Origin of the sequence: Streptomyces sp. NPDC002054 (assembly GCF_040296685.1) — a bacterium.
In the GTDB taxonomy this organism is placed as follows: Bacteria; Actinomycetota; Actinomycetes; order Streptomycetales; family Streptomycetaceae; genus Streptomyces.
Map to the genome: position 1 here is coordinate 169183 of NZ_JBEOXT010000001.1, position 56865 is coordinate 226047.

Sequence of the window (56865 nt, forward strand, 5' to 3'; positions counted from 1 at the left end):
GCGGGACTCGTCGTCGTGGGACGTCATGTGCGCCGTTCCCCCCTCGGCGTGCACCTCGGCTCGGTCGCCCACGCGGTCCTGCACCATGCAGCAGCCCCCGTGGCTGTCATCGCCCACGGCTGAAGGAGCGGAACGGGTGAACGGCCATGCGAGGCACGCAGCAAGGGGCGGAAAGAGTCCGCCCGCTTCTCGCCGGGCACCCGGTCGGCGTCGTCTCCGAAGCCGACCTGCTCCGCCGACGGGTCGTCGACGTCGACAACAGACTCGCCTGCGCCGAGGCCGAACGGAGCTGAGCGGGCAGGGAGGGCCGATCGGTCCCAGGTTGGGCCGCTCGGTCCTTTCCAGGGACCCGGCAGGAGGCAGAGCCTGAAAGCAGCCGACCATCGGGCCCCACCGGTCGCCGTCGTGGCGCACGACTGAGGCCGCACAGACAGGACCAGTCCCATGACCGCAACACACCCCGACCCCGATACCGTCATTCGGCTCGTCGGCGACGCCGTTACAGCCCCGTCCATGCACAACGCCCAGCCATGGAAGTTCGTGTTCCATGTCGGCAGCGCCACCTTCGCCCTGTACGGCGACCCGGAACGCGCCATGACCCGAACGGACCCGCATCACCGCGGCCTCCACCTCGGTTGCGCCGCGGCGCTGTTCAACCTGCGCGTGTCCGCGGCCTGGGCCGGTCTCCCGGTCCGCGTGCAGCTCTTGCCCGACGACGCCGAACCATGGCTGCTCGCCACGGTGACCATCGACGAAACCACGGACGTGGACCGCGAGCCGGCCTCCCTGCACGACGCCGTCCGGCGTCGGCACACAAGCCGGTACCCCTTCAGTGAGGAGCCGGTACCGACCGCACTGCTGGACGGTCTGTGGGCCGCGGCCCACTTGGAGGGCTGCCGGCTGACCGTCCCGGACACCTGGCACATCGACACCGTGCTCGGGCTCGTACGGGACGCAGAACACCGCGAGGAGATCGATCCGCTCGTCCAAGCGGAGACCGCGGCCTGGACCTCCCCTACCTCCCCCATGCAGAGCCCTACAGGCACGCGCCCCGACGGCATTCCCGTCGCCGCATTCGGACCGAAGGCTTCCGGCGGCCCCACCCCCGTACGCGACTTCGGTTGGGCCAATCCGATCCCGGATCGTGGCTGGGCTGTGTTCGAGAAGCGGCCACAGCTGGCTCTGCTGAGCACCTCGGGGGACACGCGAGTCGACTGGCTGCGCGCAGGCCAGGCAATGGAGCGCGTCCTTCTGCAGGCCACCGCAGACGGCCTTGCCACGTCGATGACGTCCCATCCCCTGGAATGGCCGGAGCTGCGGTGGACGGTGCGCGACCCGGTCGCGGCCATGGGACACGTACAGATGGTCTTCCGCCTCGGCTACGGCCCCGCAGGCCCCGACACGCCCCGCCGCCCGGTGACCGAGGTACTGGAAATCCGGGAGTAGAAGCCGACGGAAGGCGCGTGGACACCCGAGGGCGACTCGGGCTCAGGGCGCGAGGTCTCGGCGTTGGAGCACCAGGTGGGCCATCAGGATGCCCAGCACTCCCGTTCCGAGCAGAATCCCGAGCTGGGGCCAGAGCACGCCGCCTTCGGCCAGCGCATCGCCCGGGGCGTAGTAGTGGAACGGGCTGAGGAACCTCAGCGGTGCTGCGGGAGACCATGCCAATGCGATGAAGTTGACGGCGAATCCCACGGCTCCGATGGCGATGGTCGCGCCGATCACTTGGGCTCGCCGTCGTCCCGCTGCCGACACGGCCATCGCCGGCCCGATCAGGCACAGGGCAAAGCCGAGGCCCATGACCCCGGCGGCGAAGACTCCGCCGAGCGGCACCGCACGGTGGATGTCCGGTGACAGCGCCACCCCCACCGCGACCGTGAGGGTCGCTGCCAGGTTCAGGGCCAGGGCCGCGAGCACGAGTGCGGCGGTCCGTTCGGCCAGCAGCCGGGTACGGCTGACGGGACGCACCATGACCAGTTCCACGGTCCCGGATTCCACGTCCGCTGCCACGGCAGCCGCGGCGAGCGAACCGATGGCGGTCAGCTGCATGGCGATCCAGAACGGGTGGGTGAGGCCGGCGCCCAGCAGCCCGGGGTAGCTGGCGATCGACACGTCGCCGCTGGACCCGCTGAAGGCCCGGTAGGCAGAGGGCGGTCCCTTCCCGCCCGCGGAGAAGAGCGGCCCCAGAGGAATCGCGTTGGCGACCACCACGATGAGCGCCTCGAAGACGACCATCCCGATCATCAGAGCGGCCAGCATCCGGCGTCGCCGGTACAGGGCGAGCCACAGCAGCGGCCACTGCCGTCTCACGGCTCCTCCCGCACGGCGCCGTTGCGGTACAGGTCCATGAAGGCTTCGTCCAGCCCGGCTTCCTCCACCGTGACGTCGGCCACCGCCAGGCCGAGCAACGTGCGCAGGGCGCCTACTACTTCGCTCGGCGGTACGAGCAGCTCCACCCGGTCTCCCTGCCAGCGCGGGTTCCAGCGTTCCGCACCGCCCAGTGGCCGTGCCCCTTGGCCGTCTGCGAAGGACAGCCCGATCCGTCTGGCCCGGGCCTCGCGCAGGCCGGCCACGCTCTGGACCGTCACCAGCTGCCCGTCCCGGATGATCGCCACCCGCTCGCATGTGCGCTGCACCTCCGGCAGGATGTGGCTGGAGAGCAGGACGGTGCGTCCGGCGACGGCCGCCTCGCCCAGCAGTGCGAAGAACGTGTCCTGGACCAACGGGTCGAGTCCCTCGGTCGGTTCGTCGAGCACCACCAGGTGCGGGTCGTGTTGCATCGCCTGCACCAGCCCGAGCTTCTGCTTCATGCCCCGTGAGTAACCCCCGACGGGGCGGGCGAGGATCGCGGGCGTTAGCCCCAGTCGATCGCACAGCTCGCCGCGGCGGGGCACGGGCGCTCCCTGGAGCGCGGCCAGCAGATCGAGCGTTTCGGCTCCGGAGAGTTCCGGGTACAGGCGCAGTTCACCCGGGAGGTACCCCAGATGCGGGGCCACCCGGCGGTGATCAGCGATCGGGTCCAGCCCGAGCACCCGCACGCGTCCCTCGCTGGGCCGGAGTAGGCCGGTCAGGCACCGCAGTGTGGTCGTCTTCCCCGCGCCGTTCGGCCCGAGGAAGCCGAACACCTCGCCTGGCCTCACCGTAAGGCTCAGGCGGTCGACGCCGACCACCGGTCCGTACCTCTTGGTCAGTCCGGTCAGCTCGATCGCCGGCCCGTGGCTCATGGGTCCAGTCTGAGCCCGCTGCTGGGGACCCGCCCGCTCATCCAAGGTCGTAGGCCGTGAGGGGAGCGTGCTGCGGTGCGGCTCCCGCTGCTGCTGGTCACCGGCTCGGTAGGTGGCCTCGCCGACCGTGGTGGCCGTCCGTCCAGGCGGCACGCCCGAGGGTGAAACCGGCGATGACTGCCGGCAGGCAGGTCATCGCGAAGGCGGCATGCATACGGGTCCGGGTGCGGTCCGCGAGGACGGGGAAGCGTCAGCAGACCTTGCCGGGGCGGACAGCCGTGGCTTTGAGGAGGTCCCGCAACAGGTCGAAGTCGATGCTCTCCGACCTGCGGAACCGCAGGCAGCCTTTGCCCATGTCCTGCTCGGCCAGCCGTTCCTCGAACGCTTCACGAACGTCACTGCGCATGAGGTAGAAGGAGATGTACTGCTTCTGGCTGGCGAACGCGATCTCACAGGCGCCGTCGCGCTCGTATGCGGGCATCCCGTAGGCCATGACCTCGTCGAAGCCGACCAGCTCTTCACGGCACAGCTGCCGCACCTTGGTCAGCGCCACCCTGCGTTCCTCAGGAACCTCAGTCAGGTAGCCGTCGACGTCGCTTGCCTTGCTCTGCACCATTCCGTGAGGTTATGCCGGATCCACAGCGCCCATCAACGTTCGACGTCTACATCTGCCCGGACGATGGTGATCGGACATGGCGCGTGGAGCGCCGTCTGATGGCTCACCGAACCGAGCAGGGCTCGGCTGAAGCCGCCTCGACCGCGGCTGCCCACGACCAGCATGTCCGCACCGTCTGCCGCATCGACCAAGACGTCGACCGGATTGCCGCGTACAAGCCGCTGGTGCACGGAGGAGGCACTGTCCTCACCGAGAACCGTGCGGACCTCCTCGACCAGACGGCGCTCGGCCTCCTCCTCGTCGAACGTGGCGTCCACCGCCGGAGCCGACCACGAAGCGGCACCGGGTAGGTCCCACGCTGCGACCGCCTCTACTCGCCCGCTCACCAGCCCTGCGTACCGGACCGCCCAGCGCAGCGCGGCCTGGGACGAGGGCGATCCGTCGACGCCCACCACGATCCGCGGAGCCTCTTGCTGCCTGTCCATTCCGCTCATCCTTCCGACGGCTGATACATCCACAGTGTGCGCATTGCGAGCGCCCCGCCACGCGAGCAGGGGGTGGCTGCCGTGTCAGCCCTTGGGGAGGCGGAGCCACCGTTCCTGGCCTGCGGAAATGCGTTCGTGCCGGTCTCCGACGATGCCGCGCTCGGCGAGGTCGAGGGTGCCGCCCGTGGCCCCGAGGTGGATTCCTTCACCGGCCCTGTTCCCGGTCGTTCATGAGTCGTGCACCACGCGACGGCCGGTGATCCGAGCCGGGGTGAGCTTCATCCAGTGGCTGCGCGGGCCCCCGGCCCAGGGCTGGGAGCGGGCCGTGGTGTTGAGGTGGTGAATCTCGTCCGGGTCGGTGACGGCTGCCAGTTCACCCACCGCCAGCACGCTCCAACCGGTGGCGGTCACGTCGTCGATGTTGTCGATCTCGAAGGCGACCTCGGTTCCGGCGGCTCTGGCGGTGATGGCTTCCGCGGCGGTGCGGAAGGCGATGTCGGGACCTGCGATCAGGTAGTTGACGGGGAGGACTGCCGGGCCTTCGGGGGTGAAGGCCCCGATGCGGCCCACGCCGTGGGTGCCCAGCAGCCGTCGGCATTCGGTCTCGTCCAGCGGCACGAGCGCACTGTCACGCCGGGCGGTGGATCGGCCGGCGACACGGTGGGCGCTGGCGCCGGTCAGATCGTCGACGGTCAGGCCGAGTGCGTCGGCCACCCGTACGAGGGTGCCGATGGCCGGGCTGGCGGCGTGCTCCTCCAGGTAGGCGATGTACGTCCCGTCGGCGCCGCACCGCCGGCCCAGTTCGTCGCGGCTCAGACCAAGGGCTTCGCGGCGGGCCGCCAGGCGGCGGCCCAGGTCGGTGCGTCCGGTCACTTCGCCGGACTGCTGGGGATGGGTGCTCGGCGTATTCTTCACGGCACTCACTGCTCCTGGGGCGGTACGGCGACCGTGTCGTGCTGCGGTCCGCCGAGTACGACCTTGAGGGCGCCGGTTTCGCCGGCGTGCGAGAAGACGTCGTACGCCTCTTCCATCTGGTCCAGCTCGAAGCGGTGGGTGACCATCGCGGCCCCGGGGAGGCGACCGGCGGCCATCATGCGCAGCAGCATGGGGGTGGAGTGGGTGTCGACGAGACCGGTGGTGATGGTGACGTCCTTGATCCACAGGTCTTCGAGGTGGAGGACGGCGGGCTTGCCGTGGACACCGATATTGGCGACCCGCCCGCCCGGGCGAACCATCCGGGTGCACATCTCGAATGCCTCGGGCACGCCGACGGCCTCGATGACCACGTCCGCGCCGAGCCCGTCGGTGAGGTCCTCCACCAGCCGCTCGGGCTCCTCGTCCGCGCTCGCGGTCGCATCGGCGCCGAGCTCGCGCGCTGCGGCGAGCCGGGACGCGGCGAGGTCGGCGGCGATGATCCGCCCGGGGCTGTAGAGCTGTGCGGTGGCGATGGCGGCCAGGCCGATGGGGCCGGCGCCGACCACGACGACCGTGTCGCCGGGACGCACGTTGCCGTTGAGCACGCCCACCTCGTAGGAGGTCGGGAAGATGTCGGCAAGCAGTACGGCGTCGTGGCTGGCCAGGGCGCTGGGCAGCGGGTGGACGGAGAGGTCGGCGAAGGGGACGCGTACGTATTCGGCCTGGGTGCCGTCGATGGTGTGGCCCAGGACCCAGCCACCGCCTCCGCGGCACTGTCCGTAGTGTCCTTCGCGGCAGAAGCGGCAACGGCCGCAGGCGGAGATGCAGGAGATCAGTACGCGGTCTCCGGGGCGTACGCTGCGGACGTCGCCGCCGGTTTCGACGACGGTCCCGACGGCTTCGTGGCCCAGGATCCGTCCGGGTGTCACTTCGGGAACGTCGCCCTTGATGATGTGCAGGTCGGTGCCGCAGATGGTGACGGCTTCGACCCGGACGATCGCGTCGGCGGCGTCCTTGATCGAGGGGTCCGGGACGTCCTGCCAGGAGGTCTGTCCGGGCCCGTGGAAGACGAGTGCCTTCATGGCGCGGCCTCTCTCTGCGTGCTGTGCGGGAGGGTGGCACCGTCAGGCTGCGCCCGATTGCTTCCGTCCCGCTTGGGCCGGTCGGCCCCTACCCGGGACCGGTCGGTACCCGGCGGACAGGGCGTTGCGGTGCGACGGTGGAGACCGGCATCCGTCCGCCACCGCCCGCCCGGCCCTGCTGAGGTTCCTCGGCGGAGTGCGGACGGTCACCGGCAGCAAGTTCCTGGTCGAGAGCGACCACGCCCGGATCCTCGTCGACTGCGGACTCTTCCAGGGTGTCGCGGACCTACGGCGCCGCAACTGGGACAAGGCACCGTAACTGGGGCAGGCTACCCTGCGACGCCTCCGACATCCACGCCGTCGTCGTCACTCACGCCCACCTGGACCACTGCGGGTCCCTGCCGCGCCTGGTCCGGCACGGATTCCGCGGACCGATCCTGACCAGCGCCACCACTGCCCGCCTCGCCGAGATCGTGCTCCGCGACAGCGCCCGCCTGCAGACGGAGGTCGCCGAGCCTGCCAACCAGCACGGCTGGTCCAAGCACCGGCCCGCCAAGCCGCTCTACGACCAACCGCCGCCACGACCACGAGAGTGCGCGACGCGAATTCGCCTCGGTGATCACCCGCGCACTGTCCCGGGGCGGGACCGTGGTCATCCCGGCCTTCGCGATCGACCGCACCGAGGTAGTCCTGCACGAACTGGCCGCCCTGCGCGGGGACGGCACCCTGCCCCGCCACGTACCCGTCTACGTTGACAGCCCCATGGCCCTGGCCGCACTGGACGTCTACCGCGACGCCGTACGGGCCCACTCGTGGCCGCGTGCTGCACCACCTCCACCGGATCCTGCCCGCCCCCGCAACGCCGTGGTCATCGTCGGCTTCGCCGCCGCAGGCACCCGCTCCCGAGACCTCGTGGACGGCGCCCGCACGCTCAAGATGTTCGGCGAGTACATCTCCGTACGTGCCGAGGACGGCGAGGAGACCGCCTCCGAAACCCTGCGCGACCGGATCGATGACGAGCTGGGCTGGACGGCTGTCGTACCCAAGTCCGGGGAGGCCGTCCTGGTCCGCTGACCGGGGCCGGACGGCCCCGGCGGTGTGCAGGGGACAGGCCGGGCGGGACGCTGGGCCTGTCCCCCCGGGTGCCCAGGACACGCAGGGGAGAGGGTGCGACGCTGGAGTGAGGGGCCCGCGAGTGGAGGTCAGAGTGCGTCTCATCCGGTAGGCGGCCCCCTCCTTCGGCTTGGCGACCATGTCCCGGTGCGGCTCAATGGATGCGACGCAGCGACGCAGAATCGTGCGGTCGGTCTGTGAGCCCGCCGGCCGGGGGCACCACTCACCGAGCGTCGCCAGGCGGGCTTATGGCGTGGATCCGGCCCGCCGGGACCAGGACCGCGCGACCAACCCGGAAGGCAGGTGCGTCCCATGCGCACGTCGACCCGTATCGCCGGTGCTCTCACCGGCCTGACCCTCACCCTCGGCGGTGCGGTCCTCGCCGCTCCCGCGGTCCGGGCGGACATCCCCGCCTGCACACGGATGGCCGAACAGGCCGGTGCCACCGCTTCCGACTCCGTCGCAGCGGCCTGCAGCCGTGGCGTGGTCGGAGACCTGCAGAGTTGTGTGACCGGGCTGAGCGAGGCCGGAGTGGCGGGCGGTGCCGCGACCGGTGCCTGCCGGGCGGCGGCCCACGAACCGCGTTAGAGGACCGCGCGCGGCGCCCGAACGAAGGCGCCTGAGAGGAGGAAGTCATGCGCATGCGAAGAATCCTGGGCCTCGCCCTGGCCGCGGCAACCCTGGCCGGCATGAGCGCCGTCGGCGCTGTCAGCGCCGGGGCCGCCTCGTCTCCGAACATCTCCAGAGACGAGTGCACGGCCGCCGGCGGACAGGTCGTTTCAAACCCCTACGCCGGCGAATACTGCGCGCTGCCTGACGGGACCAGGCCGAGAATCACTTGACCGGACGGTGCGCCCGGACGCCGACCGTCTCGAAGCCAAGGCCGTCACCGCTTCGAGACGGTCCGCGCCGTCCTGAACGGCCTCGGACATGTCGTCATGTCGTCATACAGTGACCGACGACGTCGTTCGCATGTCCTAGCAGGGACCTACGAGACGGCGCCATAACAGCACGACCAAGGAGCCGACCGGCACGGTGCACCCGCCGGTCGGCTTCGCTGTGCTCCGCTGTGCTCCTTGACGACCCCCGGGCCCCGGGGATGACCGACTCCGTCGTTCGGCCCATCAAGGGCACCGGCTGCAACGCCGAAAAGGACCAAGCGGAGTCGCCCCACCCTCGCGTTCCAGTACGCCTCCGTGCCCCAGGCCGCCCCGATGACGGCGGTCCCGTGCCCCCAGCCGACAGGCCCGGAGGAGATCCTGCATGCGCGTCTTCCTGCCCCTGACCGCCGTCACCACCGCCGCGCTCCTGCTCGTCACGGTCACCGGCGCGACTCCCGCCGCAGCAGACCGGAACCCCGACGGCACACCACTGGTCAAGGTGTCCCAGGGCGACCCGTACGCGGATTGCACCATCGGAGCGAGGTCCCCCGACAGCGTCGTCTATCCGGGCACCGAGGTCGAGCCGTACCTGTCCCTCGATCCGCGCGACTCCAAGCGCGTGGTCACCGTGTTCCAGCAGGACCGCTGGAACGACGGCGGCGCCCGTGGCCTGGTGGCCAGTTGGAGCACGGACGGCCACACCTTCCACCGGAGCACGCTGCCGTTCAGCCTGTGCGCCCCCGGCGGCGCGGACTACGAACGGGCCACCGACCCCTGGGTGAGCACCGGACCCGACGGCACTGTCTACGCGAGCGGCGAGGGCGTCGACTTCATCAAGAGCACGCGCACCGCCCTCCTGGCCGCCACGTCCCGTGACGGCGGCCGGACTTGGCAGAACGTCACCACCACGCACGTCGACGAGCAGCCGTTCTTCAACGACAAGCCCACGCTCACCGCCGACCCGATCCGCAAGGGCACCGCCTACCAGGTCTGGAACCGCCTCGACAACGACCCGCCCGGCCCCAGCTCCCTCGACGGTCCGGGCTACATCTCCCTCACCCGCGACGGCGGCCGTACATGGAGCGAGGCCCGGCGCTTCGTCGACACCAGCACCGTGCCCAACACCCAGACCATCGGCCATCAGATCGTCGTCGACCGGCACACCGGCACCCTGTACGACTTCTTCGACCGGATCACCTACTCCGACGATCTGAGCACGGTCGTCGAAGCCCGCTACGAGGTGGTCACCTCGACCGACGCCGGAGAGACCTGGAGCGCCCCGGTCATCGTGGCCAAGGACACCGCCGTACCGGAGGTCGACCCGAACGACCCCACCAAACTGCTGCGTGCCGGGTCCACCCTGCCCAGCCCGGCCGTCGACCCGAAGACGGGCACGCTCTACATGGCGTACGAGGGCTCGGACTTCTCCGGCGGCAGCTTCAACTCCGTCCAGCTGGTGCGCTCCACCGACGGCGGACGCACCTGGGGAGCCCCGGAGCTGATCAGCCCGGAGGACGTGCCGGCCTTCTCCCCGTCGATCGCGGTCGACGAGCGGGGCACGGTCGCACTCACCTACTACGACCTGCGCTTCCTCGAGCCGGGCGACACCACCACCCTGCCCACCGCCTACCAGCTGGCCACCCTGCCGCACGGGGACCCGAAGCGCCGGACCGAGCGACGCATCTCGCGGATCTTCGACTGGCTGCAGGCACCGTTCGCCGGGGGCTACTTCCTCGGCGACTACCAAGGCCTGGTGGCGGATGGCAAGGGAGTACGGGCGGTGCTCACCGAGACCAACTCCGGCGCACCACAGAACCGTACGGACGTGTACACCGGCAGCTTCAGCACCCGCTGACCGACGCGGACGCCGTCGCCGTCGGCCGGCCCGACCGCCGACGGCGACTACGTCCCGGTGCCTGCCTGTTCGCGGCTGCTGTGGGAATCCAGGGCTGCGACGGTGAAGCAGACGGCAGCTCCGAGGCCCAGGAAGAAGGAGACCGGGTTGACGTAGCCGGGGACCGAGGCGGTGTAGTCGCCGACGTCGTCGGCCTCGCACACGAACCGCAGAGGCACGTAATCCACCCGGTAGCCGGTGATCCCTTCCGCCCGCTGCTCCCAGCCCGGAGTACGGCAGGGAAGAATCGGGACCGAGTTCGTCCCACCGTCCTCTGCCGACATGACCGCGCCGGTGACGTGCAGCAGGCCCCAGGCGTACACGCCCACGGCAATCGCCGCCCCTGCGAAGCCGGCAGTCCTCAGCCGAGCCTTGGTGTCGGCACGCCGCGGCCCGCCGGCCCGAGCCAGAACACGAACGGCCCGACCGGCGAAGACGAGCGGAAGGATCAGACCGGCCGGGACGAGAAGCAACAAGAAGTACGCCACCACCCGACTCCAGCAGCACAGTGAGAGCGAGCGCTGTGCCGGAACCCACACCTCCTGCAACAACTTCGCAACTGTTCAACGCGTGGGGCCGGGTGGGGCCGGACTCATTGCCTGGTGCGGAGCTCGTCGAGCTGCTTCTCGAAGGCCTTCGTCTCCGCGATCAGCCGGGCGTGTGCCTTCTCCTGCGCCTTGTCGCCCTGATCCTTGAACGCCGCGGCGAAATGCGGCTGGAGTTGGGTCCACCAGCCGTAGTCCAGCATCGCCCAGGCCTGCGGACACAACGGGGCGCGGGTCTTCGGCAGGTAGCCCGCATCGACCAGGGGGCCGTGGAACCTCTTGGGGTCGCTCCCCTCGAGGTAGCAGAGGAAGTTGAAGACCCGTTGCTGGGTGACGGGGTGATCGCTCGCCAGCCCCTCCAGAGTCAGCTTGCCCTCCTCGCGGGCGATCGCGTCGAAGAGGATCGCGGCTGCCAGCGACGGACCCGGTCCCACTCCGTTGACGGTGGAGAACGACGCGAACCCGTCGGCGGCGTCCTCCTCGAGGCCGAGGTTCGGCAGCAGGAACTGACGCTGCAGGGCATGGCCCAGCTCGTGGCCGAAGATGAACTGGGTCGACAGCGCGGTCAGGTCGTCGGCGTTGAACTCGGCCGCGGGGACCAGGGCGGGACGCTCGACGGTCTTGACCACCTTGCCGAGGACCGTTTGGACCTGGGTCAGGAACGCCGGGGGCACATAGATCGTCCTGCCGTCGGGCTGGGTGACCGCATCCGTCACCCCCGGGGGGACCTTGTCGGTGACCTTCACGACCAGGTCGTGCGGGAGGGTGACCGACGTGTTCACCCAGTCGGCGGCCTGCTCGAGCACGCGGGACTGCCGGACCACCGATACGGCGTGGCGGTCCTTCGGCTTGATCGTGTCGTCCTCGTAGACGACCGTCACCTGCCCGCCCGCGTCAGCCTTGCCGCCGCCGCCGCCGCCGCCGCCGCCGCCGCCGCCGTCGTCGTCGCCGCTGCCGCCGCACGCGACGACGGCGAACCCGGCGACGAGCAGTGCCCCCGCCCTGGTCAGCTCCTTAATAAATCGGTTCATAGTGGTTTATGTTCCACGGGTGACCCCCCGTTACCACATGTTCATTCGGTCAATGGGCAGGGGGAGAGCGAGCGAGTGAGTGACTGAACGAGGAGCGGAACGTGAGCGGTAGGTCCGTGCGGATGACCGGCCGGTGGGTGGCAACGGTCGGCATCGCCGTCGTCATGGCTGCGGGACTCCCGGCGGGGGCGGCGCAGGCCGACGACATCACCATCATCCATGCGCCCGGCCTCGCGCTGATCAACCACCTGGAGCTCGACGACCCGATGGAGGACGTCCTCGAACACACCCTGAACTTCGGCAACGGCCCCAAGGGGGACTGAACCTCCTCGTACGATGGACCGATGGGGACTGCGAGCCGAGCCGGCGCCGATCCCGGCCTGTACGGGCCGGCGTCCGTGACCTGGCAGTGCCACGGCGATCCGATGATGTGGATTGCCGGAGTCCGCGCGCTCTACCTCCAGGCCCTGCACCCCCGGGCCGTCCGCGGAGTGATGGCCAACAGCGACTTCCGGCAGGACACCTGGGGCCGGCTGCTGCGCACCGCCGATTTCGTGGGCACCCTCACCTACGGCACCACCGAAGCCGCCGAACGGGCCGGAGCCAGGGTCCGGAAGATCCACCGGACCCTGTCCGCCACCGATCCGGCCACCGGCGCCGCCTTCCCGCTCGACGACCCCGAACTCCTCCTCTGGGTCCACTGCGCGCAGATCGACTCCTTCCTGCACGTCCTGCGCCGCTCCGGTGTCCCCCTCACCCCCGCCCAGGCCGACCGCTACGTCGACGAGAACCGGGTCAACGCCCGACTGGTCGGCCTCGACCCCGCCGAGGTGCCGGCCACCGTCGCCGAGCTGGCCGGGTACTTCGAGCGGGTCCGCCCGCTGCTCACCGCCGGAGCCGATGCCGCCGACGTCGACGCCTTCCTGCGTCGGCCGCCCGTACACCCCCTCCTCGTGCCCGTCCGGGCCGTGCTGTGGCGGCCCCTCGCGGCCCTCGCGTACGGATCCCTGCCCGCGTACGCGCACCAGCTGTACGGACGGCCCGCACTCGCCCCGCGCAGCGTCACCCGCCGCTTGCGTCTCACCGGGCGCCTGCTGCGCACCATTCCCGCAGGTCTGCGCTGGCAGCTGCCCCCAGGTCACATCTTGAAAGCGATGCGTCGCCTGGGCTCCACCAGCCGCCCCTCGACGTACACACTGCGTAGATCGGCGGCCATACTGGACGGGCCGGGGAGGGCATGAGCGCACAGCACGACAACGGGGGCGGCACCAGGAGATGGCGGAGAGCAGACTGATCCATGGCCGGTACCGGTCACTCGACCTGATCGGCCGGGGCGGTATGGGCGAGGTGTGGCGGGCCCGCGACGAGTCGCTCGGCCGTCACGTCGCGGTCAAATGCCTCAAGCCGCTCGGTCCGGAACAGGATGCTCATTTCACTCAGGTGCTGCGGGAACGCTTCCGGCGCGAGGCGCGGGTGGCGGCCTCGCTCCAGCACCGCGGTGTCACCGTGGTCCACGACTTCGGTGACGAAAGCGCCTCCGGCGGCATGCTCTTCCTCGTCATGGAGCTGCTGGAGGGGCGCAACCTCAGCCAGCTGATGGAGGACAACGGCCGCCGGCCGCTGCCGGTGGACGTGGTCGTCGACATCGCCGAGCAGGTCGCCGCCGCCCTCGCCTACACCCACGAGCAGGGTGTGGTGCACCGGGACCTCAAGCCCGCCAACATCATGCGGCTGACCGACGGCACCGTGAAGATCTGCGACTTCGGCATCGCCCGCCTCGCCCACGACATCGGTTTCACCGCCAAGCTCACCGGCGGCGGCATGGCCATGGGCACCCCGCACTACATGTCGCCCGAGCAGATCGCGGGCGGCGAGGTCGACCACAGCAGTGACCTCTACTCGCTGGGCTGTGTGCTGTACGAGATCGCCACCGGCGCCCCGCCGTTCGACCTCGGCGACTCCTGGTCCGTCCTGGTCGGCCACCGCGACACCCCGCCGGTGCCGCCGCGCGTGCACCGGCCCGAGCTGCCCGAGCACTTCGAGCGGGTGGTGCTGGACCTGCTCGCCAAGCGGCCGGAGGACCGGCCCGCCAGCGCCCGGCGGCTGCACACCCGGCTGGCGGAGGCCCGCCGGGGCTCCCGCGCCGCGGCTGCGCCCGCCGCCGCCCTGCCGGCCTGGGCCCATGGGATGACCGCCGGCCGCAAGGCGGGCCTCGAGGCACGCCCGGCCAGCGGCGCGTGGGCGGTACTGACCGGCTCCTGGACCGCCGCCCTCCCGAGCCCGAGCCCGGCCCCTGCTCCGTCTCCGGTCCCCGGCGAAGGTCCCGGCCCGAGTTCCGGCCCAAGCCCCGGCGCCGGTACCGCACGCCCCGACGCAGCCGAGGACCCGCGCCTCACCGCGCCGTACGGAGTGTCCCGCGCCCTCGGACCCGGCCACCCCGACGCCCTCACCGCCCGGTACGAGGCCGCCGCCGCCCTCAGCCGGGCCGGCCGCCCCGCCGAGGCGCTGACCGAGTACCGGGAGGTCGCCGAGATCCGTGACCGGGTCCTCGGCCCGGACCACCCCGACAGCCTGGCCGTGCGCCAGGAGATCGCGTACGTACTGGGCCAGCTCGGCCGCTACCAGCAGGCCCACGACGTGTACGCGGGCGTGCTCGCGGCCCGCGAGCGGAGCTCGGGCGCCGAGCACCCCGACACCCTGCTCTGCCACCACAACCTGGTCTGCACCCTCGGGTGGCTCGGCCGGCACGCCGATGCCCACCGGGCCGCCGGCGCGGTGGCCGAGGCTCGCGCCCGGGTGCTCGGCGCCGACCACCCGGACACCCTGCTCACCCGCTACGAGGAGGCCTACGCCCTGGGCCAGCTCGGCCGCTGGGAGGAGGCCCTGGACGGGTACCGCCAGGTTGCCTCCGCCCGCGAACGCAGCCTGGGCCGCGACCACCCCGACACCCTCGCCGCCCGCTACGAGGTCGGCATAGCGCTGGGCCGGCTCGGCCGCGGCCCCGAAGCCCTCGACCTGTACCGGTCGCTGGTCCGCGACCGCACCCGCGCCTACGGCGCCGCCGACCCCGAAACCCTGCGCGCCCGCCACGTCCTCGGCGTCAACCTGGGCCGGCTCGCCCGCTGGGAGGAGGCCCTGGCCGAGGCCCGGGAGGTCGGGGAGCTGCGCGCCAAGGTGCTCGGCGCCGGACATCCCGACACCCTGGTGAGCCGCCGCGAGGTCGCGGTCGGCCTGGGCTGGCTCGGGCGCTGGGAGGAGGCGCTGCCGCTGTACCGGGAGGTCGCCGGGGTGCGGGACCGCGCGCTGGGCGTCGATCACCCGGACACCCTGGACGCGCTGGGCGACGAGGCGTACTGCCTGGAACGGCTGGGCCGGGACGCGGAGGCCGCAGTGCTGCGGGCCCGGATCGCGGACCTGCGCGGCCAGGGCTTCGCCTACGGCAGCGCGCTCCCGCCGGTCGTGGGGGCGTAGCTCCTGGCCGGGCGCGGGCACCGGTCACCTGAGTATCCGTACTCAGGCGTGCCACGGTCCGGGGGACCACGATGGGCCACCGGGGTATCTCACCGAGGGGGATGGTCGGCATGGGTGTGACGGTCGGCATGGATGTGACGGCGGCACCGCGCGGCCGGGCGGCGCTCAGGCCGTTGATCCGGCCCGCCGGTGTGGGAGCTCTGCTGGGCGCCGGGTGGCTGCTGGTGCTCCTCCTGCCCTGGGAATCCGACGACCACTGCCGGAGCGAGGAGCCCTGGGGATGCCTGGGCTTCGGTCTCCTGCTGCTCGGGGCCGTACCGCTCGCCGGAGCCCTGCTCGGGTGGGTGCTGCTGCGTGCGGCAGGCGTGCGCCCTGCCTGGCGGGTGGCGGGCCTGGGCACGCTGTTGGGAGTGCTGGCCGCCGTCCTGTCCTCCCGGGCGTCGGGCGGGTTCCTCTGGGGGCCTCTCGCGTTGCCGCTCGTGCTGGGCGCGGTGTACGCAGTTGCAGCGGCCGTGGTGCTTCCGGGTGCGGGATCCCTCCGGCGCTGGGGGGTGCTGGCCGCCGTCCTCCTGCTGCTGTGGCCGTTGTCGGGCGTGCTCGGCACCCACAGCGTGTCCGAGGGCAAGGCCCGGGAACTGGCTGCCTCCCGCGTCCCGTTGCTGGCTCCAGACACGGACGGCTACCGGATCCTCTTCCCGTCGGCCGAGCAGTACAGCAGCACGTTCCGCTATCTGCTGCTGCCGCCGTCGGTGCCGCCCGGTGCCGCCGACCGGGAACAGCGCGGTGTCTGGGTGACCGTCGCACCGCCGGTTCCCGGATTCTCACCACCGGGTGCCTGCGAGATCGACACGAGCTCCGGCCGCGTCGATGCCGGCCCGTGCGAACAGGTCGCCCCCGAGACCTGGCGCTCGTCCAGGCACGGCAACACCACGTACATCGCCCGCCGCGAGGGCGTCATCGTGAGCCTCTCCACCCGTGGCCCCCGCGTTCCCGACAGTGACCTGCTGGCCATGGCCGGCTCGCTCGCGGTACGCACCCCCGGCTTCTTCTCCTAAGACCTGGCCCGGCGGCCGTGACCGTGTTACCAAGAGGCCATGACGAACTGGAGTGCAGGCCGGGCCCGGGGATTCGCGCAGGACGTGTACGACGCCGTCATCGTCGGCGGTGGCCACAACGGTCTGGTCGCGGCTGCCTATCTGGCCCGGGCCGGCCGGTCCGTCCTGGTCCTTGAACGGCTCGGGCACACCGGCGGCGCCGCCGTCTCCACCCGCCCGTTCCCGGGCGTGGACGCGCGGCTGTCCCGCTACTCCTACCTGGTCTCGCTGCTGCCGGCGAAGATCGTACGGGAGCTGAAGCTGCGGTTCGCGGTCCGCAAGCGCACGGTCGCCTCGTACACCCCCGCCGTCCGGGACGGGCGGCCCACCGGCCTGCTGGTCGGCGGCGGCGAAGCCCGGACCAGGGAGTCCTTCGTACGGCTGACCGGTTCGGACCGGGAGTACGAGCGGTGGCGGGCCTTCTATGCGATGACCGCGCGGGTCGCCGAACAGGTCTTCCCCACGCTCACCGAACCCCTGCCCAGCCGGGCCGCCCTGCGGGAGCGGATCGGGGACGAGACGGCCTGGCGCACCCTGTTCGAGGAGCCACTCGGACGGACCATCGAGGAGCGGTTCACCGACGACCTGGTCCGGGGCGTGGTGCTCACGGACGGCCTGATCGGCACCTTCGCCGACGCCCACGACCCCTCGCTGGCCCAGAACCGCTGCTTCCTCTACCACGTGATCGGGGGCGGCACCGGCGACTGGGACGTGCCGGTCGGCGGCATGGGGGCGCTGACCGACGCGCTGGCCGAGGCCGCCCGGTCGGCCGGCGCCGAGATCGTCACCGGCCACGAGGCCCTGCGGATCGACACCGACGGGGTCACCGCCGCCGAGGTGACCTTCCGTACGGCGGGCGGGGAGGGCCGGGTGACCGGGCGGCGGGTGCTGGTGAACGCCTCGCCCCGGGACCTCGCCGGACTGCTGGGCACCGCACCGCCGCGGCCTGCCGAGGGCGCCCAGCTGAAGGTCAATATGCTGCTGCGCCGGCTGCCCCGGCTGAAGGACACCTCGGTCGACCCGCGCGAGGCCTTCGCGGGCACCTTCCACATCGGCGAGGGGTACGCCGAACTCGCCCGGGCCTACGGCGAGGCGGCGTCCGGGGAACTGCCCTCCGCGCCGCCGTCGGAGATCTACTGCCACTCGCTGACCGATCCGGGGATCCTGGCACCGGACCTGGTGGAGCAGGGCTACCAGACGCTCACCCTGTTCGGACTGCACACCCCGGCCAGGCTGTTCGGGAAGCACGCCGGGGGAGCGGCGGAGGCGAAGGAGATCCTGCTGGCGGCCACGCTGGCACAGCTCGACGCGCACCTGGCCGAGCCGATCGCGGACTGCCTGGCCGAGGACGCCGACGGCCGGCCCTGCATCGAGGCGAAGACCCCGCTGGACCTGGAGCGCGAACTGCGGCTGCCCGGCGGGAACATCTTCCACCGGGACCTGTCCTGGCCGTACCGGGACGAGGAGGAGCAGGACACCGGCCGGTGGGGAGTGGAGACCGAGCACTCCACGGTGCTGCTCTGCGGGGCGGGCGCGGTGCGCGGCGGCGGGGTCAGCGGGATCCCCGGGCACAATGCGGCGATGGCAGTACTGGGGCGGTAGGCCGCGTCGGCGGGCCGCCGGGCCGACTACGAGGTCTTTCCGGCGGCGTCCAGAAGCCGCGTGTGCTGGACACCGGAGGCTGGGCGCCAGGCTCTCCGGTGACTTCACCTTCACGCTCAAGCGCTGATTCGCGTCAACTCCCCCTTCCGCGACCTGAACCGACTGGTTCGCGGAAGGGGGATGTCCGACCCACCCGATAGCGTGTGCGCGATGGCCCAACTACCGTTGTGGAGAAGGAACATGCGCATATCCGCTGCCCTGCCCGCCGCCCTTGTCCTGACCGCCGCGATGCTCGCGGGAGGGGCGACCCCGGCCGCCGCCGAGACCACCCTCAGCACGGTCGAGCTGGAGGCCGGTGCCAACCACCACCACAACACCGCGACGGTGACCTACGAGCGCATCGACGGCGCGGTGAACTCCGTCAAGATCACCTACGTGCTGATCACCTCCGGCGAGCGTGACTGTGCCTGGGTTCAGTGGAACGATCCGAAGGCCGTCGGGGACGGCTGGAGCGCCCTCACCCCCGAGCCCTCGTGTCACGGCATCGGCATGGGTGAGCCGCGCGAGCGCATCATCAAGGCCCCGGCGGGCCACCCGCTCAAGGTGCGCCTGGCCGCCGACCACCCCGACAGCGCCGACGTGGTCCACAAGGACATCGAGAAGCTCTAGCCGCAGCAGGCTAGCTGCCGATCTGGCGGGGGAACGGCAGGTAGGCGAGGCCGGTCAGGAGGGCGAGGCCGGCCGCGGTCAGCAGCAGGATGTGCACCGGCACACCGTGGTGGAGGCAGGCGGCGCCGATGAGACCGCCCACGAACATGGCGACCACGGATCCGGCGCGCCGGGCGGTGGCCCCGCGGGTGTGGCCGAAGGCGGGGTCGTGCCCGAGCAGCGATCCGCCGACGAAGGCGGTGATGGCACGGGTCACCACGGTGGTCGGCATGTCCGGCACGCTCACCCGCATGGCGGTGACATTGCGCAGGCCCATCGCCGCCGACAGCACCGCGACCGTGGCCAGATGGCGGCCGGACGGGGCGCTGCGGACGGGTTCCAGTCCCCAGGAAATCACGGCGGCCACCGCCACCATGCCCGCCTCCATGAGCAGGGCGAACACGAACCAGCGGAACCGCTGCTCCTGCAGCCGCCACTCCACGCGGGCGCCGGCCACCGCGCCCACGAGGAACGCGGCGAGGGAAGTGGCCGGGGCGACCACCGACAGGCCGGCCGCGCCGACCGTGCCGAAGGCGAGGAAGAGCGTGTTGCCGGTCTGCACGGCGGTGAAGACCGGCCCCAGCGCGAGCAGGCTGGCCGCCTCGAGCATGCCGGTGGCCAGGGTGAGCACGGCCATCAGCACGGCCAGTGCGCCCACCGGTTTGCCCGCCTGCACATCGCCTCCCGCGGTCGGGGACGGGGTTCCCGCTGCTTCCCGCTGTTTCCCGCTGCGGTCAGTGTCCGGCCTGGGCGCGGACCGGGCCCGGCCCGGCGCGCCCGGCCGGCGGGGATGCCGTTCAGTCGGCCGAACGGTGCCAGCCGGCGGCCTCGATGCGGGCCGCGTCGGCGGGCCGGTCCTCGGCGAAGAGGAGCCCGGCCGGTTCGGCGACGCGCAGCACGTCCACGTACACCCCGCGGCCCACGTAGCGGCCGGTGGCGGTGTGGCGGAACCGCAGGTGTACGGGGCGGCCGGCCCAGCCGGCGAGGGGGGCCTCCAGCCGGTGCCACAGCCGGCCGGACCAGCCGCCGATCCGGCCCTCCGGCCATTGCTCGGGGCTGCCGCCGGTGCTCCGTACGGTGCTGAAGGGGAGCGGCAGCCAGGGCCCGCCGGGGGCGGCGGCGGCTTCGAGGTGCAGGGCGCCCTCGTCCGGGACGGTGTCCCACCAGACGGCGCAGCGCAGCCGGGCCCGGTCGGTGGCCGGGGTGAGCGGGGGCAGGGTCAGGGTGCCGGATGCGGCCGGGGTCATTCCGGAGAACCAGGCGGAGCCGCCGTGCCGGGTGCGGACCGGGACGGCGCGGGCGAAGGCGTTGCCGACGGCGACCCGGGGCGCACTGCCGGCCCGCCAGGTGCGGACCGGGTGGACGGAATTGCCCAGCAGGATCAGGAAGGAGTCGGTGGAGGGGTCGAGGACCAGGGAGGTGCCGGTGAAGCCGGTGTGGCCGGCCGAGTGCGGGGTGGCCATGGCGCCCATGTACCAGTGCTGGTAGAGCTCGAAGCCGAGGCCGTGGTCCTCGCCGGGGAACGCGGTGTTGAAGTCGGTGAAGAGCAGTTCGACGGAGGCGGCGCGCAGGATGCGCTTGCCGGCGTAGACGCCGCCGTCGAGCAGGGCGCGGGCCAGGACGGCGAGGTCCCAGGCGGTGCCGAAGACGCCGGCGTGGCCGGCGACGCCGCCGAGGGCGTAAGCGTTCTCGTCGTGGACGCTGCCCCAGACCAGGCCGCGGTCCAGGCCGGACCAGGGCGGGCGCTGGATCTCGGTGGCGGCGGTGATCCGGCGCCAGGAGAGCGGTGGGTTGTACCGCGTGCGGTGCATCCCGAGCGGAGCAGTGATCTCGTTGTGGAGCAGCACATCCAGCGTGCGACCGGTGATCCGTTCGAGGAGCAGCTGGAGCGCGATCAGGTTCAGGTCCGAGTAGCGGTACACGGTCCCCGGGGTGTCCTGCGGGCGCACCGACCACAGCAGCCGCAGCTGCCCCTCTCGGGTGGGTTCTTGGTAGAACGGCGCCCACGAGCGCAGCCCTGAGGTGTGGGTGAGGAGCTGACGGACCGTGATCAGCTCCTTGCCGCCCCCGGTGAACTCCGGAAGGTACCGGAGCACCGCGGCCTCCAGCTCCAGGCGCCCCCGCTCCATCTGCTGCACCGCCAGGACCGAGGTGAACAGCTTGGTCAGCGAGGCCAGGTCGAAGACCGTGTCCTCGGCCATGGCGATCCGCTCGGCCGCCGGGAACTCCCGGGCCAGATCGGTCCGCCCGTCGTAGTCGGCGTACCGGACGGCGTCGCCCATCGCCCGGTGCAGGGCCACCGTCCGCCCCCGGCCCGCAAGGACCACCGCGCCCGCGTAGTACGGGTGCACCGGTGAGGGGCCGAGGAAGCGCCGAGCCGCGTCCACGGCCGCCTCCAGGTGCCGTTCCAGCAGCCCGGCCTGGCGGGCGGAGCCGTACCGCAGCCGCAGGCCCTGGAGGGCTCGCCGCTCGGCCGAACAGCCCATCGCCCCGGCACTGCCGGGCAGGACCGAGCCGAGCAGCAACACCCCGCCCAACGCCGCCAGCCGGGCGCCCAGCCGCCGCCGGCTCAGCCCGGCCGCCGTGGCCCCGGTCGCCCCCGCAGCCCGGGTCGCCGCCGCCACCCCCGTCGCCCCGGTGGCCGGCGTCGCCCCCGCCGCCTCCGTCGTCCCTGTCGCCCCCGTGTTCTCGCCCATGCCCGGGCCCTCCTGTCCTCCGTCGCGCACGCTAACGGTTATCTGCCCGCCCGCCCCGCACTCCCCGCCCGGGCCGCCCCGTAAAGAATCTGACACTGCATCAGAAAATCTCTTCCCTCGGCCGCCGCGCTGCGGCATCCTGCCGCCCATGGAGACGGAGCTGAGCAAGAAACTGGGAGTCGAGCACGCCATCTTCGGCTTCACGCCCTTCCCTGCGGTCGCCGCGGCCATCACCCGCGCCGGCGGCTTCGGTGTCCTCGGCGCGGTCCGCTACACCGCCCCCGACGACCTCAAGCGCGACCTCGACTGGATGCAGGCCCACACCGACGGCAAGCCCTACGGCCTGGACGTGGTCATGCCCGCCAAGAAGGCAGTGGACGGGGTCACCGAGGCCGACATCGAGGCCATGATCCCCGCCGAGCACCGCGCCTTCGTCCGGGACACCCTCGCCAAGCACGGCGTCCCCGAGCTCGCCGAGGGTGAGGCCTCCGGCTGGCGCATCACCGGATGGATGGAACAGGTCGCCCGCAACCAGCTCGATGTCGCCTTCGACTACCCCATCAAACTCCTGGCGAACGCGCTCGGTTCCCCGCCCGCCGATGTCATCCGGCGCGCCCACGACCACGGCGTCCTGGTCGCCGCCCTCGCCGGGAGCGCCAAGCACGCCCGCCGGCACGCCGAGGCCGGTATCGACATCGTCGTCGCCCAGGGCTACGAGGCCGGCGGCCACACCGGCGAGATCGCCACCATGGTCCTGGTCCCCGAGATCGCCGAGGCCGTCGCCCCGCTGCCGGTGCTCGCCGCCGGCGGCATCGGCAGCGGCGAACAGATCGCCGCCGGACTGGCCCTCGGCGCCCAGGGCGCCTGGCTCGGGTCGCTCTGGCTCACCACCACCGAGGCCGACCTCCACTCCCGCGCCCTCACAAGGAAACTGCTCGCTGCCGGCTCCGGTGACACCGTCCGCTCCCGGGCCCTCACCGGCAAACCCGCCCGCCAGCTGCGCACCGAGTGGACCGACGCCTGGGACGACCCCAGCGGCCCGGGCGCCCTCCCCATGCCGTTGCAGGGCCTGCTGGTCGCCGAGGCCGTCTCGCGGATCCAGAAGTACGAGATCCAGCCCCTGCTCGGCACCCCGGTCGGCCAGATCGTCGGCCGGATGACCACCGAACGCAGCGTCCAGGCCGTCTTCGACGACCTCACCCGCGGTTTCGAGCAGGCCGTCGACCGCATCAACCGCATCGCCGGACGAGCCTGAGGAGCGTGCCCGCCATGACCGACACACCGCCCAACGGTTTCTGGGCCCAGGCCGCGGCCGACCCCGGCCGTACGGTCCTGGTCACCCCGGCCGGCGAGGAATGGACCGCCGGCCGGCTGCACGCCGACGTCAACCGCCTGGTCCACGGCCTGCGCGCGGCCGGGCTGGAACGCGGCGACGCCTTCGCCGTCGTCCTGCCCAACGGCGTCGAGTTCTTCACCGCCTATCTGGCCGCCGCCCAGGCCGGTTTCTACCTGGTCCCGGTCAACCACCACCTGGTCGGACCGGAGATCGCCTGGATCGTCTCCGACTCCGGTGCCAAGGTGCTCATCGCCCACGAGCGGTTCGCCGCCGCGGCGGTCGCCGCGGCCGACGAGGCGGGACTGCCCGCGAGCCACCGGTACGCCGTCGGGTCCCTGGCCGGTTTCCGCCCGTACGCCGAACTCCTCGACGGGCAGCCGGAGGCGGCCCCCGCCGACCGCACCCTCGGCTGGGTGATGAACTACACCTCCGGTACCACCGGCCGGCCGCGCGGCATCCGCCGCCCGCTGCCCGGCAAACTCCCGGAGGAGACCTACCTCGGCGGCTTCCTCGGCATCTTCGGCGTCCGCCCCTTCGACGACAACGTCCACCTCGTCTGCTCGCCGCTCTACCACACGGCGGTGCTCCAGTTCGCGGGCGCCTCACTGCACATCGGCCACCCCCTGGTGCTGATGGACAAGTGGACGCCGGAGGAGATGCTCCGCCTGATCGACACCCACAAGGCCACCCACACTCACATGGTGCCCACCCAGTTCCACCGCCTCCTGGCGCTCCCGCAGACGACGAAGGACGCGTACGACGTGTCCTCGATGCGGCACGCCATCCACGGCGCCGCGCCCTGTCCCGACCACGTCAAGCGGGCCATGATCGACTGGTGGGGCACCTGCGTCGAGGAGTACTACGCGGCCAGTGAGGGCGGGGGTGCCTTCGCCACCGCCGAGGACTGGCTGAAGAAGCCCGGCACGGTCGGCAAGGCCTGGCCGATCAGCGAGCTCGCGGTCTACGACGACGAGGGCAACCGGCTTCCGGCGGGGGAACTCGGCACCGTCTACATGAAGATGAGCACCGGCGGCTTCAGCTACCACAAGGACGAGGGCAAGACGAGGAAGAACCGCATCGGGGAGTTCTTCACCGTCGGTGATCTCGGGATCCTCGACGAGGACGGCTACCTCTTCCTCCGGGACCGGAAGATCGACATGATCATCTCGGGCGGGGTCAACATCTACCCGGCGGAGATCGAGTCCGAGCTGCTCGGCCACCCCGCCGTCGCCGACGCCGCCGCCTTCGGCATCCCGCACGCCGACTGGGGCGAGGAGGTCAAGGCGGTCATCGAGCCGGCCGAGGGCTTCGTGGCCGGGGAGGCCCTCGCCGCGGAGATCCTGGCCCACTGTGAGCGGCGCCTGGCCGGCTACAAGCGCCCGAAGTCGGTCGACTTCATCGAGACCATGCCGCGCGACCCGAACGGCAAGCTCTACAAGCGCCGCCTGCGCGACCCGTACTGGGAGGGCCACGGCCGCGCGATGTGAGGCGCGGGCCCGGCGTCGGCCCGGGGCCGCGGGCCGACGCGATCAGGGAACCTCGGCACGCTGAAATTTTGATGGCATTTTGATACGGAACCATCATTATGACAGCGTAGTGGGCATGATTGCGGCAAAGCGGACATCCCCCCTGACCGACTGGACCGTTCTGGTCCCCGTGGTGGCGCTGGTTGCGCTGGTGCTCAGTTGGGGACGGGAACTGCCCGGCTTCGCCGTGGCACTGGTGGCCCTCTGCCTCGCCGGAGCGGTGCTGGCCGCCGTCCACCACGCCGAGGTCGTCGCCCACCGGGTCGGCGAACCCTTCGGCTCGCTGGTCCTCGCCGTGGCCGTCACCATCATCGAAGTGGCCCTCATCGTCACCCTGATGGCCGGTGGCGAGGGCGACAAGACCTCCTCCCTCGCCCGGGACACGGTCTTCGCCGCCGTGATGATCACCTGCAACGGGATCGTCGGACTCTCGCTGCTGGTCGGTGCCCTGCGCAACCGGGTGGCCGTCTTCAATGCCGAGGGCTCCGGCGCCGCCCTGGCAACCGTGGCGACCCTGGCCACCCTCAGCCTGGTGCTGCCGACCTTCACCACCACCAAGCCCGGCCCGGAGTTCTCGACGGCCCAGCTCACCTTCGCCGCCGTCGCCTCCCTCGCCCTCTACGGGCTGTTCGTCGCCGTTCAGACCATCCGCCACCGGGACTACTTCCTGCCCGTGGACACCGGGTCGGCGGCGCAGAGCGGGGACAGCCACGCCGCGCCGCCGACCACCCGCGCCGCCCTGCTCAGCCTCGGCCTACTGCTGGTCGCCCTGATCGCGGTCGTCGGCGACGCCAAGGCCGTGTCGCCCACCATCGAGACGGCCGTCGCGAAGGCCGGCCTCCCGAACGCCGTGGTCGGTGTGATCATCGCCCTGCTGGTGCTGATGCCCGAGACCCTGGCCGCCGTCCGGGCCGCCCGCCGGGACCGGGTCCAGACCAGCATCAACCTCGCCTACGGCTCCGCCATTGCCAGCATCGGCCTGACCATCCCGGCGATCGCCCTGGCCTCCATCTGGCTGTCCGGTCCGCTGCTCCTCGGGCTGGGCCCGATCCACATGGTGCTGCTCGCCCTCACCGTGGTGGTCGGCGCCCTCACCGTGGTCCCCGGCCGGGCCACCCTGCTCCAGGGCGGGGTCCACCTGGTGATCCTGGCCGCCTACCTGTTCCTCGCCGTCAGCCCCTGACAGCGAAGAACAGGCAGGCAGCCCGGCCCGCGCCTCAGCGGCGCTCGCGCGGCCAGACCACCCGCAGGGCCGGCGAGGCCAGGATGTCCCGCTCGCAGAACCGCGCCTTCACCCAGCGCTCCTGCGAGAAGAGCCGGGTCTGGTCGGCGTGGTACGGCGAGGCCGGGTTCGAGGACTGGCCGTACGTCAGCAGGGTGCGGGCCACCGGGCAGCGGCTGCCGTCCCAGCCGACCGCCTGCATGTGGCTGGAGCCGTGCGCCACCTCCGCATAGCCCCCGGCGGACGGCAGCCACGCCGCCTCGACCTTGTTCCACACACCCAGCGCCTCGGTGCCGCCCCCGACCGGGATCCGCTGCCCGCCCCGCACCACGAACTGGTGTGCGCCCAGCGGGGCGTCCAGGGCGATGCCGGCCGCCTTCAGCTCCACGACCGCGTCGGCCAGGGCCCGCCCGATGCCGGGTGCGGCCTGGTTCAGCGTACGGGGCGTCCGTACCGGATCGACTGCCGAGAACGGCACCAGCCACAGGTCCTTGGCGGGGGTGCCCGCCGTCAGCTTCCGCCAGAACCGGTCGAAGAGCAGGGCGCCCCGGCTGCCGGTGTCCGCCGTCCGGTCCCAGGCGGCCAGCACCGGGCAGGCCGCGGACACGTCCACCGCGCTGCCGTCGCTCGCGGCCGCGGTGCCCCCGGGCAGCGCCGCGCAGGCCCGGGCCGCATCGGCCGCCGCCAGATCACCGGCGGGCACCCGGTTGGCGTACTGCTGCCGCTCCAGGTCGGCCGGGGTCAGCCGGCCCCGGGCGGCCATCGCCGCGACGTCCTCCACGGCACCGCGGGTGCGCATGCTGCGCGGGGTGTCGATGTTCCCCCAGACCCGCTCGTAGCCCCGCACCGGCCGGTCGGCGTTGGCCAGCCAGGCACTGTCGTTGGCGTTCACCGCGTACGGCGCGTCGCGCAGCGTCGGCGCCTTCGCCGGGCCGAACACCCCCGGCTGCACCGCGTCCGGGTCCGAGCCGGGCGCGCAGTCCGCGCGCGAGCCGTCCAGCACGGCGAGACCGGAGGCCGGGTAGGTGGCCCGGCCGAGCGGGGTGGAGCAGCGGGCGGCCAGCTCGTCGGTGATCCGGGGCAGCACCTGGGACTGGGTGAACAGGGTGCCGCCGGCCGCGTCCGCGGCGATCGTGTTGACCCAGGGCAGGCCCTGGGTGCGGGCCAGGGCCTGCTGGAGGCCGGCCACCGAACGGGCCCGGCCGAAGGCGAGGGCGGTGTCGGAGCCGCGCAGGTTCTGCGCGTTGGGGTCGTTCAGCGCGTACGCCGTGCCGCCGGTCCAGGGGAGCGGCAGGCCGGGGCCGAGGGAGGTGAGGACCGGGCCGTACCGGGTCCACCACTGGGTGCGGGTGACCGGGGCGCCGTCCTTGACCGGCACGGTCACGGTCCGTCGGGTCATCCGCTCGGAGGTCCCGTCGACCAGGTAGGCGGTCGGGTCGGCCGGGTCGAGGGTCAGCTGGTGGAGGTTGACGGGGGTGCCGGTGGCCACGGTGTGGCTCCAGGCGACCTTGTCGTTGAAGCCGATGTTGACGACGGTGGTGCCGAGCAGCGAGCCGCCGGAGACGTTGAGTTCACCGGGGATGGTCTGCTGGGACTGCCAGAAGCGGCGCCCGCCCTGCCAGGGGTAGTGAGGGTTGCCGAGGAGCAGCCCGCTGCCGGTCGCGGAGGTGCCGCCGCCGAAGGCCACCGCGTTGGAGCCCATGTCCCGGCGGGAGGAGTCGAACAGCTCGGCGGCGGCCCGGGCGGCGGCTTCGTGGTCGGGGCCGGGGCCGGACAGTCCGGGGCCGGACGGGCCGGGTCCGGCCGCGGCGGGCGGCTGCGCGGAGGTGATGGCGTCGATCCCGCGGCCCTGTCCGCCCAGCACGGCTATGGCGAACCCGCGGGCGGCCACGTCCCGTTCGGTCACCGGCCGGACCCAGCCGGCGGCCTGGCAGGCCGGGTCGGTGATCCTGTTCTGGGCCAGCCAGGCGTTGTAGCCGGCCGCCCAGCCGCGCATCAGCTCCTTCAGCTGCCGGCTGGGACCCGCCGGGGCGGGCGTCGCGAGCAGCTTCTCCACCGTGCCGCTGTCGCGGACCCCGCGGAAGTACAGGTCGCTGGAGAGGTTCCGGGTGGCGGAGGAGAGGGAGCCGTCGGGAGCCCCGTCCGGGCCGAACCAGCGGGAGCGCTCACCGGAGACGGTCACGAACCCGTCGGCGAGCACGCACACCTGGTCGGCCGCCTGGGCCCAGCCGGTGCCGAAGCCCAGGTTGGCGTAGTCCTTGGCGAGGATGTGGGGTATGCCGTTCTCGGTGTAGCGGATGACGGCGGAGAGCCGGTCGCCGGCGGTGCCGGACTCCCCGGCCGCGGCCTGGGGGACCGCGGCGGTGGTGGCGAGCAGCGCGGCGCCGGTCACGGCGAGGCGGCGCAGGACGGAACGGGTGCGGGTGCGGGGGTGTCGATCGGAAGCGTGCAACATACCTCCCAAGTAGCCTGCGTTCGAGCAGGATTGACGCCCCCACACTCATGCAGGCGGGCCGATGATCTGTCAACATCCCGTTTGGTATCCGATCCGCTCCGATCGGTGAGACGAGGTTCGCGTGATGAAGCAGCAGGTGCGCCACCACACCGTCGACGGGCTGGTCCGGGACAGCGCGGAGCGGTTCCCGGAGCGGACGGCGGTCCGGTACCGGGACCGGCACTGGACCTACGCGGCGCTCGACGCGGCCGTCTCCGCCGCGGCGGCCCTGCTCCGCGACGGGCGCGACGGGTACGGCCTGGCGGCCGGGGACCGGGTCGCCACCTTCGCCCACAACTCCGACGCCTACCTGATCGCCTACCTGGCCTGCGCCCGGGCCGGGCTGGTGCACGTCCCGGTCAACCAGAACCTGCTGGGGGACGACCTCGCGTACATCCTGCAGAACTCGGGGAGTTCACTGGTCCTCGCCGACCCGGATCTGAGCGCGAAGGTCCCCGCCGGGTACCGGGTCCGGCCGCTGGACGCGCTCCGGCAGGCGCCCCCGGCGCCGTACGAGCCGTCAGCCGATCCCTCGGTCCTCCTCCAGCTGCTCTACACCTCCGGCACCACCGCCCTCCCCAAGGGCGCGATGATGACGCACGAGGCCCTCTGCCACGAGTACGAGAGCGCGATCGAGGCGCTGGACCTGGCCGAGGAGGACCGGCCGGTGCACTCGCTGCCGCTCTACCACTCGGCGCAGATGCACGTGTTCCTGCTGCCGTACCTCGCGGTGGGCGCCGAGAACACCATCCTGGACGCACCGGTCGCCGAGCAGATCTTCGACCTGGTGGAGGCGGGCCGGGCGGACAGCCTGTTCGCCCCGCCCACGGTGTGGATCGGGCTGGCCAACCACCCCGAGTTCGCCGCCCGTGAGCTGGGCGGGCTCCGCAAGGCCTACTACGGTGCCTCGATCATGCCGGTGCCGGTGCTGGAACGGCTCCGGGACCGGCTGCCCGGGCTGGGTTTCCACAACTGCTTCGGCCAGTCCGAGATCGGACCGCTCGCCACCGTCCTCGGCCCGGCCGAGCACGAGGGCCGGATGGAGTCCTGCGGGCGCCCGGTCCGGCATGTGGAGGCGAAGGTGGTGGACGAGGACGGCCGGGACGTGCCGGACGGCACCCCGGGGGAGGTGGTCTACCGGTCGAAGCAGCTGTGCCAGGGCTACTGGAACGATGCGGCGGCCACCGAGGCGGCCTTCCGGGACGGCTGGTTCCGCTCCGGTGACCTCGCCGTCCGGGACACGGAGGGCTATTTCACCGTGGTCGACCGGGTGAAGGACGTCATCAACTCGGGCGGTGTGCTGATCGCCTCCCGGCAGGTGGAGGACGCCCTCTACACCCACGCGGGGGTCGCGGAGGCGGCGGTCATCGGGCTCCCGGACGAGCGGTGGATCGAGGCGGTCACGGCCGTGGTGGTGCCGCGCGGCGAGGTGACGGAACCGGAACTGCTGGCGCACGCCCGGGAACACCTCGCCCACTTCAAGGCCCCCAAGCGGATCCTGTTCGTGGACTCCCTCCCGCGGAACGCCAGCGGCAAGATCCTCAAACGGGAGCTCCGGACCCGGTTCGGCGGGGAGTAGGGAGCGGCTCCCGCAGCCTGTGTCCCGGCCGAGCTCCTGGCGAGTGAGCCGAAGGGGCGCGCCGAGCGAACAGGGGCGAGCGCCCGGAGGAACGGTGAGGAACGAGCCGTTTCGAGGACGCACGACCCTGTGAGCTCGGCAGCAAGCGCCCCGGAGGCGAACCGAGCCTTCAAAGATGGGGGGTGCGGGCGAGGATGCGGAGCGGGGCGAGGGTGCCGTAGCCGGTGTTCGTGCGCAGGGCGGCCGGTCCGGCCCGTTCGACCAGGGTCAGCTGGTGGGACATCAGCTCCAGCATGGTGCGGCCCACCCGCCGCAGCCCGGGATCGGCATGCCCGACCACATCGGCGGCTGCGGCGAGCGCGGTGCGGGCCCACGAGCACTCGGCGGCGAGCAGGGCCCGGACGCCCGGGGTGTCCCGCGCCTGCTCCAGGTCGGTACGGGTCACCCCGTGCGCGGCCAGCCGGTCCTGCGGCAGGCACAGCCGGCCCGCCGCGAGATCGCCGGCCAGGTCGGCGAGGAAGTCCACGCGCTGCGCGGCGTCCACGAAGCGCCGCCAGGCCGCGCCCTGGGCCTCGTCCGGCCCGCCGGGGTACTGGAGTCCGGTGAAGACCACGATGCCCGGCCAGGCGTAGGCGTCGAGGTACTCCTGGAAGTCCTGCTCGCCGGCGAACCCGGTGAACCCGGCCTCGGCCGTGGCCGCTCCCGCCAGGAAGGTCTTCACCCAGGAGCCGGGCAGACCACGGACCGAGACCGCGTGGGCGTAGGCGCGCAGCACCGGGTCCTCGCTGTGCCCGGTGGCCAGGGCGGACTCCACCCGTCCGGTGAGGGCGGCGAGCCCCTCGGACCGCTGTTGCGGGGAGCCGGTCTCGGCGATGTCGTCGACCAGGTTCATAAAGGCCAGCCCGGCGGTCAGGTACGGGACCAGGGGCGGTGCGGCCAGCAGACGCAGCGCGAGGTACGGGGCCTTCTCACGGCGCAGTACCCGCCGCGCGGCGGCCGTGTAGTCCGCCCGGTGGGCGGGGTCGGTGATCTCGGCCGCGGCAAGGGTGCGGCGCCAGCTGGGCACGGGGTGGGCTCCTCGGGATGATCGGCGGCCCCACCGTACCGGCCCTATTCGAACGGCAGTACCTCGGCCTCCCGGAGCCGACGCAGGGTGAGGTACTCGTGCAGCAAACGGCCCATCAGCGCCCCGCCGTAGACCACGAACCCGACGCCGACCAGCCAGGACTGCACCACCAGCAGCGTGCCGAACGGGCCGTAGGTGACGGCGTTCGAGGCGATCAGCGGGGAGAACACCAGCTGAGAGAAGATCCGCAGGCCGAGCAGGCCGATGCTGGTCGCGACGGCCCCGGGCAGCAGGGCCCGCCACCGGACCCGGCCGCCGAGCAGCATCCGCTGGGAGCCCCAGAAGAACAGGCAGGTCCCGAGGAGGTCGCCGACCGCGCCGGAGAGCGAGCCGAGGGTGCTGCGGGAGGGCGCGGGGATGATGACCAGCAGGGCGAGGTAGCAGACCAGCAGGGCCAGCCAGATGACATGCCGCCACATGGTGTGCCAGCGGGCGGTGGGCAGGTCCCAGACCTTCTCGTACCCGGTCTGGACGGCCGAGCCGAAGGTCAGCCCGAACACGGCGAGGAGGGCCAGACCGAAGGCGGTGGTCCGCTCCAGCGCAAGGTCGGCCGCACCGAAGAGCATCTCGACCCGGGCCCGCGAGGAGGCGGTGACCCCCAGGGCCTGGCCGAGCCAGCGGCCGAAGTTCTGCCCGCTGCCGGGTGCCGCCGCGGCCACCACGACCAGCAGGGGCACCAGGGTCAGGAAGCCGAGGGCCGCAAAGCCCATGGCCCGGTGCATCAGCTCGATCTCACGGCCGCGGCTCCAGGCCAGCCCGGCGGGGGAGGCCCGGAGCCGGTCGTGCAGCCGCCGGAGGATCGAGGTCACACCGGTGCCCTACCCGGCACCCGCCCGCCCGCCCCGGCGCCCCGCCCGAAGTGCGCCCGAAGGGGTGGCCCGCCCGGACCAAGGGGTGGTGCGGCCCGCGGTCCGGTCAGGGCCGGTCAGCGCCGGGCGGGTCAGGGGTTTCTGAGGTCGACGACCCGCTTGATCTTGCCGACCGAGCGTTCCAGGGTCTCCGGGTCGACGATCTCGACCGCGACCGAGACGCCCACCCCCTCCTTGACCGCCCGGACCACGGCAGCCGCAGCCGCCTCCCGCTCGGCCGGGCCGGCGGCCTCCCGGCGGGCCTCTGCCCGGACGGTCAGGGCGTCCATACGGCCCTCCCGGGTCAGCCGGAGCTGGAAGTGCGGGGCGATTCCGGGGGTGCGGAGCAGGATCTCCTCGATGTTCGACGGGTAGAGGTTGACCCCGCGCAGGATGATCATGTCGTCGCTGCGCCCGGTCACCTTCTCCATTCGGCGGAAGGCCGGCCGGGCCGTGCCCGGCAGCAGCCGGGTCAGGTCCCGGGTGCGGTAGCGGACCACCGGCATCGCCTCCTTGGTGAGGGAGGTGAACACCAGCTCGCCGGGCTCGCCGTCCGGCAGCACCTCGCCGGTGACCGGGTCCACCACCTCCGGCAGGAAGTGGTCCTCGAAGATGTGCAGCCCGTCCTTGGTCTCCACGTACTCCTGCGCCACCCCGGGGCCCATCACCTCCGAGAGGCCGTAGATGTCCACCGCGTCGATGCCGAGCCGGTCCTCGATCTCCCGGCGCATCTCCTCCGTCCAGGGCTCCGCGCCGAAGATCCCGGTGCGCAGCGAGGTCGTCCGCGGGTCTATGCCCTGCCGCTCCATCTCGTCGAGCAGGGTGAGCATGTAGGAGGGGGTGACCATGATGATCTCGGGCCGGAAGTCCTGGATCAGCCGGACCTGGCGGTCCGTCATGCCCCCGGAGGCCGGCACCACCGTACAGCCGAGCCGCTCGGCGCCGTAGTGGGCGCCGAGGCCGCCGGTGAACAGGCCGTATCCGTAGGCGATGTGCACCATGTCCCCGGGCCGGCCGCCGGCCGCACGGATGGCGCGGGCGACCACATCGGCCCAGAGGTCCAGGTCCCGCTCGGTGTAGCCGACCACGGTGGGCCGGCCGGTGGTCCCGCTGGAGGCGTGGATCCGCCGGACCTCCGAGCGGGGGACCGCGAACATCCCGAAGGGGTAGTTCTCCCGCAGGTCCGCCTTGGTGGTGAAGGGGAAACGGGACAGGTCGGCGAGGGAGCGGCAATCGTCCGGATGCAGGCCGGCCCGGTCGAAGGACTGCCGGTAGAAGGGCACCCGGTCGTAGACCCGCTGCAGGGTCGCGCGCAGCCGTTCCAGCTGGAGCGCCTCCAGCTCGCCGCGGGTCAGCCGCTCGCCGACGTCTCCGCCGTCGTGGTGGTGGTGTTGCTCACTCCTGCCCATGGCCCCTCCCGGATTCCCGACCGACCGATCATTCGGTAGATTGCCTGAGCTCGCCCGGGAAAATCAATAACTCGTTCGAGTGGTTCGTCGTTCGTCGGCATGATGTGCCGCATGCCGATCTTCACGACGTACGACGGAACGAAACTCTCCTACCGGACCACGGGGGAGGGGGAGCCCCTGGTGTGCGTGCCGGGCGGGCCCATGCGGGCCGCCGAATACCTGGGCGACCTGGGCGGCCTCGGAGCCGGCCGACAGCTGATCCTGCCGGACCTGCGCGGCACGGGGGACTCGGCGGTCGCCGCCGACCCCGCCACCTACCGGGTGGACCGCCAGGTCGCGGACCTCGAAGCCCTCCGCAGCCACCTGGGCCTGGACCGGATGGACCTCCTCGCGCACTCGGCGGGCGCCCTGCTCGCCCAGCTGTACGCCGCGGCGCATCCGCAGCGGCTGCGACGGCTGGTGCTGGTCACCCCGAACGCCACGGCGGTCGGCCTGCCGGCCACCCCCGAGGACCGGCTCGCGGCGGTCCGGCTCCGCGCCGGGACGGAGCTGTACGACACGGCAGCGTCCGCCTACGTACGGTTCCTGGCCGGAGAGACCGAGGACGACGAGGTCTGGGAGCTGATCCAGCCGGTGTTCTACGGCCGCTGGGACGAAGCGGCACGGGCGCACGCCGAGGCCGGCGACCGGCAGCAGAACGAGCAGGCGGCAGAGGCCTACGCCGACCCCGGCGCCTTCGATCCGGCCGCCACCCGCGCCGCGCTCCGCGCGCTGACGGCGCAGGTGCTGGTCCTGTCCGGCGAGTACGACGGCAACCCCCGGCCGGAGCTCGCCGACCGCCTCGCCGCGCTGTTCCCGAACGGCACCCGGGACACCCAGCCGGGGGCCGGGCACTTCCCCTGGCTGGACGACCCGCAGTGGTTCGCCGCCCGGGTGGAACGCTTCCTCTCCGCCGCCTGAGCCCCCTCCCGGGAAGAGCCCCGCTGCTCCCCGCCCGGCGGGGGCGCGGGGCCTGGCGTACCGTCGGAAGCGGGACCCCGGCGAAGGGAGGCCCGGAGATGTTCTCGGGCCGGGACCGGGCGGTCATCGCAGCCGCCTCCATCTCCATGCTGCTCGTCCAGATGGACTGGTTCGCCCTCAACCTGATGCTGCCCGTGATCGCCCGGGACTTCGGCACCCCGACCACCGATCTGCAGTGGCTGGTCAGCGGCTACATGCTGACCCTCGGCGCATTCATGATCATTGGTGGTCGGGCGGCGGATGTGCACGGCAGGCGCACCGTCGCCATCTGCGGGCTGACCGGCTTCGCGGTGGTGTCCGTGCTGTGCAGCGCGGCGCAGAACGTGCCCTGGCTGGTCGCCGGCCGGGTGGTCCAGGGCGTCACGGCCGCCCTCGTCTTCCCGGTCGCCGTGGCCGTGGTCACCGCCTACTTTCGCGACGACCGGCAGGGCCGGGCGGTCGGTACCGTACTGGCCTTCAGCGCGATCGGCACGGCCCTCGGCCCCTTCGTCGGCGGGGCGTTCGCCGAACACGTCAGCTGGCGTGCGGTCTTCCTGCTGAACGTGCCCTTCTGCGCCGCCGCGATCGTCCTCCTGCTGCGCTTCGTCGCCGACACCCGCGACGAGCAGGCCGGCCGCGGCCTGGACCTGCCCGGGGCGGTCACCATTGCCGCCGGCCTGACCGCGATCATGCTGGCGGTGGACCAGGGCGGTCGCTGGGGGTGGGCCTCGCCGGCCACCCTGGCCTGCTGGGCGTCGGGCGTCCTGCTGCTGGCGGCCTTCCTGGCAATCGAGCGGCGGACCGCCGAGCCGCTGCTGGACCTCGCCCTGCTGCGCAACGGCCCGTTCGTGACGGTCACCCTGGCCGGCTCGGTGTCCAACATCGTCTACTGCCTGGTCGCCGTACTGTCCGCGTTCTACCTCCAGCAGGCCCGCGGGCTCTCCCCGCTGGACTCGGGGCTGGTCTTCCTGGCCCTGTCCTGCGGAGCGGGCGCCGCCAGTTACTGGTCCGGGCACCTCGCCCGGCGGTGGCGGGCGGAGCTCCTGATGGCGGCCGGGATGGTGCTGAGCGGGCTCAGCCTGCTCGCCCTCACCTGGACCACGCCGATCGCCCTGTACACGGCCGTCTTCGTCGTCGTGGGGCTCGGCCTCGGCCTGGGCTGGGCGCTGACCCAGGTTGCCACCCAGTCGTACGTGCCGGCCGGCCGACTGGCCGCGGCCTCTGGGCTGGTGCTGACCTCGCTGGTGCTGTTCGGTGCGATGGCGGTGGCTGTGGCTACGACCGTGCTGGAAGCGCTGAGTGGCTCGGCGGAGGCGGCTGCTGCTGATGGGCCTGCGATCGAGGCGGTGCTGCGGGTGGCGGCGGGGTTGGCGTTGGCTGGGGCGGCGGCCTTGCTGCCATTGGTTCGGGCTCATGGCGTGAAGGCCGCTGCCCTGGGCGGCGAGGCCCGGGCCCCGGCACCGTGACGGGGCAAGCGGGGGCTTCGAGTTCAGCGGGGTCAGGGTGCGGAGCGGGGTGTCCCGGTGTGCCCACCCGTCCCGCCCTGCGGGACGATTGCCCACACCGTGGGTCAGGGCGTGTTCGCCTCCGTGGCTACTGCTTTTGCCCAGCGGTAGTCTGCCTTGCCGCTTGGGGAGCGTTGGATTGACGGGGTGACCACCAGTTGGCGGGGGATCTTGTACCCGGCCAGCCGGGTTCGGCAGTGGAGCTGGATCTCGTCCAGTGTCGGCTCCGGCGCGCCCGGTCGCATCTGCACCACTGCGGCCACATGGCTGCCCCACTTCGCGTCCGGGACGCCCGCGACCAGCGCGTCGTACACGTCCGGATGCGACTTCAGGGCCTGCTCGACCTCCTCCGGATACACCTTCTCGCCGCCCGTGTTGATGCACTGCGAACCGCGCCCGAGCACCGTGACGATGCCGTCCTCGTCCACCGTGGCCATGTCACCGAGCAGCACCCAGCGCTCCTCGCCCCGCTGGAAGAAGGTCTCGGAGGTTTTCACCGGGTCGTTGTAGTAGCCCAGCGGTACGTATCCGCGTTGGGCCAGGCGTCCCGGTTCGCCGACCGCGACCGGCTCGTGCGTCGCCGGGTCGACCACCGCGGTGCGCTCGTTCACCTCCAGACGGAAGCCCTTCTCCGGCCCCGAGTCGTCCGTCGCCTTGCCGTTGGAGCCCGACTCCGAGGAGCCGAAGTTGTTCAGGAGCAGGGCGTTCGGCACGAGTTCCCGCAGCTCGGCGCGGACCGTCTCCGACATGATCGCCCCGGACGAGGAGATGCTGAACAGGGACGAGAGGTCCGTGCCCCGCAGCGGGCCGCGCAGCGCGTCGATCAGGGGCCGCAGCATCGCGTCGCCGACCAGGGAGATGCTCGACACCTTCTCCTTCTCGATGGTGCGCAGCACCTCCTCGGGCGCGTACTTGCGGTGGATGACGATCCGCTGCCCGTAGTTGAAGGCCACGAACGAGGTGAGCGTCGATGTGCCGTGCATCAGCGGAGGAGCGGGGAAGAACGTCAGCCCCGCGCCGCCCGCGGCCACCCGCTCCGCAAGCTCCTCCGGCCGCTTCACCGGCTCGCCGGACGGTGCCCCGCCGAACAGCCCCGCGAAGAACAGGTCCTCCTGGCGCCACATCACGCCCTTGGGCATGCCGGTGGTGCCGCCCGTATAGATGATGAACAGGTCGTCGGCCGAGCGCGGCCCGAAGCCCCGCCCGGCGGATCCGGCCGCCTCGGCCTGCCCGAACGGTACGGCAGTCAGGGCCGGCGCCCCGTCCGGGACCGTCCCCACCCGGATCAGGTGCCGCAGCTTCCGGGTCTGCGGCAGTGCCGCCGCCACCCGTTCGGTGAACTCCGCGTCGAAGACCAGCGCGGCGAGATCGGCGTCGTTGTAGAGGTAGACCAGCTCCTCCTCCACGTACCGGTAGTTCACGTTGACCGGGACCAGCCGGGCCTTGAGGCAGGCGAGCACCGTCTGGAGGTACTCGACCCCGTTGTAGAGGTGCAGGCCGAGGTGCTCGCCGGCGGTGAGACCGCTGTCCAGCAGGTGGTGGGCGAGTCGGTTCGCGGCCTCGTCCAGCTCCCGGTAGGTCAGCCGGCGTTCGGCACCGGTCCCGGGGTGGTCCACGTACACCAGAGCCTCGCGGTCCGGCACCACGTCGACCACCGACTCGAACAGGTCGGCAAGGTTGTACTCCACCGTTCCTCCTGACCTCTCCATCCAGTGGCGGTCATTAGAGCGCCGCCCACCCCAACTGGGAAGGGCGCAGCACAAGAAATCTGACTGGGTGTCAGAAACCTATTGAACTGCACCCGCCCCTCCTGCAACCTGTTCTAGGTCTTGAGACGGGAGGACGGCAATGGGTGGGACGGAACACCTCAGCGTGGAACGCCACGGCGCCACGCTGGTGCTCACCATGAACAGGCCCGAGGCGAAGAACGCGCTCTCGCTGCCGCTGCTGGTCGGGCTCTACGACGGCTGGCTTGCCGCGGACGCGGACGACGGCATCCGCTCGGTGGTGCTCACCGGCGCGGGCGGCGACTTCTGCGCCGGCATGGACCTCAAAGCCCTTGCCGGCCGGGGCATGGCCGGCGACCACTACCGGGACCGGCTCAAGGCCGACCCCGACCTGCACTGGAAGGCGATGCTGCGCCACCACCGGCCGCGCAAGCCGGTGATCGCCGCGGTCGAGGGCTACTGCGTGGCCGGCGGCACCGAGATCCTCCAGGGCACGGACATACGGGTCGCGGCCGAGGGCGCCACCTTCGGCCTGTTCGAGGTCAAACGCGGGCTGTTCCCCATCGGGGGGTCCACGGTCCGGCTCCCGCGCCAGATCCCGCGGACGCACGCGCTGGAAATGCTGCTGACCGGACGGCCCTACTCGGCCGCGGAAGCGGCCCGGATCGGACTCGTCGGGCAGGTCGTGCCCGACGGCACGGCGCTGGCCAAGGCTCTGGAGATCGCCGAGCAGATCAACGCGTGCGGGCCACTCGCCGTGGAGGCGGTCAAGGCGTCCGTCTACGAGACGGCCGAGATGACCGAGACGGACGGCCTGGCGGCCGAGCTGAAGCGGGGCTGGCCGATCTTCGACACCGCCGACGCGAAGGAAGGCGCCCGCGCCTTCGCAGAAAAGCGCCCCGCCGAATACCGCCGCGCGTAGCCCTGGCCGGGCACAGCATGCGGTCCGCCGCGACCGAGCCGGCGCGCCGCGCGACTGGCGCCACCCGGGTTCCGCCCCGGACCCCGTACCCCACACGCCGCCGGGGCATAACGCCGTAGCCCCGAGATTCGGAGAGCCGACCATGACAGCCGCGTCCCCACCGGAGGTGCTCCGCGCACCCCTCGTCGTCGAGTTCCCCTTCACCCGGTCCCTCGGCCCCGTCCAGAGCGCCTTCCTCACCGGCCTGCGCGAGCGCGTGGTCCTCGGCGTGAAGACCGCCGACGGCACGGTGATGGTGCCGCCCGTCGAGTACGACCCCGTCACCGCCGAGGAGATCCGCGAGCTCGTCGAGGTCGCTCCCACCGGCACCGTCACCACCTTCGCCTGGAACGACCACCCCCGCCCCCACCAGCCCCTGGACACCCCCTTCGCCTGGGTGCTGGTCCGCCTCGACGGCGCCGGCACCGCCCTGCTGCACGCCCTCGACGCGCCCGGCCCGGACGCCGTCCGCACCGGCATGCGGGTCCGGATCCGGTGGGCCGCCGAACGCGTCGGTGCCATCACCGACATCGCCTGCTTCGAGCCGTACGACGGCCCGGCCTCGCCCGCCCGCGAACCCGCCCCGCACGACGGCAGCTTCGCCGACCCCGTCACCGGCATCATCGCTGCCGCCCGGCTCGACTACACCTACAGCCCCGGCCGCGCCCAGACCGCGTACATCAACGCCCTCGCCGAACGCCGCACCGTCGGCGAACGCTGCCCCTCCTGCCACAAGGTGTACGTCCCCCCGCGCGGCGCCTGCCCCACCTGCGGGGTCGCCACCACCGACCGGGTCGAGGTCGGCCCGGTCGGCACCGTCACCACCTTCTGCATCGTCAACATCAAGGCGAAGAATCTCGACATCGAAGTCCCGTACGTCTACGCGCACATCGCCCTCGACGGCGCCGGCCTCGCCCTCCACGGCCGGATCGGCGGCATCCCCTACGACCAGGTCCGGATGGGCCTGCGCGTCGAACCGGTGTGGACCGAAGGCGGCCGGTACCCCGACCACTACCGGCCCACCGGCGAACCGGACGCGGACTACGACGCGTACAAGGAGCTCATCTGATGCCCAGGACGAGCAGGCATGCACGCGACGTGGCCGTCGTGGCCTTCGCCCAGAGCGACCACCTGCGCCGCACCGACGAGCTCAGCGAAGTCGAGATGGTGATGCCGGTCCTCCACCAGGTCCTGGCCGCCACCGGCCTCAAGGCCGGTGAAATCGGCTTCACCTGCTCCGGCTCCTCCGACTACCTCGCCGGCCGGGCCTTCTCCTTCACCATGACCCTCGACGGAGTCGGCGCCTGGCCGCCCATCTCCGAATCCCATGTCGAGATGGACGGCGCCTGGGCGCTCTACGAGGCCTGGGTGAAGATCCAGACCGGCGAGGCCGACACCGCGCTCGTCTACTCGTACGGCAAGTCCTCCCCGGGATCGGTACGCGACGTACTGACCCGGCAGCTCGACCCGTACTACCTCGCCCCCCTCTGGCCCGACTCCGTGGCCCTGGCCGCACTCCAGGCCCAGGCCCTCATCGACGCCGGCGAGGCCGACGAACCCGCCCTCGCCGCCATCGGAGCCCGCAGCCGCGCCGACGCCGAAGCCAACCCGCACGCCCAGCTCACCGGGGCCGTCCCGCAGGGCGACTACCAGGTCCGGCCCCTGCGTACCGGCGACTGCCCGCCCATCGGCGACGGCGCCGCCGCGGTGATCCTCGCCGCGGGCGACACCGCCCGCCGGCTGTGCGAGCGCCCCGCCTGGATCACCGGCATCGACCACCGCATCGAGGCCCACGGGCTCGGCCTGCGCGACCTCACCGACTCCCCGTCCACCCGGATCGCCGCCGAGCGCGCCGGGGTCTTCGAGGCGCCGGTGGACACGGCGGAAGTGCACGCGCCGTTCTCCTCCCAGGAGGTCGTGCTCCGCAAGGCCCTCGGGCTCGGCGACGCGGTCGCCGTCAACCCCTCCGGCGGGGCGCTCGCCGCGAACCCGATGATGGCCGCCGGCCTGATCCGGATCGGCGAGGCCGCCGCCCGCATCCACCGCGGCGAGTCCGACCGGGCTGTCGCCCACGCCACCTCCGGCCCCTGCCTCCAGCAGAACCTGGTCGCCGTCCTGGAAGGGGACCGAGCATGAGCACCACGGGCAAGGAACCGGTGGCCGTCGTCGGAATCGGCCAGACCAAGCACGTCGCCGCCCGCCACGACGTCTCCCTCGCCGGACTCGTCCGGGAAGCCGCCCGACGCGCCCTGGAGGATGCCGAACTGACCTGGGCGGACATCGACGCGGTCGTCATCGGCAAGGCCCCCGACTTCTTCGAGGGCGTGATGATGCCGGAGCTGTACCTGGCCGACGCCCTCGGTGCGGTCGGCAAACCCATGCTGCGCGTCCACACCGCCGGCTCGGTGGGCGGCTCCACCGCGCTCGTCGCCGCCAACCTGGTCGCGGCCCGGGTGCACCGGACCGTCCTCACCCTCGCCTTCGAGAAGCAGTCCGAATCCAACGCCATGTGGGGCCTGTCGCTGCCCGTCCCCTTCCAGCAGCCGCTGCTGGCCGGGGCCGGCGGCTTCTTCGCCCCGCACGTCCGCGCGTACATGCGGCGCACCGGGGCACCGGACACGGTGGGCTCGCTGGTCGCCTACAAGGACCGCCGCAATGCGCTGAAAAACCCCTACGCACACCTGCACGAGCACGACATCACCCTGGAGAAGGTCCAGGCCTCCCCGATGCTGTGGGACCCGATCCGCTACTCGGAGACCTGCCCCTCCTCCGACGGGGCCTGCGCGATGATCCTCACCGACCGGGAGGGCGCAGCCCGTGCGCCGCGCCCGCCGGCCTGGGTGCACGGCGGGGCGATGCGCTCCGAACCCACGCTGTTCGCCGGCAAGGACTTCGTGTCCCCGCAGGCCGGCAAGGACTGCGCGGCCGATGTCTACCGGCAGGCCGGCATCACCGACCCGCGCCGCCAGATCGACGCCGTCGAGATGTACGTACCGTTCTCCTGGTACGAGCCGATGTGGCTGGAGAACCTCGGCTTCGCGGCGGAGGGCGAGGGCTGGAAGCTCACCGAGGCGGGCGCGACCGAACTCGACGGCGACCTCCCCGTCAACCCCTCCGGCGGGGTCCTGTCCACCAACCCGATCGGCGCCTCCGGCATGATCCGCTTCGCGGAGGCGGCCCTCCAGGTGCGCGGGCAGGCCGGGGAACACCAGGTCCCGGGCGCCCGCCGGGCCCTCGGCCACGCGTACGGCGGCGGCGCGCAGTTCTTCGCCATGTGGCTGGTGGGCGCCCAACCCCCCGCCTCCTGAACGGAATCGGAGTCCGAAGCGGAGTTCCGAAGCGAAGTGCCGGACCGGCCACGGGTGACGCACCGTGGCCTGTGCGGCACGGGCTGCTGTGGTTACCCTGGCCCCCGGACGACGTACGCAGTACGGGAGGAGCACCACGTGGCCGAGAGCATGACTTCGCAGACCCTCACCGGCTGGGGCAAGCCGGACCTCGATCTCACCAGGGCCGACTGGCAGTCGAGCAGTCAGGGAGCGGGCGACGTACAGATCGCCTTCGTCGAGGGATTCATCGCCATGCGCAACAGCGAACGCCCCGAAAGCCCCTCGCTGATCTTCGCCCCGGACGAGTGGCGCGCCTTTGTGCTGGGCGCACGCGGCGGCGAGTTCGACCTCACCTAGGTCCTGCCCGCGGCGGACCACCGGGCGCGGAACCACCGCCCCGGTGGCGCCGGCCCGCCCCGCCCGGCAGCGTTCCCCGAGCGGGGGCGGAAAGGAGAACCGGTCCTTCACGGGGACGGGTCTCCACCCGCGCGTGCGCGGGCGTACGCTGATCTCCCGAACAGGCCTGGGGGGTACCAGCCATGACGGATCGCCGTACCCGCATGCGGCGCACGATGCTCGAACGCGAGGCCGAACTGGCCGTCGTGGACGAGGCCTTGGGCCAGCTCGTCGGCCCCCAGGCCACCGAAGGCGGCACCCTGCTCGCCTTCTCCGGCCCGGCCGGACTCGGCAAGACCACCCTCCTCGCCGAAATACGCCGCCGCGCCCACACCCACAACTGCACCGTGCTCTCCGCCCGCGGCGGCGAACAGGAGCAGAGCCAGCCCTTCCACGTCGCCCGCCAGCTGATCCAGCCCCCGCTGGCCCGGACCTCCGAACACGAACTCCGGTCCGCCCTCGGCAGCTGGTACGCCATCGTCGGCCCCGCCCTCGGCCTCTGCGCCCCCGAACCCGGCGGCGCCCCGCCCGACCCCCAGGGCCTGCGCGACGGACTCGACTGGGTCCTCACCCACCTCGCCGTCCAACGCGCCCCCATGGTCCTCGTCCTCGACGACGCCCACTGGGCCGACCCCGAATCCCTCGGCTGGCTCGCCGGCTTCGCCCCGCGCGCCGAACACCTCCCCCTCCTCCTCGTCGTCGCCTACCGCCCCGACGAACTCCCCACCGAGGCCGAGGCCTTCCGCACCCTGCCCGGCCGGGCCGGTCAGCGCCCCCTCGCCCTCGAACCCCTCACCGCCGAAGCCATAGGCACCCTGGTCCGCGAAACCGTCGGCGACCACGCCGACGACGCCTTCTGCCAGGAGGCCTGGGCCGTCACCTCCGGCAACCCCTTCGAGGCCGTCGAACTCACCGCAAAGGTCCGCGACCGGGCCCTCGCCCCCGTCGAATCCAGCGCCCCGCTGCTCCGCGACCTCGCCGCCGCCCAGCGCGGCAGCGGCCTCGTCGCCCGCCTGCACAGCCTCGGCCCCTCCACCGTCCGGTTCGCCTGGGCCTGCGCCGTCCTCGGCACCGCCATCCCGCAGGAACTCGCCGCCCGGGTGGCCGCGCTCGGCACCGAGGAGGCCGTCGACGCCACCGACCGGCTGCGCCACGCCCGCATCCTCTCCGGCGCGGGCTCCGGAGACGACGGCGAGGGACTCGAATTCGTCCACCCGCTGATCGCCACCGCCCTCTACCGGGCCATCCCCGACGCGCTGCGCGTCGCCCTCCACGGCAAGGCCGCCGCAGCCGTGGTCGACGCCGGGCTCGGCCCCTCGGCCGCCGCCCGCCACCTCCTGGAAACCCACCCCGAGAGCGACCCGTGGGTGGTCCGGACCCTGCGCGCCGCCGCCGGTGAAAACCTCCTGGCCGGCGCCCCCGACGCGGCCCGCCGCCAGCTCGCCCGCGCCCTGCGCGAACCGCCCGACTTCGACGAACGCGCCGCCGTCCTCTACGAACTGGGCTGCGCCTCCCTCCTCACCGAACCCGCCAACACCGTCAACCACCTCCGGGCCGCCCTCGCCGAACCCTTCGACGACCCCGCCCTCCGCCAGGGCATCGTCATCCGCCTCGCCCAGGTCCTCGCCCACAGCGACCGGCTCGCCGAGGCCTCCGAAGCCCTGGCCCGGGAAATCCCGCACACCCCCGACGCCCGCAACCGGCTGCGCCTGCAGTCCGAACAGTTCATGTGGGACGCCTTCCGCGCCGACGAACCCGACTCCCCGGCCCGCTCCCGCCGGCTCGCCAAACTCGCCGACCGGCTGCCGGGCCGCGACCTCACCGAGCGGTACGTCATCGGACTGCGGGCCTGGGACGCCACCCTGCGCGGCGAACCGGTGGACCTCGTCCTCCACCACGCCCGCCGGGCCCTCGGCGACCGCTTCAGCTGGGCCGAACCGGACCGCGGCTTCGAGGTCCCGGTCCTCGTCGCCCTCACCCACCTGTACGCCGACCGGCCCGGCCGGGCCGAGGAACTCTTCGAGGCCGGCACCGCCGAGTTCGAACGCCAGGGCTGGCGCGGGGCGCACCTGTCCTTCGCCTACAGCCTGCGCGCCTACGTCCGCTTCCGGCGCGGCCGGCTCGCCGAGGCCGAGGAACTGTCCCGGGCCGGCCTGCGACTCGCCGAGCGGGTGGGCCGCCGTACGCCGGTGCACTGGTACGCCATCGCCATCCTCATCGAGGTACTGCTGGCGCGCGGCCGTGCCGACGAGGCGTGGGAGCTCGCGCAGGAACACGAGTACGGAGAACCCTTCCCGGCGGCGGTCGTCTTCCCGGACTCCCAGACCGTGTACGCGGAACTCCTCCTCGCCCGCGGCAACACCAAGGCGGCAGCGGCCGAACTGGAGGCGGTGGGACGGCGGCTGACCCCGCGGGGCATCCAGAACCCGTCCTGGTGCCCGTGGCGGCTGCACCTGGCCCGGGCCGTCGCCGCGGAGGACCCGGAACGGGCCCGCGCCCTGGCCGCGGAGGCGCTCCGGCAGGCCCGGGCCTTCGGCGCGCCCTCCGGCATCGGCCAGGCGCTGCGCTTCGCCGCCGAGGTCGTTCCGGCGCCGGACCGCATCCCGCTCCTGACGGAGTCCGTCCGGCTGCTGTCCGCCTCCCCGGCGGGATACGAGCTGGCCTGCGCCCAGGCCGCGCTGGGCGCCGAGTCGGCCGACCTGGAGCTGCTGGCGCGGGCCCTGCTGACGGCTCGCGCCTGTGGGGCGGATGGTCTGGCCGCGACCCTCACCAACACCCTGCTGTCCCTGGGCGGCACCCTGCCGTGCGGTCCGGCCCCCGCGGAGGCCCTGACCGGTCCGGAACGCGCGGCGGCGGCCTGCGCGGCGGCCCACCCGCAGGCCGATGCCGCCGAGGCCGGCGAGGCTGTCGAGGTGGACCCGGTCCTCTCCTCGGCATACCTCAAACTCGGCACCGACCACTCGGGCCTCCGGGACGCCCTGGCGGCCCTGCCGGACGGCTGAGCTCGCCGCCATAAGACGGAGGTCTGCCGCTCCGGCACCGGGCTCTTGCCGGCGTACCGCGCCAGGTCGGGAAGCGCGAGCCACCGACAGCCGCCGGCAGGTGTCCGCCGGTGCGTTCGACGGGCTGGGCCGGGTGCCGGACGGGGCGGGTCGGGGACTGGCAGAGTGGCCGCATGGACTACATCGCCCTGTTCCACAGTGAGGTGTCAGCCTTCCGGCAGGCCGTCCGCAAGGCCGTCCGGGCGGGGGAGGGCGCGCCGCTCGTGCCCTCCTGTCCCGGATGGTCGATCGCCGATCTCATCGGGCACCTGGGCGGGGTCCACCGCTACGTCGCCCACATCCTCCGCGAAGGCCTGACCGAGCCCCCCGACCACACCGATCTCACCCTTTACGACCTGCCGGCCGACCCCGCGGCCCTGGCCGCCTGGCCCGTCCCCGACCGGGCCCCCAACCTCGGCCCGGTTCCCGCCGTGCTCCTCGACTGGTTCGCCGAAGGCGCCGGCGCCCTGGAAGAGCAGTTCCGGGCAGGCGGCCCCCGCCGGACCGTATGGACCTGGTCGGCGGAGCAGAGCTCCGGCTTCTGGCTGCGCATCCAGGCCATCGAAGCGGCCCTGCACCGCTGGGACGCCGAAGGCGTGACCGGCGGGCCCGCCCCGGTCGACCGGGGACTCGCCGCCGACGCCGTCGGCCACACCTTCACGGTGATGGCCCCGTTCCGCCGGGCCCTGAAGCAGGCCCCGCCCGGCACCGGGGAGCGGTACCGGTTCCGGCAGTCCGACGGGCCCGGGGAATGGACCGTACGCTTCGAGGGCGACCAGGTCGCCCTCGAAGCCGACCACGACCACGGCCCCGCCGCCGACGCGGAGCTCACCGGAACCGCCTCCGACCTGATGCTCTTCCTCTGGAACCGGATCCCGGCCACCCGACTCGCGGTGACCGGAGACCCCAAGCACTTCGACCGCTACTTCGAACTCGTCCCCCCGGTGTGAGCCCATGACAGTCCTGCCCGACGCCGACACCCCCGTCCTCATCGTGGACGGCGCGAACGTCGTCGGCTCCGTCCCCGACGGCTGGTGGCGGGACCGCCGCGGTGCCGCCGAACGGCTGCGCGACGCGCTGGCGGCCCGCCCCGGCGAAGAGGAGATCATCCTCGTCGTCGAGGGCGCCGCCCGGGGCATCGCATCGGTGCCGGGGGTAAGGGTGGACAGCGCGCCCGGCAGCGGCGACGACCGCATCGTCGAACTGGCCGCCGAGCACGTCGGCCGCCGCTGCGTGGTGGTCACGGCCGACCGAGAGCTCCGCGAGCGGGTCCGACCGCTCGGCGCCGAGTGCGCCGGGCCCCGCCACGTCCGGCCGCACGGGCCGCCGGGCCCCCAGGTGCCACCGGCACCGTGACCCGGCCGCCACCCCGGCCCCGGAACCGGCCGTGGCCGCAAGGGCCGCAGGTGCCGCCGGCACGGTGACCCGGTCGCCACCCCCGGCCCCAATCCGGCCGTGGCCGCAAGGGCCGCCGAGCCCCCAGGTGCCGCCGGCGCCGTGACCCGGCCGCCACTCGGCCCCGATCCGGCCGTCGCCGCAAGGGCCGTAGGTGCCGCCGGCACTGTGACCCGGCAGGCCATCCCGGCCCCGGTCCGGCCGTGGCCGCAAGGGCCGCAGAGGCCGGCGGTGCCCCTGGTGCCACCGGCACCGTGACCCGACCGCCGCCCCGGCCCCGGTCCGGCCGCCGCCGGGCGGTCGGCTCCGGCTCGGGTTCGGCCGCCGCACGGCCGACACCCCCGCCCCCGGTCCGGCCGCCCGCCAGGGCCCAGGCACCCCGCGCCCGGAATTGCCGCCCGGCCACGTACCATGGCCGCATGTCCTTCCTCCGCCGCCACCGTGCCGCCACCCCTGCCGGGCCGGACTTCGATGTCCTGGCCATGGATCCGGGCGACTGGCCGGGCAACCTCGGGGCCGGGCTGCTGCCCGCCGCCGACGGCAGCTGCCAGGGTGTCTTCCTCCGCTACGACCTCTTCGGCGGACGCGGCCCCGCGATGATCATCGGCAACCTCCCCGAGGGCTCCCCGGCCCGGGAGCTCGCCGACAAGCAGATCCCCTTCGAGGTGGCCCAGCTCCTCGACGCCCTCGAGAACGACGAGGACGTCGAGGTCACCGGCGTCGAGGACTGCCCCGTCATGCAGGGCGACAACCTCCTCATCGTCCGCAAGATCAAGCTGTCCGAGTCGCGCATCTCCTGCGTGCAGTTCGACCGCAGCGACAACGTCCTCGTGACCATCGCCAGCTGGGACCGGCCGATCACCGACGACCTGTACGCGCTGCTGAAGCCGCTGCCCGCGGAGCTCTTCCAGCAGGGCTGACGACAGCAGGCTCAGGGCTCCTGATCCGCGAGGTCGTTCGCCGCCACATAGCCGAACGTCATCGCGGGGCCGATGGTGGAACCCGCCCCCGCATAGCTGTGGCCCATCACGGCCGCGCTCGCGTTCCCCGCCGCGTACAGGCCGCGGATCACCGAGCCGTCCGGCCGCAGCGCCCGCGCCCGCGCGTCCGTCACGATGCCGCCCTTCGTCCCCAGGTCCCCGGGAACGATCCGGAACGCGTAGAACGGCGGCGCCCACACCGGTGCCAGGCAGGAGTTCGGCTGCACGGCCGGGTCGGTGTAGTAGTGGTCGTACGCCGTGTTCCCGCGCCCGAAGTCCGCGTCGGTGCCGTGCCACGCCTGCGCGTTGAAGCGGTTCAGGGTCGCCCGGAACGCCGCCGCCGGCACTCCGATCTGCCCGGCCAGCGCGTCCCAGGTCCAGGCCTTCTTCACCGCACCCGCCTGGTACCAGGAGTCCGGGAACACGATCGTCGGCAGCACGTCCTTGAACAGGTACTTGCTGCGGTAGTTCTGATCGACGATCAGCCAGGCCGGGATGTGCGAACCCGGCGCCCCCTTGTCCCGCTCGTACATCACGTGCACCACATCGCTGTACGGGGCCGCCTCGTTGACGAACCGGGCGCCCTGCCCGTTCACGATCAGCCCGCCCGGCAGGGTCCGTTCCGCCAGACAGAAGTACGGCTCACCGGGCAGCGGGATCGACGGACCCCACCACGCGTCCTCCATCAGCCCCAGCGCCGCGCCCGCCCGCTGCCCCGCCCGGATGCCGTCCCCCGTGTTCTCCTTCGCCCCCACCGACCACTGGGTGCCGATCGGCTGCTGCTGGTACTGCGCCCGCATCTGTGCGTTGTGCTCGAAACCGCCCGAGCCGACGACCACACCGCGTCGCGCCCGCACGATCCCGCGGACCCCCTCCTTCTCCACCACCACTCCGGTGACGGCCCCGCCCTCCTGCACCAGGTCCAGGAGCGGACTGTTCAGCCACACCGGCACCCCGGCACCCATCAGCCCGGCCCGCAGTCCGGCCGCCAGGGCCTGGCCCATGGTCAGCGGCTTCTCCCCGCGCAGCGCCGCCTTGGTCCCCCGCGCCAGGCATTCCGTCGACACCGCGAGCCCCTTGGCGTTGACCGCCGCCAGAGTCAGCCACTTGTAGTCTTGGCTGAACACCACCATGCCGGCCGGTACCGGCATGTACGCCGGGTTCAGGCGGGCCAGTTCGGCGCCGAGGACCCGGCCGTCCAGCTGATCCGGCTCGATGGACCGGCCGTTCGGCAGCCCACCCGGCAGTTGGGGGTAGTAGTCGCTGTAGCCCTCCATGAACCGGAACCTCAGCGGGCTGTTGGCCATCACAAAGTCCAGCATCCGGGGCCCGTTGGCGAGGAACGCCGCCTGCCGGTCGGCCGGCACCTCGTCCCCGACCACGGCCGCCAGGTACGCCGCCGCCTTCTGCGGAGTGTCCGGCACCCCGGCGCCCAGGATCACGGAGTTGTTCGGCAGCCAGATCCCGGCACCGGACCGCGCCGCGGACCCGCCGAAGGTGGCCGCCTTCTCGACCACGACCACGCTGAGGCCCCGCCGGGCGGCGGTGAGCGCGGCGGTCATCCCGGCCGCCCCGGAGCCGACCACGACGACGTCGTACAGACCGAGGGAGGGCAGGTCCGCGGCCCGGGCCGGGCCGGCGGGCAGCACGGTGGCGGCGAGCGCGCCTGCGCCGGCCCCGGCCAGGACCGTACGGCGGGAAGGGGAGGAAGACATGGGCAGGCTCCAGCGTCGGGTGGGACGGACCGAGGGGGAAATGCCTGGTGTTCAGTCAGAAAAGGTGTTCGCGGGATCATGTGAAGTCAAGGCATGTGCAGCCCGGGCACCGCTGAGCCCCCGGGCGGAGGAGGTTCCCGGGGGCTCAGCGACCATGGGGGTGGGGATCTGTGCGTTCAGCGGGTGCCGACGGCCGCCCGCACCGCTCTGCGGGCCATCCCGCAGTCGTCGTGCAGCCGGCGCAGCAGCAGCCGCTGCTCCTCTCCGGCGGAGAGGTGACCGGCCGGCACCGGCTGGGCCGGGGCCGAGGACTGCATCGAGCGCTGCACCGCCATCTCGGACATCCGGATCTCCCGGGTCAGCACCAGCATCAGGTTGACCAGGAAGGCGTCCCGGGCGGCCGGTCCCGCCGACTGGGCCAGCCGGCTGATCTGACCGCGGGCGGCCGGGGCATCGCCCAGGACCGTCCACAGGGTGGCCAGGTCGTACCCGGGCAGGTACCAGCCGGTGTGCTCCCAGTCCAGCAGCACCGGACCGGCGGGCGACAGCAGCAGGTTCGACAGCAGGGCGTCACCGTGGTTGAACTGCCACTGCGGGCCCGCCACCGCCAGCCCGTGCAGCAGCTTCTGCAGATCGCCGAGGTCGCGGTCGGTCAGCAGCCCCAGCTCGTGGTAGCGGGAGATCCGCGAGGCGTAGTCCAGCGGCCGGCCGAAGAGTTCGGCCGACGGGCGCCACTGGTTCACCCGGCACACCGCGCCCAGAGCGGCCCGTACATCGGCCCGCGGCGGGGCCTCCACCGGATGGCGCTGCAGGGCCGCGACCCGGCCCGCCATCCGTTCCACCACCAGCGTGCAGTTCTCGGGGTCGGCGGCGATCAGCCGCGGGACCCGGACCGGCGGGCGGTGCCGGACGAACGTCCGGTATGCAGCTATTTCGTGCCGGTACCGCTCACGCCATTCCGGCGAGTGGTCCAGTAAAACCTTGGCCACTGCGGTCGCCCGCCCGGTGGTGCCCACCAGCAGGACCGACCGTCCGCTGCGCCGCAGCACCTGCACCGGGGCGAACTCGGGACAGATCCGCTGGACCGAGGCGAGGGCGGTGCGCAGCTGCGCGCCCTGCGGCCCCGACAGGTCGATTCTTCCGCTGAGCGGCTGCGTGCCGACCCCGGCCATCCGGCGGGCCCGTACGGCGCCCGGTACCGGGGCCGCGGGGCGGGAGGGGTCGAGGTAGGGGCTGCCGCCCGCCTGGAGTGTGCGGTGCGGCCGGACGGGGGCGGTCACGGAGGACGATGCTGCGTACATGACGGATACGGATCCCTTCGTGCGCCGACGAGTTGCGTACGCCGCCCCGCCGGATCCCTGCATCACCCTGGGGAGTTCCGCCGGGGGACCGGGTCGGGGAGGCGCATTCCTACCTGACACCCCGGCGTGGGTGGCGGACCATCGAGCGTGCCCTGGCGAAGCGTGGCGAATAGTCGCTCGGCATCTGACCCGGGGCTACTGTCAACTCAGCCGAGAACCTGGGGGCTTGACGTGAGCAGAGGACCAAACACCCGTCTGAACGACCTGTTCGGCCTGGCCGGGTGGTCCAAAGGCGAGCTGGCGAGGATGGTCAACCGCCAGGCGGCGGCCATGGGCCACCACCAACTGGCCACCGACACCTCGCGGGTGAGGCGCTGGATCGACATGGGGGAGACCCCGCGCGAACCGGTGCCCACCGTGTTGGCAGCACTGTTCACCGAGCGGCTCGGTCGTGTCGTGACCATCGAGGACCTCGGGTTCGTACGGCAGCGGCGCACCTCGAAACGGCAGCCGGACGGGGCGCAGGACAACCCCGACGGCCTGCCGTGGGCGCCCGAACGCACAGCCGCGGTCCTCACCGAATTCACGGGAATGGACCTCATGCTCAACCGACGCGGCCTGATGGGAGCGGGTGCCGTGCTCACAGCAGGCGCCGCCCTCACCAACGCCATGTACGACTGGCTGCACACCGACCCCGCGCAGCCCGCCACCCCCCGATTCACCGACTCCTTCCAGGCTGACCCGGCGGGCTACGACCGCTACGAGGCGGCGCCCATCGGCTCCCAGGAGATCGAGGCGCTGGAGCGCTCCGTGGAGGTCTTCCGGGCCTGGGACGCCTCCAGGGGCGGCGGTCTCCAACGCAAGGCCGTGGTGGGCCAGTTGAACGAGGTGGGCGGCATGCTCGCCTACCACCACCCGGACCACCTCCAGCGCCGGCTGTGGGGGGTGGCGGCCAACCTCGCCGTTCTGGCGGGCTGGATGTCCCACGACGTGGGCCTGGAACCGACCGCGCAGAAGTACTTCGTCATCGCCGCGCACGCGGCCCGGGAGGGCGGCGACCGGCCGCGGGCCGGGGAGGCACTGTCCCGGGCCGCCCGCCAGATGGTCCACCTGGGCAAGCCCAACGAGGCGCTGGACCTGATGAAGCTGGCGCGGTCGGGGGCCGGCGAGCAGGCGCTCCCGCGCACCCGGGCCATGCTGCACACCATCGAGGCGTGGGCCCAGGCCGCCATGGGCAAGGGGCAGGCGATGCGGCGGACCCTCGGTGAGGCGGAGGAGCTCTTCGTCTCCGACAATGGGGACGTGCCCCCGCCCTCGTGGATGCAGCACTTCGACGAGGCGGACCTGCACGGGATGCAGGCGCTGGCGTACCGGACGCTCGCCGACCACGACGCCACGGCGGCGCCGATCGCCGCGCGCCACGCCAGAGAGGCGCTGCGGCTGCGCGGGGAGGGCTACCAGCGCTCGCAGATCTTCGACTACATCTCGCTGGCCTCGGCCTGCTTCATCGCCGACGATCCCGAGCAGGCGGACCGGTACGCGCGTCTCGCGCTGGTGTCCATGAACGAGACCTCCTCGCACCGGACGTGGGACCGGCTCAGGGAGATGTACCGGCTCACCGGCCAGTACTCCGGCTACACGCGGATCGAGGACCTGCGGGCGGAGATCAAGCACGCCCTGCCAAGCCGCTCCCGCGGTGGGGAGATCTGACCTGGCCGGGTCGGGGCGGAGCCCCGGCTGCGCGAGCAGTGCGGGCCGCGCTGAGGCGGCCACGACCAGACCCGGCGAGGGCGAGGCCCTGGCAGGCCACGACCCTGCGGCGGCGGCGCGACGGCCCACCCGCCCGCCGGAGGGATCAGGCGCCGATGCGGGCCACCAGGACACAGGCGTCGTCCTCGCGTTCGCCCTCGCCGAACTCCTCGATGACCATTCGGATGACGTCCTGGGCCGAGCGGGCCGCCGAGAAGCGGGGCGCCAGCGCCAGCAGCCGCTCGGTTCCGTCGGCCCGGCTGAACTCGATGCTGCGCGGGGTCAGTCCGTCCGTGTGCAGGACGAGTACGTCGCCCACCTCGAGCCGCACCTCGGCCTGTCCGTAGCTCGCCCCGGAGGTCGCACCGAGCAGGACACCCTCCGGCGGGGCCAGGGTGCGGCCGGAGCCGTGCCGGAACAGCAGAGGGGCGGGGTGCCCGGCCTGGGCCCAGGTCAGCACCCGGCGGACGGGATCGAAGCGGCAGCAGACCGCGGAGCCGAGGGCCGGCTGTACCGAGGTTTCCAGCAGCTGGTTGAGCCAGCCCATCAGCGGTCCGGGGGCGATCCCGGCCATGGCCATGCCGCGCAGGGCGCCGAGCATCATGGCCATCCCGGAGGTGGCGGTGACCCCGTGCCCGGTCAGGTCACCGACCGTCAGCATTGAGCAGCCGTCGGGCAGTTCCAGTGCGTCGTACCAGCCGCCGCCGATCAGCGCACTGGTCGCGGAGGGCAGGTAGTGCGCGGCCACGTCGAGGGTGCCGGAGCTGCCGTGCGGGAACCGCAGGGAGCCGCGCCACGGGGGGAGCACGGCTTCCTGCAGTTCGACCGCCAGCCGGTGCTCGGTCTGCGCGATCTCCCGCTGGCGCTGGAGCGAGTCCCGGGATTCGCGGACCGCCCGCTGGCTCCTGCGCAGGTCGCTCACGTCCCGGAGGACGGCCCACATGGAGGCCGTGCACCCGTCCGGGTCGAGCACCGGCTCGCCCCTCATCTGCAGCGTACGGACCCGGCCGTCGGCCCGGACGATGCGGAACTCACCGTCTATCGGCCGCCCGTCCACCAGACAGGCCGTCACCATGGAGGTGAGCAGCGGCTGGTCCTCGGAGAACAGGGTGGAGCCCAGTTCGTCGAGGGAGAGCGGGCCGGCTTCGGGGGAGCGGCCGAAGATCTGGAACAGCTCCTCGGACCAGCTGACTTCGTCGGTGAGCAGGTTCCACTCGGCGCTGCCGACCCGGGTGAGGTCGGCTCCGGCCTCGAGCGGGGTCGACAGGGCGGGATCGCCCGGCTCGGCCTCGACCGCCGGGGGCATGCCTTCCTTGAGCTGCCCCAAGTGCTCGCCGAGGTCGTCGAGATGGTGCACGGCGAGGTCGCAGAGGGCACGCTGCCAGCGGCCCTGCGCGTCGTCGTCGTCCACGACGGCATCGCGGCGTACTGCGTCCACATCGCCACGAAGCCGTCGGGTCTGCTTGATCAGCGCGTCCACCGACCCGGGCTCGGGCGGCTGCGCGGGACGGTCCGCGAACAGATGGGACGGCATGAGAACTCCGATACAGGCGCGCACGGCCAAGTAGGACGAACTTGTCACGACTGTGGCACAGCCTGCGACGGCCTGTAAGGCGTTTGGCAACATCCGTTACGGTGTTGCTTTTGACATATGCCAAAGGCCTCCCGGCCCCCCGGATCTGTGCGAACGATTCAGGTCAACGGCATTCAGGCCCGCCGATTCAGGAGATGCTGAGCGGTACGGGATGGATCTCGTCCGCCGGGTGCCCGGACCGCTTGTGGATCCGCTGGACTGCCTCCGCGGACGGCGCCTCGGACAGGCAGTACACGTGACCGGACTCGGGGTCGCCCCAGGCCTGCTTGAAGTGCACGCCCTCTTCCTTCTCGATGGCCATGTCGGCCTTGTGCGCGGCCTCGAACTGCTCCTTGGTGATCCCCTTCATGCCCGTGTGGACGTCCATATAGGTGGCCATGTGTCCACACCTCCTTTCCCTCACTTCCATGGTGGTCCTACGGCCGGAAACCGGCCTCCCGAAGGGCCCGTACCGCACGTGCGGCCGAGATGTGCGAAGGGATGCGGCCGGACAATCCCGGGCAGGAAGTTCCCCGAACGGAGGACGCCGGTTTCCGTGCTTCCCACCACCCGGGGCGCTCGCTACTCTACGTGCCGGTAATGACCTGATACTCGTACGGTACGGAGAGCAGATGACAGGGCAGCGGCACAGCCGACGGACCTTTCTTACGCATCTGGTCGCCGCTCCGACCCTGGCGGTCGCCACCCGGGCCGTGGCCGACGCCCTGGGCCCGCAGCAGGCCCACGCCGTGATCCCGACCCTTCCGGCACCCGCCGACCTGGTCGACCTCGGCGACCTGTTCATCCTGGCCGGTGCCCCCACCGCCGGGATGCTGGTGCTCACCGTGGAGACGGACGGGACCATCCGCTTCCGGCTGCCCCGCGAGGAGGTCGGCCAGGGCCTCACCACCGCCGTGGCCATGCTGGTCGCGGAGGAACTGGACGCGCCCCTGCACGACGTACGGGTGGAACTCGACGATGCCCGGCCCGAGTTGCTCTTCAACCAGCTCACCGGCAGCTCCAATGCCATCCGTTCGCTGTACGGGCCGGTCCGGCACACCGCCGCCGCCGTACGGGCCCGGCTGGTCGCGGCAGCCGCCGCCCGCTGGAAGCTCTCCCCGGCCGGGCTGACCACGGCGGACGGCGCCGTCCGCGCCCCCGACGGCCGTACCGCCGACTACGGCAGCCTGGCCGAGGCCGCCGCCGACCCGGGCCTGATCGTGCTCGGCGCCACCCCCAAGCCCGAGTCGAAGCACACCCTGGTCGGCCGGCCCACCAGCCGGGTGGACGCCCGCGCCATGGTCACCGGGCAGCAGGAGTACACCCTGGACCTGGACGTGCCCGGCGCCAAACCCTGCGTGGTGCGCCGGCCGCCCACCCTCGGCGGCACCGTGAAGTCCATCGCCAACGCAGCCGCCGTCCGAGCCATGCCCGGGGTGCTGGACCTGGTCACCCTCCCGACCGGCGTGGCCGTGGTCGCCGAGACCTTCGGCCAGGCGCTGGACGCCCGGGCGGCCCTCCAGATCGGCTGGGGCCCCGGGCCCGCCGACCACCTCTCCGACGCGGAGATCCGGGCCAAACTCCGGGCCGCCACCCCGCCGTTGCTAGTGCCGCCGCTGCTCACCCCGTACGTGGACGCCGAGTTCGACTTCGCCTTCGTCAGCCACGCCCCGCTGGAGACCAACTGCGCCGTGGCCGACGTACGGGAGGACCGGGCCGAGATCTGGTCCGGGCTGAAGTCCCCGATCGTGGCCCGGCAGACCATCGCCGCCGAACTCGGCCTGCCGGTGGGCCGGGTGACCGTGCGCGTGGTGCAGGCCGGCGGTTCCTTCGGACGGCGGCTGTTCTTCGACGCCGCGCTGGAGGCGGCCCAGGTCTCGAAGGCCTGCCGCCGGCCGGTGCGGCTGATGTGGACCCGGGTCGACGACACCCGGCACGGCCGGATGCGGCCCGCCACCCACCACCGGATCCGCGCCACCTTCGCCCTCGGCGAGGTGCTCTCCTTCGAGCACCGGGTGGCCGCCGCCGAAACCGACTTCCGGCACGGCCTCGGCGAGATCATCACCGCCACCGCCGCGAAGCTCCCGCTGGGCATCGGCAACGCCACCCTCGCGCAGACCCTGTTCCTCACCACCGTGAAGTCCCCGTACCACTTCGGCCTCACCACCCAGGCGCTGACCGAGGTCCCGACCGGCATCCCCACCGGGTCCTGGCGTTCGGTGTACTCCGCCAACACCCGCGGGGCCGAGGAGATCGTGGTCGACGAATTGGCCCGGCGCATGAACAAGGACCCGTACCGGTTCCGGCGGACCTTCCTCAAGACCGACGCCCAGCGGGCCGTCCTGGACCGGGCCGCCGCCGAAGGCGACTGGGGGCGGGACATGGAACCCGGCTGTGCCCAGGGCATCGCCTTCCACGAGGAGTACAAGGCCCGCACCGCCTGCCTGGTGGAGATCGACGCCCGGGACCGCAAGCGGGTCCGGGTCACCAAGGCGGTGGTGGTCGTGGATGTTGGCCGGCCGATCAACCCCCGCGGTCTGGAGGCCCAGATGCTCGGCGGGCTCACCGACGCCATCTCCACCACCCTCCGGGCGGGCCTGCACATCGACAAGGGCCTGCCGCTGGAGGGCAGTTACAGCCAGTTCCACTGGGCCCGCCAGCAGGACAGCCCGCGCGAGGTGAAGGTCGTCGTGCTGCCCGCCACCCCGGGGGCCGAGCCGGGCGGCGCCGGAGAGCTCGGCGTCCCCGCCGCCGTGGGCGCCATCGCCAACGCCTACGCCCGCGCCACCGGCACCCGGCCCCGCAGCTTCCCCCTCGACTTCGACGTCGACTTCACCCCCTACCCCCGCTAGCACTGGAGCCCCCGTGCCCTCGCACACCTTCACCGTCAACGGGCAGAGCGTCACCGTGGACGCGCCCGACGATCTCCCCCTGCTCTGGGTGCTGCGCGACCTGCTGGGCATCCGCGGCCCCAAGTACGGCTGCGGGGTCGACGTCTGCAAGGCCTGCACCAGCCACCTCGACGGCACCGACATCCGGCCCTGCGTGGTGCCGGTCTCGGCCTGCGCCGGGCGGGAGGTGACCACCATCGAGGGGCTGGCGGACGGCGACACGCTGCACCCCGTGCAGGAGGCCTGGCTGGAGCAGGACGTCTCCCAGTGCGGTTTCTGTCAGCCCGGCCAGATCATGGCGGCCGTCGCGCTGCTGAAGCGGACCTCGGACCCCACCGAGGAGGACCTCGACGCCATCGCCAACATCTGCCGCTGCGGTACGTACGTCAGGATCCGCGAGGCGGTC

General features: G+C 72.5%; 50 protein-coding genes and 1 pseudogene (2 of these 51 cut by a window edge). 32 read left to right on the top strand and 19 right to left on the bottom strand.

The window, feature by feature from the left end:
• The 3 genes from ABT123_RS00775 to ABT123_RS00785 form a co-directional block, all read left to right on the top strand.
• Positions 1-123: the 3' end of a universal stress protein gene (locus tag ABT123_RS00775; protein WP_351307652.1), read on the top strand. The gene continues 570 nt to the left of window position 1, outside the view; only the last 123 of its 693 coding nucleotides appear in the window; its start codon lies beyond the left edge, outside the window; its stop codon occupies positions 121-123.
• A gap of 23 nt (positions 124-146) precedes the next feature.
• The gene (locus ABT123_RS00780; RefSeq protein ID WP_351307655.1) at positions 147-293 is read left to right on the top strand and encodes a hypothetical protein; all 147 of its coding nucleotides are present in this window, start codon (positions 147-149) and stop codon (positions 291-293) included.
• 151 nt (positions 294-444) lie between these two features.
• Complete coding sequence (locus tag ABT123_RS00785) at positions 445-1446, top strand: Acg family FMN-binding oxidoreductase (RefSeq protein WP_351307657.1); 1002 nt, start codon at positions 445-447, stop codon at positions 1444-1446.
• 42 nt (positions 1447-1488) lie between these two features.
• Here the strand turns inward: ABT123_RS00785 and ABT123_RS00790 are convergent, their stop codons facing one another.
• From ABT123_RS00790 to ABT123_RS00815, 6 genes are all read right to left on the bottom strand, one after another.
• Positions 1489-2310: an ABC-2 transporter permease gene (locus ABT123_RS00790; RefSeq protein ID WP_351307660.1), complete on the bottom strand. Its 822-nt coding sequence runs from the start codon at positions 2308-2310 to the stop codon at positions 1489-1491.
• Positions 2307-3224 (bottom strand): ABC transporter ATP-binding protein, encoded by a 918-nt coding sequence (locus ABT123_RS00795; protein WP_351307663.1) that lies wholly within the window; start codon positions 3222-3224, stop codon positions 2307-2309. Before ABT123_RS00795 ends, ABT123_RS00790 begins: the two co-directional genes overlap by 4 nt.
• 250 nt (positions 3225-3474) lie before the next feature.
• Positions 3475-3840 (bottom strand): iron chaperone, encoded by a 366-nt coding sequence (locus ABT123_RS00800; RefSeq protein ID WP_351307666.1) that lies wholly within the window; start codon positions 3838-3840, stop codon positions 3475-3477.
• 32 nt (positions 3841-3872) lie between these two features.
• Positions 3873-4325, bottom strand: a complete 453-nt coding sequence (locus ABT123_RS00805; RefSeq protein WP_351307669.1) for a universal stress protein — start codon at positions 4323-4325, stop codon at positions 3873-3875.
• Between the two features lie 228 nt (positions 4326-4553).
• Complete coding sequence (locus ABT123_RS00810) at positions 4554-5240, bottom strand: helix-turn-helix domain-containing protein (protein WP_351307672.1); 687 nt, start codon at positions 5238-5240, stop codon at positions 4554-4556.
• A 5-nt stretch (positions 5241-5245) separates the two neighbouring features.
• Positions 5246-6322 (bottom strand): zinc-dependent alcohol dehydrogenase family protein, encoded by a 1077-nt coding sequence (locus tag ABT123_RS00815; protein ID WP_351307675.1) that lies wholly within the window; start codon positions 6320-6322, stop codon positions 5246-5248.
• 124 nt (positions 6323-6446) lie between these two features.
• Here ABT123_RS00815 and ABT123_RS00820 point away from each other — a divergent pair, with 124 nt between their 5' ends.
• The 5 genes and pseudogenes from ABT123_RS00820 to ABT123_RS00840 all read left to right on the top strand — a co-directional run bounded on the left by ABT123_RS00820 (position 6447) and on the right by ABT123_RS00840 (position 10171).
• Positions 6447-6641, top strand: coding sequence for an MBL fold metallo-hydrolase (locus tag ABT123_RS00820; protein ID WP_351307678.1), 195 nt, complete (start codon positions 6447-6449; stop codon positions 6639-6641).
• A pseudogene (locus ABT123_RS00825) lies at positions 6598-6711 on the top strand (hypothetical protein); the annotation flags it as partial. The gene ABT123_RS00820 and the pseudogene ABT123_RS00825, both read left to right, overlap by 44 nt.
• A 226-nt stretch (positions 6712-6937) precedes the next feature.
• Entirely contained in the window at positions 6938-7396 is a 459-nt protein-coding gene (locus ABT123_RS00830; RefSeq protein ID WP_351308212.1) for a hypothetical protein, read from the top strand.
• A 351-nt stretch (positions 7397-7747) separates the two neighbouring features.
• Positions 7748-8023: a hypothetical protein gene (locus ABT123_RS00835; RefSeq protein WP_351307681.1), complete on the top strand. Its 276-nt coding sequence runs from the start codon at positions 7748-7750 to the stop codon at positions 8021-8023.
• Positions 8024-8698: 675 nt separating this feature from the next.
• Entirely contained in the window at positions 8699-10171 is a 1473-nt protein-coding gene (locus tag ABT123_RS00840; protein WP_351307684.1) for a sialidase family protein, read from the top strand.
• Positions 10172-10218: 47 nt separating this feature from the next.
• On the opposite strand, the gene ABT123_RS00845 is transcribed toward ABT123_RS00840, so the two are convergent.
• Both ABT123_RS00845 and ABT123_RS00850 read right to left on the bottom strand, forming a co-directional pair.
• On the bottom strand, positions 10219-10539 hold the full coding sequence (locus ABT123_RS00845; RefSeq protein ID WP_351307687.1) for a hypothetical protein: 321 nt from the start codon (positions 10537-10539) through the stop codon (positions 10219-10221).
• A gap of 263 nt (positions 10540-10802) precedes the next feature.
• Positions 10803-11786, bottom strand: a complete 984-nt coding sequence (locus tag ABT123_RS00850) for a DUF4344 domain-containing metallopeptidase (protein ID WP_351307690.1) — start codon at positions 11784-11786, stop codon at positions 10803-10805.
• A gap of 101 nt (positions 11787-11887) precedes the next feature.
• Between ABT123_RS00850 and ABT123_RS00855 the strand changes: the two genes are divergently transcribed.
• The 6 genes from ABT123_RS00855 to ABT123_RS00880 all read left to right on the top strand — a co-directional run bounded on the left by ABT123_RS00855 (position 11888) and on the right by ABT123_RS00880 (position 18622).
• Complete coding sequence (locus ABT123_RS00855) at positions 11888-12109, top strand: hypothetical protein (protein ID WP_351307693.1); 222 nt, start codon at positions 11888-11890, stop codon at positions 12107-12109.
• A 21-nt stretch (positions 12110-12130) separates the two neighbouring features.
• Positions 12131-13027, top strand: a complete 897-nt coding sequence (locus ABT123_RS00860; RefSeq protein ID WP_351307696.1) for an oxygenase MpaB family protein — start codon at positions 12131-12133, stop codon at positions 13025-13027.
• 34 nt (positions 13028-13061) lie between these two features.
• On the top strand, positions 13062-15257 hold the full coding sequence (locus ABT123_RS00865) for a serine/threonine-protein kinase (RefSeq protein ID WP_351307699.1): 2196 nt from the start codon (positions 13062-13064) through the stop codon (positions 15255-15257).
• Between the two features lie 110 nt (positions 15258-15367).
• Complete coding sequence (locus ABT123_RS00870) at positions 15368-16312, top strand: hypothetical protein (RefSeq protein ID WP_351307702.1); 945 nt, start codon at positions 15368-15370, stop codon at positions 16310-16312.
• A gap of 39 nt (positions 16313-16351) precedes the next feature.
• Complete coding sequence (locus ABT123_RS00875; protein ID WP_351307705.1) at positions 16352-17953, top strand: phytoene desaturase family protein; 1602 nt, start codon at positions 16352-16354, stop codon at positions 17951-17953.
• Positions 17954-18193: 240 nt separating this feature from the next.
• On the top strand, positions 18194-18622 hold the full coding sequence (locus ABT123_RS00880; protein ID WP_351307708.1) for a hypothetical protein: 429 nt from the start codon (positions 18194-18196) through the stop codon (positions 18620-18622).
• Between the two features lie 10 nt (positions 18623-18632).
• Here ABT123_RS00880 and ABT123_RS00885 read toward each other — a convergent pair whose 3' ends face one another.
• On the bottom strand, positions 18633-19337 hold the full coding sequence (locus tag ABT123_RS00885; protein WP_351307710.1) for a YoaK family protein: 705 nt from the start codon (positions 19335-19337) through the stop codon (positions 18633-18635).
• A 121-nt stretch (positions 19338-19458) separates the two neighbouring features.
• Positions 19459-21357, bottom strand: coding sequence for a serine hydrolase domain-containing protein (locus ABT123_RS00890; RefSeq protein ID WP_351307713.1), 1899 nt, complete (start codon positions 21355-21357; stop codon positions 19459-19461).
• Positions 21358-21505: 148 nt separating this feature from the next.
• Between ABT123_RS00890 and ABT123_RS00895 the strand changes: the two genes are divergently transcribed.
• From ABT123_RS00895 to ABT123_RS00905, 3 genes are all read left to right on the top strand, one after another.
• On the top strand, positions 21506-22612 hold the full coding sequence (locus ABT123_RS00895; RefSeq protein WP_351307715.1) for a nitronate monooxygenase: 1107 nt from the start codon (positions 21506-21508) through the stop codon (positions 22610-22612).
• 14 nt (positions 22613-22626) lie between these two features.
• Positions 22627-24180: an acyl-CoA synthetase gene (locus ABT123_RS00900; protein WP_351307718.1), complete on the top strand. Its 1554-nt coding sequence runs from the start codon at positions 22627-22629 to the stop codon at positions 24178-24180.
• 115 nt (positions 24181-24295) lie between these two features.
• Complete coding sequence (locus ABT123_RS00905) at positions 24296-25402, top strand: calcium:cation antiporter (RefSeq protein WP_351307721.1); 1107 nt, start codon at positions 24296-24298, stop codon at positions 25400-25402.
• 34 nt (positions 25403-25436) lie between these two features.
• Here the strand turns inward: ABT123_RS00905 and ABT123_RS00910 are convergent, their stop codons facing one another.
• Complete coding sequence (locus tag ABT123_RS00910) at positions 25437-27896, bottom strand: penicillin acylase family protein (protein WP_351307724.1); 2460 nt, start codon at positions 27894-27896, stop codon at positions 25437-25439.
• A gap of 124 nt (positions 27897-28020) precedes the next feature.
• Between ABT123_RS00910 and ABT123_RS00915 the strand changes: the two genes are divergently transcribed.
• The gene (locus ABT123_RS00915; protein WP_351307727.1) at positions 28021-29514 is read left to right on the top strand and encodes a fatty acyl-CoA synthetase; all 1494 of its coding nucleotides are present in this window, start codon (positions 28021-28023) and stop codon (positions 29512-29514) included.
• A gap of 169 nt (positions 29515-29683) precedes the next feature.
• Here ABT123_RS00915 and ABT123_RS00920 read toward each other — a convergent pair whose 3' ends face one another.
• From ABT123_RS00920 to paaK, 3 genes are all read right to left on the bottom strand, one after another.
• The gene (locus ABT123_RS00920; protein ID WP_351307730.1) at positions 29684-30580 is read right to left on the bottom strand and encodes a squalene/phytoene synthase family protein; all 897 of its coding nucleotides are present in this window, start codon (positions 30578-30580) and stop codon (positions 29684-29686) included.
• Positions 30581-30624: 44 nt separating this feature from the next.
• Positions 30625-31449: a YhjD/YihY/BrkB family envelope integrity protein gene (locus ABT123_RS00925; protein ID WP_351307733.1), complete on the bottom strand. Its 825-nt coding sequence runs from the start codon at positions 31447-31449 to the stop codon at positions 30625-30627.
• 131 nt (positions 31450-31580) lie between these two features.
• The gene (paaK, locus tag ABT123_RS00930) at positions 31581-32897 is read right to left on the bottom strand and encodes a phenylacetate--CoA ligase PaaK (RefSeq protein WP_351307736.1); all 1317 of its coding nucleotides are present in this window, start codon (positions 32895-32897) and stop codon (positions 31581-31583) included.
• A gap of 111 nt (positions 32898-33008) precedes the next feature.
• Between paaK and ABT123_RS00935 the strand changes: the two genes are divergently transcribed.
• Both ABT123_RS00935 and ABT123_RS00940 read left to right on the top strand, forming a co-directional pair.
• Positions 33009-33857 carry an alpha/beta fold hydrolase gene (locus ABT123_RS00935; protein WP_351307739.1) on the top strand — a complete coding sequence of 283 codons (849 nt, stop codon included), beginning with the start codon at positions 33009-33011 and terminating at the stop codon, positions 33855-33857.
• Between the two features lie 98 nt (positions 33858-33955).
• Complete coding sequence (locus ABT123_RS00940) at positions 33956-35362, top strand: MFS transporter (RefSeq protein WP_351307742.1); 1407 nt, start codon at positions 33956-33958, stop codon at positions 35360-35362.
• A 104-nt stretch (positions 35363-35466) separates the two neighbouring features.
• Here ABT123_RS00940 and ABT123_RS00945 read toward each other — a convergent pair whose 3' ends face one another.
• Positions 35467-37089: an acyl-CoA synthetase gene (locus ABT123_RS00945; protein ID WP_351307745.1), complete on the bottom strand. Its 1623-nt coding sequence runs from the start codon at positions 37087-37089 to the stop codon at positions 35467-35469.
• Between the two features lie 160 nt (positions 37090-37249).
• Between ABT123_RS00945 and ABT123_RS00950 the strand changes: the two genes are divergently transcribed.
• From ABT123_RS00950 to ABT123_RS00990, 9 genes are all read left to right on the top strand, one after another.
• Positions 37250-38050, top strand: coding sequence for a crotonase/enoyl-CoA hydratase family protein (locus tag ABT123_RS00950; RefSeq protein ID WP_351307748.1), 801 nt, complete (start codon positions 37250-37252; stop codon positions 38048-38050).
• A 142-nt stretch (positions 38051-38192) separates the two neighbouring features.
• Positions 38193-39158 carry a Zn-ribbon domain-containing OB-fold protein gene (locus tag ABT123_RS00955; RefSeq protein WP_351307750.1) on the top strand — a complete coding sequence of 322 codons (966 nt, stop codon included), beginning with the start codon at positions 38193-38195 and terminating at the stop codon, positions 39156-39158.
• The gene (locus tag ABT123_RS00960; RefSeq protein WP_351307753.1) at positions 39158-40225 is read left to right on the top strand and encodes a thiolase family protein; all 1068 of its coding nucleotides are present in this window, start codon (positions 39158-39160) and stop codon (positions 40223-40225) included. The genes ABT123_RS00955 and ABT123_RS00960 overlap by 1 nt, the downstream gene beginning before the upstream one ends.
• Positions 40222-41397: a thiolase family protein gene (locus tag ABT123_RS00965; protein WP_351307756.1), complete on the top strand. Its 1176-nt coding sequence runs from the start codon at positions 40222-40224 to the stop codon at positions 41395-41397. Before ABT123_RS00960 ends, ABT123_RS00965 begins: the two co-directional genes overlap by 4 nt.
• Before the next feature lie 150 nt (positions 41398-41547).
• Positions 41548-41775 carry a DUF397 domain-containing protein gene (locus tag ABT123_RS00970; RefSeq protein ID WP_502970822.1) on the top strand — a complete coding sequence of 76 codons (228 nt, stop codon included), beginning with the start codon at positions 41548-41550 and terminating at the stop codon, positions 41773-41775.
• A 182-nt stretch (positions 41776-41957) separates the two neighbouring features.
• The gene (locus ABT123_RS00975) at positions 41958-44816 is read left to right on the top strand and encodes an ATP-binding protein (RefSeq protein WP_351307762.1); all 2859 of its coding nucleotides are present in this window, start codon (positions 41958-41960) and stop codon (positions 44814-44816) included.
• Positions 44817-44989: 173 nt separating this feature from the next.
• Positions 44990-45805, top strand: coding sequence for a maleylpyruvate isomerase family mycothiol-dependent enzyme (locus ABT123_RS00980; RefSeq protein WP_351307765.1), 816 nt, complete (start codon positions 44990-44992; stop codon positions 45803-45805).
• Between the two features lie 4 nt (positions 45806-45809).
• A complete protein-coding gene (locus ABT123_RS00985; protein ID WP_351307768.1) occupies positions 45810-46211 on the top strand; it encodes an NTP pyrophosphohydrolase in 402 nt (133 codons plus the stop codon).
• A gap of 458 nt (positions 46212-46669) precedes the next feature.
• The gene (locus ABT123_RS00990; protein WP_150211360.1) at positions 46670-47170 is read left to right on the top strand and encodes a hypothetical protein; all 501 of its coding nucleotides are present in this window, start codon (positions 46670-46672) and stop codon (positions 47168-47170) included.
• 11 nt (positions 47171-47181) lie between these two features.
• Here ABT123_RS00990 and kstD read toward each other — a convergent pair whose 3' ends face one another.
• Positions 47182-48945 (bottom strand): 3-oxosteroid 1-dehydrogenase, encoded by a 1764-nt coding sequence (kstD, locus tag ABT123_RS00995; RefSeq protein ID WP_351307772.1) that lies wholly within the window; start codon positions 48943-48945, stop codon positions 47182-47184.
• A 176-nt stretch (positions 48946-49121) separates the two neighbouring features.
• Positions 49122-50246, bottom strand: coding sequence for an aminoglycoside phosphotransferase family protein (locus ABT123_RS01000; protein WP_351307775.1), 1125 nt, complete (start codon positions 50244-50246; stop codon positions 49122-49124).
• Positions 50247-50477: 231 nt separating this feature from the next.
• Between ABT123_RS01000 and ABT123_RS01005 the strand changes: the two genes are divergently transcribed.
• Positions 50478-51956, top strand: a complete 1479-nt coding sequence (locus ABT123_RS01005; RefSeq protein ID WP_351307777.1) for a DNA-binding protein NsdB — start codon at positions 50478-50480, stop codon at positions 51954-51956.
• Between the two features lie 145 nt (positions 51957-52101).
• Here ABT123_RS01005 and ABT123_RS01010 read toward each other — a convergent pair whose 3' ends face one another.
• Positions 52102-53529 (bottom strand): PP2C family protein-serine/threonine phosphatase, encoded by a 1428-nt coding sequence (locus tag ABT123_RS01010; protein ID WP_351307780.1) that lies wholly within the window; start codon positions 53527-53529, stop codon positions 52102-52104.
• Positions 53530-53716: 187 nt separating this feature from the next.
• Positions 53717-53968, bottom strand: a complete 252-nt coding sequence (locus ABT123_RS01015; protein ID WP_351307782.1) for an SCO4226 family nickel-binding protein — start codon at positions 53966-53968, stop codon at positions 53717-53719.
• A gap of 232 nt (positions 53969-54200) precedes the next feature.
• Here ABT123_RS01015 and ABT123_RS01020 point away from each other — a divergent pair, with 232 nt between their 5' ends.
• Entirely contained in the window at positions 54201-56420 is a 2220-nt protein-coding gene (locus ABT123_RS01020; protein ID WP_351307785.1) for a xanthine dehydrogenase family protein molybdopterin-binding subunit, read from the top strand.
• Between the two features lie 13 nt (positions 56421-56433).
• On the top strand, positions 56434-56865 hold the 5' portion of the coding sequence (locus ABT123_RS01025; RefSeq protein ID WP_351307788.1) for a (2Fe-2S)-binding protein. It continues 24 nt past the right edge of the window; 432 of the gene's 456 nt are visible here — the first part of the coding sequence; its start codon is at positions 56434-56436; its stop codon lies beyond the right edge, outside the window.

Excerpts from the sequence above, each read along its gene's own strand:
- ABT123_RS00865 (WP_351307699.1), top strand. The coding sequence starts at position 13,062 with ATGGCGGAGAGCAGACTGATCCATGGCCGGTACCGGTCACTCGACCTG.
- ABT123_RS01020 (WP_351307785.1), top strand. The coding sequence starts at position 54,201 with ATGACAGGGCAGCGGCACAGCCGACGGACCTTTCTTACGCATCTGGTC.
- ABT123_RS00950 (WP_351307748.1), top strand. The coding sequence starts at position 37,250 with ATGGGTGGGACGGAACACCTCAGCGTGGAACGCCACGGCGCCACGCTG.
- ABT123_RS00910 (WP_351307724.1), bottom strand. The coding sequence starts at position 27,896 with ATGTTGCACGCTTCCGATCGACACCCCCGCACCCGCACCCGTTCCGTC.
- ABT123_RS00890 (WP_351307713.1), bottom strand. The coding sequence starts at position 21,357 with ATGGGCGAGAACACGGGGGCGACAGGGACGACGGAGGCGGCGGGGGCG.
- ABT123_RS00815 (WP_351307675.1), bottom strand. The coding sequence starts at position 6,322 with ATGAAGGCACTCGTCTTCCACGGGCCCGGACAGACCTCCTGGCAGGAC.
- ABT123_RS01015 (WP_351307782.1), bottom strand. The coding sequence starts at position 53,968 with ATGGCCACCTATATGGACGTCCACACGGGCATGAAGGGGATCACCAAG.
- ABT123_RS00900 (WP_351307718.1), top strand. The coding sequence starts at position 22,627 with ATGACCGACACACCGCCCAACGGTTTCTGGGCCCAGGCCGCGGCCGAC.
- ABT123_RS00850 (WP_351307690.1), bottom strand. The coding sequence starts at position 11,786 with ATGAACCGATTTATTAAGGAGCTGACCAGGGCGGGGGCACTGCTCGTC.
- paaK (WP_351307736.1), bottom strand. The coding sequence starts at position 32,897 with ATGGGCAGGAGTGAGCAACACCACCACCACGACGGCGGAGACGTCGGC.
- ABT123_RS00985 (WP_351307768.1), top strand. The coding sequence starts at position 45,810 with ATGACAGTCCTGCCCGACGCCGACACCCCCGTCCTCATCGTGGACGGC.
- ABT123_RS00780 (WP_351307655.1), top strand. The coding sequence starts at position 147 with ATGCGAGGCACGCAGCAAGGGGCGGAAAGAGTCCGCCCGCTTCTCGCC.
- ABT123_RS00960 (WP_351307753.1), top strand. The coding sequence starts at position 39,158 with ATGCCCAGGACGAGCAGGCATGCACGCGACGTGGCCGTCGTGGCCTTC.
- ABT123_RS00895 (WP_351307715.1), top strand. The coding sequence starts at position 21,506 with ATGGAGACGGAGCTGAGCAAGAAACTGGGAGTCGAGCACGCCATCTTC.
- ABT123_RS00990 (WP_150211360.1), top strand. The coding sequence starts at position 46,670 with ATGTCCTTCCTCCGCCGCCACCGTGCCGCCACCCCTGCCGGGCCGGAC.
- ABT123_RS00785 (WP_351307657.1), top strand. The coding sequence starts at position 445 with ATGACCGCAACACACCCCGACCCCGATACCGTCATTCGGCTCGTCGGC.
- ABT123_RS00915 (WP_351307727.1), top strand. The coding sequence starts at position 28,021 with ATGAAGCAGCAGGTGCGCCACCACACCGTCGACGGGCTGGTCCGGGAC.
- ABT123_RS00800 (WP_351307666.1), bottom strand. The coding sequence starts at position 3,840 with ATGGTGCAGAGCAAGGCAAGCGACGTCGACGGCTACCTGACTGAGGTT.
- ABT123_RS00880 (WP_351307708.1), top strand. The coding sequence starts at position 18,194 with ATGCGCATATCCGCTGCCCTGCCCGCCGCCCTTGTCCTGACCGCCGCG.
- ABT123_RS00965 (WP_351307756.1), top strand. The coding sequence starts at position 40,222 with ATGAGCACCACGGGCAAGGAACCGGTGGCCGTCGTCGGAATCGGCCAG.
- ABT123_RS00940 (WP_351307742.1), top strand. The coding sequence starts at position 33,956 with ATGTTCTCGGGCCGGGACCGGGCGGTCATCGCAGCCGCCTCCATCTCC.
- ABT123_RS00795 (WP_351307663.1), bottom strand. The coding sequence starts at position 3,224 with ATGAGCCACGGGCCGGCGATCGAGCTGACCGGACTGACCAAGAGGTAC.
- ABT123_RS01000 (WP_351307775.1), bottom strand. The coding sequence starts at position 50,246 with ATGTACGCAGCATCGTCCTCCGTGACCGCCCCCGTCCGGCCGCACCGC.
- ABT123_RS00870 (WP_351307702.1), top strand. The coding sequence starts at position 15,368 with ATGGGTGTGACGGTCGGCATGGATGTGACGGCGGCACCGCGCGGCCGG.
- ABT123_RS00805 (WP_351307669.1), bottom strand. The coding sequence starts at position 4,325 with ATGGACAGGCAGCAAGAGGCTCCGCGGATCGTGGTGGGCGTCGACGGA.
- ABT123_RS00935 (WP_351307739.1), top strand. The coding sequence starts at position 33,009 with ATGCCGATCTTCACGACGTACGACGGAACGAAACTCTCCTACCGGACC.
- ABT123_RS00840 (WP_351307684.1), top strand. The coding sequence starts at position 8,699 with ATGCGCGTCTTCCTGCCCCTGACCGCCGTCACCACCGCCGCGCTCCTG.
- ABT123_RS00860 (WP_351307696.1), top strand. The coding sequence starts at position 12,131 with ATGGGGACTGCGAGCCGAGCCGGCGCCGATCCCGGCCTGTACGGGCCG.
- ABT123_RS00905 (WP_351307721.1), top strand. The coding sequence starts at position 24,296 with ATGATTGCGGCAAAGCGGACATCCCCCCTGACCGACTGGACCGTTCTG.
- ABT123_RS00970 (WP_502970822.1), top strand. The coding sequence starts at position 41,548 with ATGACTTCGCAGACCCTCACCGGCTGGGGCAAGCCGGACCTCGATCTC.
- ABT123_RS00980 (WP_351307765.1), top strand. The coding sequence starts at position 44,990 with ATGGACTACATCGCCCTGTTCCACAGTGAGGTGTCAGCCTTCCGGCAG.
- ABT123_RS00835 (WP_351307681.1), top strand. The coding sequence starts at position 7,748 with ATGCGCACGTCGACCCGTATCGCCGGTGCTCTCACCGGCCTGACCCTC.
- ABT123_RS01010 (WP_351307780.1), bottom strand. The coding sequence starts at position 53,529 with ATGCCGTCCCATCTGTTCGCGGACCGTCCCGCGCAGCCGCCCGAGCCC.
- ABT123_RS00955 (WP_351307750.1), top strand. The coding sequence starts at position 38,193 with ATGACAGCCGCGTCCCCACCGGAGGTGCTCCGCGCACCCCTCGTCGTC.
- ABT123_RS00875 (WP_351307705.1), top strand. The coding sequence starts at position 16,352 with ATGACGAACTGGAGTGCAGGCCGGGCCCGGGGATTCGCGCAGGACGTG.
- kstD (WP_351307772.1), bottom strand. The coding sequence starts at position 48,945 with ATGTCTTCCTCCCCTTCCCGCCGTACGGTCCTGGCCGGGGCCGGCGCA.
- ABT123_RS00975 (WP_351307762.1), top strand. The coding sequence starts at position 41,958 with ATGACGGATCGCCGTACCCGCATGCGGCGCACGATGCTCGAACGCGAG.